This is a genomic window from Streptomyces sp. NPDC047982 (genome assembly GCF_043204165.1).
GTDB lineage: Bacteria > Actinomycetota > Actinomycetes > Streptomycetales > Streptomycetaceae > Streptomyces.
In genome coordinates, this window is record NZ_JBIDBS010000026.1 from 1 (window position 1) to 57,671 (window position 57,671).

Annotated in this window: 45 protein-coding genes and 1 pseudogene; 18 read left to right on the plus strand and 28 right to left on the minus strand. The window is 70.7% G+C overall.

The features are described 5' to 3' along the window. Positions 1–323 precede the first annotated feature (323 nt). The 4 genes from ACGF2V_RS26925 to ACGF2V_RS26940 form a co-directional block, all read right to left on the minus strand. Entirely contained in the window at positions 324–2,315 is a 1,992-nt protein-coding gene (locus ACGF2V_RS26925; RefSeq protein ID WP_362709693.1) for a hypothetical protein, read from the minus strand. A 174-nt stretch (positions 2,316–2,489) separates the two neighbouring features. Then, entirely contained in the window at positions 2,490–2,933 is a 444-nt protein-coding gene (locus ACGF2V_RS26930) for a DUF6113 family protein (protein ID WP_362625452.1), read from the minus strand. Next, positions 2,930–3,940 (minus strand): N-acetyl-1-D-myo-inositol-2-amino-2-deoxy-alpha-D-glucopyranoside deacetylase, encoded by a 1,011-nt coding sequence (gene mshB / locus ACGF2V_RS26935; protein ID WP_362709691.1) that lies wholly within the window; start codon positions 3,938–3,940, stop codon positions 2,930–2,932. The genes ACGF2V_RS26930 and mshB overlap by 4 nt, the downstream gene beginning before the upstream one ends. Positions 3,941–4,161: 221 nt before the next feature. Next, positions 4,162–4,356 (minus strand): hypothetical protein, encoded by a 195-nt coding sequence (locus ACGF2V_RS26940; RefSeq protein WP_073781780.1) that lies wholly within the window; start codon positions 4,354–4,356, stop codon positions 4,162–4,164. Positions 4,357–4,587: 231 nt separating this feature from the next. Between ACGF2V_RS26940 and ACGF2V_RS26945 the strand changes: the two genes are divergently transcribed. Beyond that, positions 4,588–6,720 (plus strand): prolyl oligopeptidase family serine peptidase, encoded by a 2,133-nt coding sequence (locus tag ACGF2V_RS26945; RefSeq protein ID WP_362625448.1) that lies wholly within the window; start codon positions 4,588–4,590, stop codon positions 6,718–6,720. Between the two features lie 301 nt (positions 6,721–7,021). Here ACGF2V_RS26945 and ACGF2V_RS26950 read toward each other — a convergent pair whose 3' ends face one another. The 13 genes from ACGF2V_RS26950 to ACGF2V_RS27010 form a co-directional block, all read right to left on the minus strand. Next, positions 7,022–8,161, minus strand: coding sequence for a dipeptide ABC transporter ATP-binding protein (locus tag ACGF2V_RS26950; protein ID WP_362625446.1), 1,140 nt, complete (start codon positions 8,159–8,161; stop codon positions 7,022–7,024). After that, positions 8,151–9,128: an ABC transporter ATP-binding protein gene (locus ACGF2V_RS26955; RefSeq protein ID WP_362625444.1), complete on the minus strand. Its 978-nt coding sequence runs from the start codon at positions 9,126–9,128 to the stop codon at positions 8,151–8,153. Before ACGF2V_RS26955 ends, ACGF2V_RS26950 begins: the two co-directional genes overlap by 11 nt. Before the next feature lie 11 nt (positions 9,129–9,139). Continuing rightward, positions 9,140–10,117, minus strand: a complete 978-nt coding sequence (locus ACGF2V_RS26960) for an ABC transporter permease (protein ID WP_362625442.1) — start codon at positions 10,115–10,117, stop codon at positions 9,140–9,142. Between the two features lie 14 nt (positions 10,118–10,131). After that, the gene (locus ACGF2V_RS26965) at positions 10,132–11,055 is read right to left on the minus strand and encodes an ABC transporter permease (protein WP_362625440.1); all 924 of its coding nucleotides are present in this window, start codon (positions 11,053–11,055) and stop codon (positions 10,132–10,134) included. A gap of 112 nt (positions 11,056–11,167) precedes the next feature. Then, the gene (locus ACGF2V_RS26970) at positions 11,168–12,793 is read right to left on the minus strand and encodes an ABC transporter substrate-binding protein (protein ID WP_362709688.1); all 1,626 of its coding nucleotides are present in this window, start codon (positions 12,791–12,793) and stop codon (positions 11,168–11,170) included. Between the two features lie 468 nt (positions 12,794–13,261). Further along, on the minus strand, positions 13,262–14,413 hold the full coding sequence (locus tag ACGF2V_RS26975) for a dipeptide ABC transporter ATP-binding protein (protein WP_362625436.1): 1,152 nt from the start codon (positions 14,411–14,413) through the stop codon (positions 13,262–13,264). Continuing rightward, the gene (locus ACGF2V_RS26980) at positions 14,406–15,461 is read right to left on the minus strand and encodes an ABC transporter ATP-binding protein (protein ID WP_362625434.1); all 1,056 of its coding nucleotides are present in this window, start codon (positions 15,459–15,461) and stop codon (positions 14,406–14,408) included. The genes ACGF2V_RS26975 and ACGF2V_RS26980 overlap by 8 nt, the downstream gene beginning before the upstream one ends. A gap of 17 nt (positions 15,462–15,478) precedes the next feature. After that, positions 15,479–16,402, minus strand: coding sequence for an ABC transporter permease (locus tag ACGF2V_RS26985; protein WP_362625432.1), 924 nt, complete (start codon positions 16,400–16,402; stop codon positions 15,479–15,481). Between the two features lie 31 nt (positions 16,403–16,433). Next, positions 16,434–17,357, minus strand: coding sequence for an ABC transporter permease (locus ACGF2V_RS26990; RefSeq protein WP_362625430.1), 924 nt, complete (start codon positions 17,355–17,357; stop codon positions 16,434–16,436). A 168-nt stretch (positions 17,358–17,525) separates the two neighbouring features. Next, positions 17,526–19,178, minus strand: a complete 1,653-nt coding sequence (locus tag ACGF2V_RS26995; RefSeq protein WP_362625428.1) for a peptide ABC transporter substrate-binding protein — start codon at positions 19,176–19,178, stop codon at positions 17,526–17,528. A gap of 463 nt (positions 19,179–19,641) precedes the next feature. Then, positions 19,642–20,232, minus strand: a complete 591-nt coding sequence (locus ACGF2V_RS27000; protein WP_362625426.1) for a hypothetical protein — start codon at positions 20,230–20,232, stop codon at positions 19,642–19,644. Between the two features lie 380 nt (positions 20,233–20,612). Next, the gene (gene typA, locus ACGF2V_RS27005) at positions 20,613–22,517 is read right to left on the minus strand and encodes a translational GTPase TypA (RefSeq protein ID WP_362625425.1); all 1,905 of its coding nucleotides are present in this window, start codon (positions 22,515–22,517) and stop codon (positions 20,613–20,615) included. A gap of 658 nt (positions 22,518–23,175) precedes the next feature. Continuing rightward, positions 23,176–25,521 carry an ABC transporter family substrate-binding protein gene (locus tag ACGF2V_RS27010; protein WP_362709684.1) on the minus strand — a complete coding sequence of 782 codons (2,346 nt, stop codon included), beginning with the start codon at positions 25,519–25,521 and terminating at the stop codon, positions 23,176–23,178. 333 nt (positions 25,522–25,854) lie between these two features. Here ACGF2V_RS27010 and ACGF2V_RS27015 point away from each other — a divergent pair, with 333 nt between their 5' ends. Beyond that, on the plus strand, positions 25,855–26,907 hold the full coding sequence (locus tag ACGF2V_RS27015; protein ID WP_362709682.1) for a LacI family DNA-binding transcriptional regulator: 1,053 nt from the start codon (positions 25,855–25,857) through the stop codon (positions 26,905–26,907). A 449-nt stretch (positions 26,908–27,356) separates the two neighbouring features. On the opposite strand, the gene ACGF2V_RS27020 is transcribed toward ACGF2V_RS27015, so the two are convergent. Further along, a complete protein-coding gene (locus ACGF2V_RS27020; RefSeq protein ID WP_362625419.1) occupies positions 27,357–28,352 on the minus strand; it encodes an acetylxylan esterase in 996 nt (331 codons plus the stop codon). Between the two features lie 271 nt (positions 28,353–28,623). Here ACGF2V_RS27020 and ACGF2V_RS27025 point away from each other — a divergent pair, with 271 nt between their 5' ends. The 6 genes and pseudogenes from ACGF2V_RS27025 (at position 28,624) to ACGF2V_RS27050 (ending at position 34,347) form a co-directional block, all read left to right on the plus strand. Continuing rightward, entirely contained in the window at positions 28,624–29,874 is a 1,251-nt protein-coding gene (locus ACGF2V_RS27025) for a sugar ABC transporter substrate-binding protein (RefSeq protein ID WP_362709680.1), read from the plus strand. 5 nt (positions 29,875–29,879) lie between these two features. Next, positions 29,880–30,872: a sugar ABC transporter permease gene (locus tag ACGF2V_RS27030; RefSeq protein ID WP_362625415.1), complete on the plus strand. Its 993-nt coding sequence runs from the start codon at positions 29,880–29,882 to the stop codon at positions 30,870–30,872. Beyond that, complete coding sequence (locus ACGF2V_RS27035) at positions 30,869–31,804, plus strand: carbohydrate ABC transporter permease (RefSeq protein WP_362625413.1); 936 nt, start codon at positions 30,869–30,871, stop codon at positions 31,802–31,804. Before ACGF2V_RS27030 ends, ACGF2V_RS27035 begins: the two co-directional genes overlap by 4 nt. Positions 31,805–32,086: 282 nt before the next feature. Next, a complete protein-coding gene (locus tag ACGF2V_RS27040; RefSeq protein WP_362709678.1) occupies positions 32,087–33,289 on the plus strand; it encodes a family 1 glycosylhydrolase in 1,203 nt (400 codons plus the stop codon). A gap of 211 nt (positions 33,290–33,500) precedes the next feature. Beyond that, positions 33,501–33,844 (plus strand): annotated as a pseudogene (locus tag ACGF2V_RS27045) (glucoamylase family protein); the annotation flags it as partial. 149 nt (positions 33,845–33,993) lie between these two features. After that, complete coding sequence (locus tag ACGF2V_RS27050; protein WP_362625409.1) at positions 33,994–34,347, plus strand: hypothetical protein; 354 nt, start codon at positions 33,994–33,996, stop codon at positions 34,345–34,347. Positions 34,348–34,464: 117 nt separating this feature from the next. On the opposite strand, the gene ACGF2V_RS27055 is transcribed toward ACGF2V_RS27050, so the two are convergent. From ACGF2V_RS27055 to ACGF2V_RS27080, 6 genes are all read right to left on the minus strand, one after another. Continuing rightward, positions 34,465–37,032, minus strand: a complete 2,568-nt coding sequence (locus ACGF2V_RS27055) for a SpoIIE family protein phosphatase (RefSeq protein WP_362625458.1) — start codon at positions 37,030–37,032, stop codon at positions 34,465–34,467. A gap of 198 nt (positions 37,033–37,230) precedes the next feature. After that, positions 37,231–37,659: an ATP-binding protein gene (locus tag ACGF2V_RS27060; RefSeq protein ID WP_362625407.1), complete on the minus strand. Its 429-nt coding sequence runs from the start codon at positions 37,657–37,659 to the stop codon at positions 37,231–37,233. Positions 37,660–37,944: 285 nt separating this feature from the next. Beyond that, entirely contained in the window at positions 37,945–38,355 is a 411-nt protein-coding gene (locus tag ACGF2V_RS27065) for a (deoxy)nucleoside triphosphate pyrophosphohydrolase (RefSeq protein ID WP_362709676.1), read from the minus strand. A gap of 234 nt (positions 38,356–38,589) precedes the next feature. After that, positions 38,590–38,772, minus strand: a complete 183-nt coding sequence (locus ACGF2V_RS27070) for an SPOR domain-containing protein (protein ID WP_362625403.1) — start codon at positions 38,770–38,772, stop codon at positions 38,590–38,592. Between the two features lie 330 nt (positions 38,773–39,102). After that, positions 39,103–39,855, minus strand: coding sequence for a GntR family transcriptional regulator (locus ACGF2V_RS27075; RefSeq protein ID WP_362625401.1), 753 nt, complete (start codon positions 39,853–39,855; stop codon positions 39,103–39,105). A 339-nt stretch (positions 39,856–40,194) separates the two neighbouring features. Continuing rightward, positions 40,195–41,778 (minus strand): S8 family peptidase, encoded by a 1,584-nt coding sequence (locus ACGF2V_RS27080; protein ID WP_362709672.1) that lies wholly within the window; start codon positions 41,776–41,778, stop codon positions 40,195–40,197. Between the two features lie 257 nt (positions 41,779–42,035). On the opposite strand from ACGF2V_RS27080, the gene ACGF2V_RS27085 reads away from it, so the two are divergent. From ACGF2V_RS27085 to ACGF2V_RS27100, 4 genes are all read left to right on the plus strand, one after another. Further along, a complete protein-coding gene (locus ACGF2V_RS27085) occupies positions 42,036–43,160 on the plus strand; it encodes a pyridoxal-phosphate dependent enzyme (protein WP_362709670.1) in 1,125 nt (374 codons plus the stop codon). Positions 43,161–43,310: 150 nt separating this feature from the next. After that, the gene (locus ACGF2V_RS27090; protein ID WP_362709667.1) at positions 43,311–45,950 is read left to right on the plus strand and encodes a glycosyl hydrolase family 65 protein; all 2,640 of its coding nucleotides are present in this window, start codon (positions 43,311–43,313) and stop codon (positions 45,948–45,950) included. A gap of 674 nt (positions 45,951–46,624) precedes the next feature. Further along, positions 46,625–46,894 carry a type II toxin-antitoxin system Phd/YefM family antitoxin gene (locus ACGF2V_RS27095; RefSeq protein ID WP_362625393.1) on the plus strand — a complete coding sequence of 90 codons (270 nt, stop codon included), beginning with the start codon at positions 46,625–46,627 and terminating at the stop codon, positions 46,892–46,894. Then, positions 46,887–47,150, plus strand: coding sequence for a type II toxin-antitoxin system RelE/ParE family toxin (locus tag ACGF2V_RS27100; RefSeq protein ID WP_362709665.1), 264 nt, complete (start codon positions 46,887–46,889; stop codon positions 47,148–47,150). Before ACGF2V_RS27095 ends, ACGF2V_RS27100 begins: the two co-directional genes overlap by 8 nt. 83 nt (positions 47,151–47,233) lie before the next feature. Here the strand turns inward: ACGF2V_RS27100 and ychF are convergent, their stop codons facing one another. After that, on the minus strand, positions 47,234–48,322 hold the full coding sequence (gene ychF / locus ACGF2V_RS27105; protein WP_362709663.1) for a redox-regulated ATPase YchF: 1,089 nt from the start codon (positions 48,320–48,322) through the stop codon (positions 47,234–47,236). A 397-nt stretch (positions 48,323–48,719) separates the two neighbouring features. Here ychF and ACGF2V_RS27110 point away from each other — a divergent pair, with 397 nt between their 5' ends. Next, positions 48,720–49,334, plus strand: a complete 615-nt coding sequence (locus tag ACGF2V_RS27110) for a DUF6542 domain-containing protein (RefSeq protein WP_362625388.1) — start codon at positions 48,720–48,722, stop codon at positions 49,332–49,334. A gap of 210 nt (positions 49,335–49,544) precedes the next feature. Here the strand turns inward: ACGF2V_RS27110 and ppgK are convergent, their stop codons facing one another. After that, positions 49,545–50,318 (minus strand): polyphosphate--glucose phosphotransferase, encoded by a 774-nt coding sequence (ppgK, locus tag ACGF2V_RS27115; RefSeq protein WP_362625386.1) that lies wholly within the window; start codon positions 50,316–50,318, stop codon positions 49,545–49,547. Positions 50,319–50,427: 109 nt separating this feature from the next. Further along, positions 50,428–51,411: a 4-hydroxy-3-methylbut-2-enyl diphosphate reductase gene (locus tag ACGF2V_RS27120; RefSeq protein ID WP_362709661.1), complete on the minus strand. Its 984-nt coding sequence runs from the start codon at positions 51,409–51,411 to the stop codon at positions 50,428–50,430. A gap of 150 nt (positions 51,412–51,561) precedes the next feature. Here ACGF2V_RS27120 and ACGF2V_RS27125 point away from each other — a divergent pair, with 150 nt between their 5' ends. The 4 genes from ACGF2V_RS27125 to ACGF2V_RS27140 all read left to right on the plus strand — a co-directional run bounded on the left by ACGF2V_RS27125 (position 51,562) and on the right by ACGF2V_RS27140 (position 55,586). Continuing rightward, positions 51,562–52,944 (plus strand): APC family permease, encoded by a 1,383-nt coding sequence (locus ACGF2V_RS27125; RefSeq protein WP_362709659.1) that lies wholly within the window; start codon positions 51,562–51,564, stop codon positions 52,942–52,944. A gap of 173 nt (positions 52,945–53,117) precedes the next feature. After that, positions 53,118–54,329 carry an exodeoxyribonuclease VII large subunit gene (gene xseA / locus ACGF2V_RS27130; RefSeq protein ID WP_362625383.1) on the plus strand — a complete coding sequence of 404 codons (1,212 nt, stop codon included), beginning with the start codon at positions 53,118–53,120 and terminating at the stop codon, positions 54,327–54,329. Between the two features lie 171 nt (positions 54,330–54,500). Beyond that, the gene (locus ACGF2V_RS27135; RefSeq protein ID WP_362625381.1) at positions 54,501–54,788 is read left to right on the plus strand and encodes an exodeoxyribonuclease VII small subunit; all 288 of its coding nucleotides are present in this window, start codon (positions 54,501–54,503) and stop codon (positions 54,786–54,788) included. 207 nt (positions 54,789–54,995) lie between these two features. Further along, entirely contained in the window at positions 54,996–55,586 is a 591-nt protein-coding gene (locus ACGF2V_RS27140) for a malonic semialdehyde reductase (protein WP_362625379.1), read from the plus strand. A gap of 309 nt (positions 55,587–55,895) precedes the next feature. Here ACGF2V_RS27140 and ACGF2V_RS27145 read toward each other — a convergent pair whose 3' ends face one another. Beyond that, on the minus strand, positions 55,896–56,414 hold the full coding sequence (locus tag ACGF2V_RS27145; RefSeq protein WP_362625377.1) for a DUF4245 domain-containing protein: 519 nt from the start codon (positions 56,412–56,414) through the stop codon (positions 55,896–55,898). A 142-nt stretch (positions 56,415–56,556) separates the two neighbouring features. On the opposite strand from ACGF2V_RS27145, the gene glpX reads away from it, so the two are divergent. After that, entirely contained in the window at positions 56,557–57,588 is a 1,032-nt protein-coding gene (gene glpX, locus ACGF2V_RS27150) for a class II fructose-bisphosphatase (RefSeq protein WP_360111918.1), read from the plus strand. Positions 57,589–57,671 lie beyond the last annotated feature (83 nt).

Here is a 57,671-nt window from a genome sequence, read left to right on the forward strand (position 1 = left end):
CCCCTGGCGGCGAATCGCAGCCCTTGCCCTGCTCCACAGGAGTCCGTTTCCTCTCCGCCCTGAAGGGCGGAGTATCCACGGAGGAATCAGATGAATGACGGCGTGTACCACAACACCCCCAGGCAGAACGCCCACGGAGGGAGCGTGACGGCCGAGGAAGCCGACGCCGTACATGCTGGAGGCCGAGCATCGCCGGAACAGCACGCTGCGAGGCTTGGCGTCACGGCTCGGCGTTGATCCAGCAGTGCAGGTAGGACGTGACGTCCTACCTACGACTGGGCCTTGCGGCTTCCCCCTGCGGGACGGTTGCCGGTGACGGACGGTCAGCCGTTGCCGTCGAGGCTGATCGTGGCGGTCCGCTCGGCAGGGGTCTTGCCGAGCAGCGCGCCCTGCATGGCCGCCGCCACGTCGTCGGCGTTCAACTGGTGCTTCTTCCCGTCGCCCTTGGTGATCATGATGCCGTCGAAGACGCCGTCGCACAGGGTGTCGATGGCCTTCTTGTCGTAGTGCTGGACCAGTTTCCCTTCGACCGGCACCATCGAGAGGATCTGCGGCAGCGACCTGGCGGGACCGAACTGGATCTGCTTCGGACCTGCCTTGATCGTGATCAGGCCGGACATCGCGGGCTCCGCGAACTCCTTCATCGCCCGGTCCAGTTCGGCCTTGGTGATGGTGGGTTCGCGGGTGGTGACAGGCAGTTGGACCGTGGACGCCTTGCCGGTCTGCACCTGCGTCCGGTACGCGTCGCGCACCGAGATCATCGACTGGTTGACGTCCAGTGCCTTGCCCGCCTTGCCGGGTACGGCGATGGCCTTGTTGGGCTCGAACTTGATCGTGCCGTCGCTCGCGGAGCCGGAGACGCCCGCCAGGTCGGTCAGCGCGACGCCCAGCTTCTCCTCGTCGACCGGGATCACCGGGTCGACGACGCGCTTCTGGCCGAAGAGGGAACCGATGACGGACATCGGGTTGTAGTCGCTGCCGGCGGCGGCGCGCACGGTCTCCTGGCTGTCCAGGGCGAGTCCGGCCTTGTCCGGCACGAGCTCGGTCTTCTTGCCGTCCACGGACAGCTGGAGGGGCGCCACGGCGCGCTTGCCGAGGGCGGCGTCCAGCTTCGCGACGGCCTCCTCCTTCGTGCCGCCGCCGATGTCCACACCGAGGACGGTGGTGCCCTTCGGGACGTCGGAGTGGTTCATCAGCAGCCCCGCGCCGTAGGCGACGGCGGCCAGACCGACGACGCCCGCGCCGAGCAGCACCAGCTTGGAACGGCCCTTCTTCTTCGCGGGCCCGGACGCCGGGGCGGGAACGGCGGCGGGAACGGGCGTCGGGGCGGCGGGGCCGTCCGAGCCCAGCGGCCCTGTGCCCATCGCCCCGTCCTCGACCCGGGGCGCCGCGTCGGCGCGCCGGGCGGCGAGGCCGCCCGCGGTCGGGAACGGGGAGGCCGGACGCGGCTCCGGCGTGATGACCGGGATGCCGCTGGTGAGCGTGTCACCAGAGACGTTGCCGTCGGAGCCGGTACGCGCCGCGGCGGCGAACTGCGGCGTCAGCTCCGCCGTGTCGTCGGACAGCCGCGGTACCTCGCCGCCGCCCGTGCCGATGTTCGGGGTCAGGGGCGTGGCGCCGCCGACCGGGCTTACGGTGAGGCCGACCGGGCCCGCCGCCGGGCCTTGGGGAGCCCGGACACCGAACTCGTCGAGGGCGCTGCCGCCCGGGCGGGGGCCCTCCGGGGTGGCCGTGTGCTGCGGACCGTCCGAGAAGTACGGCGGATCGACACGGGGCAGGTCGGGCGCTGCCGCCTCGCGGGCGTCCGCGCCACCCGTCGGGGCGCCGGGCGCGCCACCGGCGACCGGGGGCTTCGGGCCGGTGACGGAGGTGTTCGTGGGCGGCTTGCGCGGGGCGAACCAGTCGCTGCCGCTCTTCTCCCTGGCCGGCTTCTCGGTTGCCGGTTCCGAGGGCGCGGTGGCGGACGTCGCGTCCGTGTCGGGCACGGCGTCCGGCGTGGGCGAAGCGGGGCGCGGGATGCTGCTCGTGCGCTCCATGTCGGCGGCGTCGCCGTCGTTCACGGGCGTGCGCATCACGACGGGCGGGATGGGGCGCGAGCCCGGAATGTTGATCCGGATACGCGTCGTCAGCGTGGTCTCCGTCCGCGGCTCCTCCGCCCGCTTCCGGTCCGCGGGCTCCGGGGCCCCGTCCTGGGCGTCCTGCGAGGGGTGCGGCGACGGATACTGGCGGGATCCGTACGGCGGTGTCCCCGAGGGGTACGCGGCTCCTCCGCGCCCCTGGGACCCGGAGGACGAACTGTCAGTTTCACGACTCAAAGCAGGTTCTCCCGATTGGCTCCGCCGCCCGTACTTCCCCCCTGCCGCGGGCCAGGGGACGGCTCGGCGCGCGAACCACCTTACTGGCCGACGCCGACAGACCCCCCGCGACCGGGGGAAACGACGTATGGCCCCCTGACGGGCCAAGGGCATTACGGGGTCGGCCGTGGCACATTACTTGCCAGGTCGGCCGCTGTCGGCTCCCGGATGGGGCGACCGCGACATGGTGGCACAGATCACGGCGATGACCATCCCGCCCAGCAGGAAGAGGGCGAGCCCCACCGCGTCGCCGAAGACATAGTCGCCCTCCGGCCGCCCCCCGAGCAGAATCACGATAGAAACCAGCCAACCCGCCGCGGGTACCAGGGCGCCGAGCTGGGTCTCGTAGACGCGCCGCCCGCCGTGGAACAGCCCGGCACAGGCCGCCAGAGCGAGCAGCAGCCCGCCGGGGAACCAGGCCGCCTGGACGAGTGAACCGGCGATCCCGACAAGCGCGCCGAGGACGGCGAGGCCCGCGTAGACGGCGATCCGGCCGGGGTTGAGGGGCGCGGCCAGTCCGGTGGCCGGGACGTCCCGGGAAGTCCCGGAGCGTGCGGCGCGCTGCCTGCCGTCGCTCATCGTCCCGCTCCCGTTTCCGCGCCCTCGCCCGCACCCGCTTCGGCGCGTACGCCCGCGTATACGTCCGATTCCGCGTCCGCGCGTGCGTCCGATTCCGCTCCCGCGCGTACGTCCGTCTCCGCGTCCGGTACGCCGGCGAACAGGTCGTCCTCGCGCTCGCCCCGAGGGGCTCCGGAGACGCCGCGCACCAACTCGTAGTACTCGGTGGTGAGAACGGGCTGACCGAGATCGTTGGAGAGAGCGAAGAAGTCGCCGTCCACGACGATCTGCGTGGCGTGGGCGCGCATCGCCGCGCGTTTGGCTTCCGCGTGGGCCGAGCCGTCGATCCGCGCGGTGATCCTGACGTCGTCGACCACGCCCGGCACGTCCTCCACGGCGGCGATGCCCGGGAAGAGGTCCGGCGCCGTCTCCCGCAGGCGCGCGAAGCCCTCCTCGATGACCGGGCGCGGCACCCGGTTCCAGTAGATCTTCGCGAGGGTGTGCGGGGCGGTCGCGGGGTCGTGGGCGGGGTCGGCGGCCAGCTCCGCCGCGCGCATCGCGACACGGTGCGCCTGGATGTGGTCGGGGTGCCCGTAGCCGCCTTCGGGGTCGTAGGCGACCAGGACCTGCGGGCGCACCGAGCGGATCACCGCCACGAGGTGGGCCGCGGCCTCGTCCACGTCCGCGGACCAGAAGGAGCCGGGGCGGTCGTTCTGCTCGGCGCCCATCATCCCGGAGTCGCGGTAGCGGCCGGGGCCGCCGAGGAAGCGGTGGTCGGTGACGCCGAGCTCCTTCATGGCCGCGGCGAGTTCGCCCCGGCGGTGGGGACCGAGGGTGTCGTCCCGGTCCGCCGCGAGATGAGCGAGAGCGGGCGGGATGATCTCGCCCTCCTCGCCGAGTGTGCAAGTCACCAGGGTGACCAGGGCGCCCTCGGCCACGTACTTGGCCATGGTGGCGCCGTTGTTGATCGACTCGTCGTCGGGGTGCGCGTGCACCAGAAGCAGGCGCCGGGCGGGGTGGTCCGTCATGGGGACCACCCTACGAGCCGAGCGCCTGGAGAGCCGACCGCGCCTGTGCATGACCGTCGGACCGCTGTGTCGTCGGACCACCGTGCCGCCGAACCGGGACGCGCCGCCGAACCGTGCCTCACGGGCCGTACTCGGAAGCCGCTGTCTCGGAACCGTGCCTCAGAAGTCGTGTCTCGGAATCGGATGCCGTGCCCCGGAAGCAGTGCTCCGGAGGCCGTGCCTCAGAACTTGAGACTGCCGATCATCCCTGCCACGTTCGTGGTCAGGTTCGCGATGCTGGGCGCGATCGACGAGCTGGCGAGATAGAAACCGAGCAGCGCGCAGACCACCGCATGTCCGGCCTTCAGTCCGGATTTCCGGATCAGCAGGAAGACGACGATCGCCAGCAGCACCACCGCCGAAATCGAGAGTGCCACGGCGGTTCACCTCCATCAGTACGGTCGGGACGGGCAGCACACATGGAGCCAGCAGGTTCATACCCACCGAGCGCTACGGATCATAACTATCCGTGCCACCGCATTGATCGGGGCACGGCAGCACGAGGGGCGCACGGCTGGTGGATCCATGACTGGATCGGGGACTGGATCGGGGATTGGATCGGGACTGGGTCGGGGACTGGGCAGTGGATCGGGGACTAGGTTCGGGCCATGACTTCGCAGCAGATCTCATTTCCTCGCCAGCACGCCAGGACCATGCGCTTCAGCCTGGGCGTTCCGCGCGCGTTCACCATCTCACCCGACGGGAGGCGGGTGGTCTTTCTTCGGTCAGGTTCCGGCACGGACCGGTCGGGCCGGCTGTGGGTGCTGGACCTGCCCGAGAGCGGCACTCCGACGGAACGGGTCGTCGCCGACCCCGAGGCCCTGCTGGGGGGTTCGGCGGAGCGGCTGTCGGCCCAGGAGCGCGCCCGGCGCGAGCGGAGCCGCGAGGGCTCCTCGGGGATCGTCGGCTACGCGGTCGACGCTGCGGCCGAGTTGGCCGCCTTCGCCCTCTCCGGGAAGGTGTACGTCGCGGAGTTGCGGGCCGGCACGGCGCGCGCACTGCCGGTGCCGGGTCCGGTGATCGACCCGCGGCCCTCGCCGGACGGGCGGCACATCGCGTACGTGGCCAAGGGCGCGCTGCGCGTCGTGGGCGCCGAGGGCGACGGGGACCGGGCGCTGGCCGAACCGGAGACGGAGAACGTCACGTACGGCCTGGCGGAGTTCGTCGCCGCCGAGGAGATGCAGCGTTCGCGGGGCTTTTGGTGGGCGCCGGACTCGGACCGGCTGCTGGTCGCCCGGGTCGACGACAGCCCCGTGCGGCGGTGGTGGATCGCCGATCCCGCGCACCCGGACCGGACGCCCGCCGAGGTCGCCTACCCGGCGGCGGGGACGCCCAACGCCGAGGTACGGCTCTTCTTGACCGGCCTGGACGGCGGCCGTACGGAAGTGACCTGGGACCGCGCGCGGTACCCGTACCTCGCCCAGGTGCACTGGTCCTCGGCGGGGGCTCCGCTGCTCCTGGTGCAGGCCCGCGACCAGCGCAGCCAGCTCCATCTCGCGGTGGACACGGAGACCGGCGCCACGCGGACGGTGCACGTCGACGAGGATCCGATTTGGCTGGAAATCTTTCCCGGAGTGCCCGCCTGGGCGCCGGACGGGCGGCTGGTGCGGATCGCGGACGAGGGCGGGGCGCGCGCGCTCGCGGTCGGCGACCGACTGCTGACCGGACCCCAGTTGCAGCTCCGGGCGATCCTGGACATCGGCGATTCGGACATTCTGGTGTCGGCGTCGGCGGGCGAGGAGGCCGCGGAACCGGAGATCGGCGAGACCCACGTGTACCGGGTCAACGAGCTGGGCGTCGAGCGGATCTCCGAAGAGGCCGGGGTCCATTCGGCCGTCCGCGCGGGCGAGGTGACGGTCCTGGCCTCGCAGTCGCTCCAGTGGTCGGGGGTGCGCACCGAGGTGCTCCGCGACGGCAAGCGGATCGCCACCATCGCGAACTTCGCCCAGGAACCGGTGCTTTCGCCGCGGGTGCGGCTCACCGAGGGGGGCGCACGGCGGATTCCGTGCGCCGTGCTGCTCCCCCGGGACTACAAGGAATCGGATGGTCCGCTTCCAGTACTGATGGATCCGTACGGCGGACCGCACGCCCGCCGGGTGCTCGCCGCGCACCATCCCCATCTGACCTCGCAGTGGTTCGCCGACCAGGGCTTTGCCGTGGTCGTCGCGGACGGCAGGGGCACCCCCGGCCGTTCACCGGCCTGGGAGAAGGCCGTCAAGGACAACCTCGCCCTCGCCCTGGACGACCAGGTCGAGGCGCTGCACGCATTGGCCGAAAATCACCCCCTGGACCTCGACAAGGTGGCGATCCGCGGCTGGTCGTTCGGCGGATATCTGTCGGCGCTCGCGGTGCTGCGGCGGCCGGACGTCTTCCACGCGGCGGTGGTGGGCGCGCCCGTGACCGACCTGCGGCTGTACGACACCCACTACACCGAGCGTTACCTCGGTGACCCCGCCGAGCAGCCGGAGGTGTACGCGCACACCTCGCTGCTGACGGACGACGGGCTCTCGGAGGCGGCGGAGCAGGCGCGTCCGATGATGATCGTCCACGGTCTGGCGGACGACAACGTGGTGGTCGCGCACTCGCTCAGGCTGTCGTCGGCACTGCTGGCGGCGGGGCGCCCGCACGAGGTGCTGCCGCTCAGCGGGGTGACGCACATGACGCCGCAGGAGCAGGTGGCGGAGAACCTGCTCCTGCTCCAGGTGGACTTCCTGAAGCGGTCGTTGGGGCTGCGGGGCTGAGCCGGGCCGGGGCACCCCGGCGGGGTGCCCGGCGGCCGTTCCGCTCTTCACCGGGCCCTCACCGGACGACCTTCGACACTTCACCGGCCCACCTCCGATATTTCACCGGCGCCTCACCGGGCGTCCTTCGACGTTGCACCGGATCGTCACCAGCCCGGCGGCGGCTGGGACGGCGGTGGCGGCGGCTGATGCGCAGGCGGCTGGTCGGGCGGGGGGGTGGCCCGAAGGGGCAGGGCCCCGGCCACCGCCCCCGGCCACCGCCCCCGGCCACCGCCCCCGTTCCCGGCCGGTCGTCTCGCGGTCAGCGCGTCCGGCCGCTCCCGGAAGGCGGCGCCCCGCCCCCTCCGCCCGGTCCGCCCGGCTCCACCACCCGCTTCTCCTCCGCGAAGTGGCAGGCCGAATCGTGCTCCGCCGGGCCGCCGGTCCCCCGGAAGACCTCCGGGACCGCCAGCGGCGGCACCTCCCGCGCGCACCGCTCCCGCGCCTTCCAGCATCGGGTCCGAAAAGGGCAGCCGGAAGGCGGATCGGCGGGCGAGGGAACGTCGCCGTGCAGGATGATCCGCTCGCGGTGCGCGCGCACCGTCGGGTCGGGCACCGGCACGGCGGACAGCAGCGCCTGGGTGTACGGGTGCGTGGGGTGGTCGTAGATCTGCGCGTCGGTGCCGCTCTCCACGATCCGGCCCAGGTACATCACGCCCACCCGGTCGGAGATGTGCCGGACGACCGACAGGTCGTGCGCGATGAAGACGTAGCTCAGCGCGAACTCCCTCTGGAGCCGGTCCAGCAGGTTGACGACCTGTGCCTGGACGGAGACGTCGAGGGCGGAGACGGGCTCGTCGGCGACGATGATCTCCGGGTTCAGGGCCAGAGCGCGGGCGATGCCGATGCGCTGGCGCTGACCGCCGGAGAACTGGTGCGGGTAGCGGTTGACGTACTCCGGATTCAGGCCGACGACGTCCAGCAGCTCGCGCACCCTGCGGCGGCGCTCGCCCTTCGGCGCCACCTCGGGGTGGATCTCGTACGGCTCCCCGATGATGTCGCCCACGGTCATGCGCGGGTTCAGCGAGGTGTACGGGTCCTGGAACACCATCTGGATGTTCCGGCGCACCGCCTTCAGGGCACGCCCCGACAGTCTGGTGATGTCCTCGCCCTTGTACCTGATCGCACCGGCCGTCGGCCGCTCCAGGTGGACCAGCATCCGGGCCACGGTCGACTTGCCGCAGCCCGACTCCCCCACGATGCCGAGCGTCTCGCCCGCCGCCAGGTCGAAGGAGACCCCGTCGACCGCCTTGACCGCGCCGATCTGCTTCTTGAACAGGACGCCCCGGGTCAGCGGATAGTGCTTGACCAGGCCACGGACCTGAAGGATCGGTTCACCGCGGGTGCCTCCGGATTCGCCGGTGCCGCCCCGGTCGGCGCGTGCCGGGCGTTCACCGCTCATCGAGCGCCTCCCGCCAGAAGTAGCAGGCGCTCGCACGGTGCTCGGCCACCTCGAACAGCGGTGGCACCTCGCCCCGGCAGACGTCCCTGGCCAGCGGGCAGCGCGGGTGGAAGGCGCAGCCGGGCGGGACGCGCAGCAGGCTGGGCGGCAGGCCCTTGATCGCGTACAGTTCCCGGCCCTTGCGGTCCAGGCGCGGGATCGACCTGAGCAGGCCCTTGGTGTACGGGTGGGCCGGGGCCCGGTAGATGTCGTGCACGGGGGCCGATTCGACGATCCGGCCCGCGTACATCACGGCGATGCTGTCCGCGACGTCGGCGACCACACCGAGGTCGTGGGTGATCAGGATCAGGCCCATGTCGTACTCGCGCTGGAGCTCCGCCAGCAGGTCCATGACCTGCGCCTGCACCGTCACGTCGAGCGCCGTGGTGGGCTCGTCCGCGATGATCAGGTCGGGCTCCAGGGACAGCGCCATGGCGATCATGATGCGCTGGCGCATGCCGCCGGAGAACTGGTGCGGATAGTCGCGGACGCGCTGCCGCGCCGCCGGGATGCGGACCCGGTCCATCAGCTCGACGGCCTTCGCCCGGGCGTCCTTGCGGGACATCCCCCGGTGGACGACGAACATCTCACCGAGCTGTTCCCCCACGCTGAGCACGGGGTTGAGGGAGGAGAGCGCGTCCTGGAAGATCATCGCCATCTCCTGGCCGCGGATCCTCCTGCGCTCCTCCTTGCCCATCCTCAGCAGGTCGCGGCCCTTGAAGAGGATCTCGCCGCCGCCGATCCGTCCCGGGGGCGTGTCGAGGATGCCCATGACGGCCTGTGCGGTGACGGACTTGCCGGAACCGGACTCGCCGAGGACGGCCAGTGTCTCGCCCTCGTCCACGGCGTAGCTGACTCCGTTGACGGCTTTGGCGACGCCGTCGCGGGTGTGGAACTCCACGTACAGGTCGCGCACTTCGAGCAGCATGGCGGGGCTCCTCAGCGCAGCCTGGGGTCGAGGGCGTCGCGTACCGCGTCGCCGAGCATGATGAAGGCGAGCACCGTGACCGCGAGGGCCCCGGCGGGCCAGAGCAGCATGTGCGGGGCGTTGCGGATGTACGGGGAGGCGGCGGAGAGGTCGATGCCCCAGGAGACGGCGGGCGGTCTGAGCCCGACGCCGAGGAACGACAGGGTCGCCTCCAGCGCGATGTACGTGCCGAGCGCGATGGTCGCGACGACGATCACCGGGGCGACGGCGTTGGGGGCGATGTGGCGCAGCAGCATGCGGGCGTGGGAGGCGCCGAGCGCCCGGGCCGCCTGCACGTAGTCGTTCTGCTTGGTGGTGATCACGGCGCCCCGGGCGATGCGGGCGATCTGCGGCCAGCCCAGCAGCACGATGAAGCCGATCACCGGCCAGACGGTGGAGCTGGTGACGACGGAGAGGAGGACCAGGCCGCCGAGGACCACCGGGATGCCGAAGAAGACGTCGGTGACGCGGGAGAGGACGGCGTCGCCCCAGCCTCCGAAGTATCCGGCCAGACCGCCGAGGAGCCCGCCGAGCAGGGCGACGCCGAGGGTGGCGCAGATGCCGACGGTCACCGAGTTCCTGGCTCCGTGAACGGTACGGGTGTAGACGTCGCAGCCCTGTCCGTCGAAGCCGAAGGGGTGCCCGGGGCGGGGGCCGTCCTGGGCCCTGGCGAGGTCGCAGTCGAGGGGGTCCTGGCCGGTGATCAGGGACGGCCACACGGAGATGACCACCAGGAAGAGGATGATCAGGGCGGAGACGAGGAAGAGCGGGTTGCGGCACAGGTCCCGCCGGGCGTCGGACCACAGGCTGCGCGGTTTCCCGGCGGGGCCCCTGCCCCGGGGGCCGCCGGGTGCCTTTTCGAGGGTCGCGCCCTCCTCCAGGGCGAGACCCGTCGCACCGCCCGCCCCGCCCGGTGAGATCGCCTCGTCCGGTGTCTGCCGCTCAGGCATGGCGGATCCTTCGCTCAGGCATAGCGGATCCTCGGGTCGAGGACGGCGTACAGCAGGTCGACCAGCAGGTTGGCCGTCAGGAAGACGAGGACCAGGACGGTGACGAAACCGACGACGGTCTGGGAGTTCTGGCGCAGGATGCCCTGGTAGAGCTGGTAGCCGACGCCGTGGACGTTGAAGATCCGCTCGGTGACGATCGCCCCGCCCATGAGGGCGCCGATGTCCGTGCCGATGAACGTGACGACGGGGATCAGCGAGTTGCGCAGCAGGTGCCGGACGACGACGCGGCGCCCGGGGAGCCCCTTGGCGACGGCGGTACGGACGTAGTCGGCGCGGGCGTTCTCCACGATCGAGGTCCGGGTGAGCCGGGTGACGTACGCCAGCGAGACCGAGGCGAGGACGAGCCCGGGGACGATGAGCGCGTCGACGGGCGCCCCCGGCGGGACGGAGGGCTTGACGACGCCCCACTGGACGCCGAGGAGGAGCTGCAGCAGCAGGCCGGTGACGAACGTCGGGACGGAGATGACGACCAGGGTCAGGACGAGGAAGGTGGTGTCGACGGGGCGTCCGCGGCGCAGTCCGGTGACGACGCCCAGGCCGATGCCGATGACGATCTCGAAGGCGATCGCGACGACGGCGAGCCGGATCGTGACGGGGAAGGCGCTGCCCATCAGCTCGGTGACCTTCTGTCCGTTGAACGCGGTGCCGAAGTCGCCGGTGAAGACATGGCCCATGTACGTCGCGTACTGCTGCCACACCGGTTTGTCGAGGCCGAGTTCCGAACGGAGCCGGGCGGCGGTCGCCGGGTCGCACCGGCGCTCGCCGCAGAGGCCCGCGACGGGGTCGCCCATCACGTTCACCATGAGGAAGATCAGCAGCGTGGTGCCGAAGAAGACCGGGACCATCTGCAGCAGCCGTCGGATCACATAACGCCCCATGCGGGCTCCCCGGGATCGCAGGGTCGGCGGGGCCGGCGGGGCCCGGAAGGCCGGGGCTGCCAGGGCCCGGTGGGCCGGGGGCGGTGTTCGGCGGGGTGCCGGTCGCGGCGGGTCACCTGACCCGGATCCGCTCGTACACCGGGACGCTGAACTGGTTCAGCGACACGTCGCCCACCCGGTCCGAGTAGCCCGCGCTGCCGTTCTGGTACCAGAGCGGGATGACGGGCATCTGCTCGGCCAGGACCTTCTCGGCGTCCTGGAACGTCGAGACGGCCCTGGCCCGGTCGGACTCGGCGTTGGCCCGGTCGACCAGGCCGTCGAACTTCTTGCTGCTCCACCTGCCGTCGTTGGACGAGGCGTCGGTGTAGTACAGCGGCTGGAGGAAGTTCTGGATCAGCGGGTAGTCCATCTGCCAGCCCGCCCGCCAGGCGCCGGTGAGCCTCTGCCCGGCCACCTGACCGCGGAAGTCGGCGAACGTGCCGACCGGGTCGCCGACGCACGCCTTGTTGTCGCCCATCACCCGGTTGATGCTGTTGCAGACGGCGTCCACCCATTCCTTGTGGGACCCGGTGTCCGCGTTGTACGAGATCGTGAGCCGGCCTCCGGGGATGCCGCCGCCCTCCTGGATCAGCTTCTTGGCCCGGGCCGCGTCGAACGCGCAGGGCGCGCCGCACAGCCCCTCCTTGAAGCCGCCCTCCGCGCCGAGGACCGGGGAGGTCCAGTCGGAGGCGGGGGTGCGGGTCCCCCGGAAGATCTGGTGGGTGATCTGCTCGCGGTTGATGGCCATGGACAGGCCCTGGCGGACCTTGGCGGCGCCCGGGGTCGCCCACTTCCTGTCGTAGAACGGGAAGGCGAGGGTCTGGATGATACCGGCGGGGGTGTTGATGTAGCGGGGGCCGAGGTCCGCCTCGACGTTCTTCAGCTGCGCGGCGGGCACGTCGTCGACGAGGTCGAGGTTCCCGGCCATCAGGTCGGTGTAGGCGGTGTTGCTGTCGGTGTAGACCTGGAGGTCGATGCCGCCGTTGCGTGCCCTGTCGGGGCCGGGATACGCGTCCCATCTGCGCAGGCTCATGGCGGCGCCCTGGGTGTACGAGTCGACCGTGTACGGGCCGTTGCCGACGGGCTTGGCCAGCCAGCCGGCGTGGTCGGTGAAGAAGGCCCGGGGCAGCGGGGCGAAGGCGGGGTAGCCGAGGGTGTCGGGCCAGAGGGAGAACTTCTGCGACAGCCTGACCGTGAACGTCCGGTCGTCGACGACCCCGAGGCCGGAGAGCTTCTTCGCGGTGGCGGGGCCTGCGGCGGGGTGGACCTTGGCGTATCCGTCGATGTAGCCGAAGAAGTAGGCGTTCTTCTGGTTGTTCTTCAGCAGGGCGCCGTAGTTCCAGGCGTCGACGAAGGACCTCGATGTGACCTTCTCGCCGTTGCTGAACGTCCAGCCGTCCTTCACGGTGATCGTGAAGTTCTGGTTGTCCCTGGTCTCGATCCGCTCGGCGAGCATGTTCGTGGCCGCGCCGGTCGTCGGGTCGTAGCGCTTGAGCCCCCGGAAGATCATGTCGAGGACCTTGCCGCCCTGCACCTCGTTGGTGTTCGCCGGCTCCAGCGGGTTCTGCGGGTCGCCCCAGGAGGACCTCACGATCCCGTCGGGACCACCGCGGAGCTCCTCGCCGCCTGAGCACGCCGTCGCCGTCAGGGCGACGACCGTCGCGCAGGCGATCCATCCGGCCCGTGTGGCTCCGCGCATGGAGTGCCTCCTCCTCGTACCCACTCACATCGCTCCGTGTCACCGATGTCTCACCCGGTGTCACTTCTAGCCGAATATGACCCCTCCTCACGGCTCACGCACCTTGTCCGCGGCCGTACGTGTGCACCCATCACCTGTCCGACGGGGCTGGGGGCGGCCCTGGACGGCGATCTGACGACCCGACGCCGGGCGGGAGACCTCCGGCCGAGGCGCCCGCGGGCCGGGGCGCGTCACCGATCGGCGCTCCGTGCGCCAGAGCGGGCCGACCGCCGACGGCGCGTCGGTGCAAGTGGGCTGGTCGCCGGGTGGGTTGACGCCGCGTCGGGCGAGCAGGGCGGGCGGCGTGCCGGACCCCGCGCCGACGGCCGGGAGGGGGCCGGACACGACGGACGGCCCGGAACCTCGGGGGTTCCGGGCCGTCCGTGTCGTACGACGTGCCGTGTCATGCGTGCCGTGGCACGCGCCGGATCACGAAGCCGCGCCGACGACGTCCTTCTCCTCGGCGAAGTGGCAGGCCGACTCGTGCGCGGCCGGCGACTGCGACGTCTTGAAGCGCTCGGGCACCGCCAGCAGCGGCGTCTCCGTGGCGCACTTGTCCTGCGCCTTCCAGCAGCGGGTGCGGAAGCGGCAGCCGGACGGCGGGTTCGCCGGGGACGGCACGTCGCCGGTGAGGATGATCCGCTCGCGGTTCTCGCGGGCCTCCGGGTCCGGCACCGGCACCGCCGACAGCAGCGCCTGCGTGTACGGGTGCGTCGGGTGGTCGTAGATCTGCTCGTCCGTGCCGATCTCGGCCATCCTGCCCAGGTACATCACACCGACGCGGTCGGAGATGTGCCGGACGATCGACAGGTCGTGCGCGATGAAGAGGTAGGAGAGGTTGAACTCGTCCTGGAGCTTCTCCATCAGGTTGATGACCTGCGCCTGCACCGACACGTCGAGCGCGGAGACCGGCTCGTCGCAGATGATGATCTCCGGGTTGAGCGCGAGACCGCGGGCGATGCCGATGCGCTGGCGCTGACCGCCGGAGAACTGGTGCGGGTAGCGGTTGATGTACTCCGGGTTCAGGCCCACCACGTCCAGGAGTTCCTGGACCTTGCGGCGGCGCTCGCCCTTCGGCGCCACCTCGGGGTGGATCTCGTACGTCTCGCCGATGATGTCGCCCACCGTCATACGGGGGTTCAGCGAGGTGTACGGGTCCTGGAACACCATCTGGATGTTCCGGCGGACGGCCTTGAGCGCCTTGCCGGACAGCTTGGTGATGTCCTGGCCCTTGTAGAAGATCTCGCCGGAGGTGGCGGTCTCCAGGAGCATCAGGAGCTTGGCGACCGTGGACTTTCCGCAGCCGGACTCGCCCACGATGCCGAGCGTCTCGCCCTGGTACAGGTCGAACGAGATGCCGTCGACCGCCTTGACCGCGCCGATCTGCTTCTTGAACAGGATGCCCTGGGTCAGCGGGAAGTGCTTGACCAGGTTGCGCACCTGGAGGATGGGCTCGCCCCGGTCCACCTTGGCGTCGAGGGCGGCGACCGCCTCCGCCTCCGTGGCGACGTCGGCCGTGTCCACCTCGGTGACGTTGGGGGTGGCGTCCACGGCGTCGGTCTTCTTGCTGTCCTCAGCCATGGATCTGCTCCTTCCAGAAGTGGCAGGCGCTGCTGCGGCCGACCAGCTCGGTGCCGTCCGCCTCGGTCACCGGCAGCAGGGCCGGGACATCGGTGCGGCAGATGTCCTGCGCCTTGGGGCAGCGCGGGTTGAAGGCGCAACCGGACGGCGCCTTCAGCAGGTTGGGCGGCAGGCCCTTGATCGCGAAGAGCTCGTGGCCCTTCTGGTCCAGGCGCGGGATCGAGTCGAGCAGGCCGCGGGTGTACGGGTGCGCGGGGCGCTTGTACAGCTCGTGGATCGGGGACTGCTCGACGATCCGGCCCGCGTACATGACCGCGATCTTGTCCGCGACGTCGGCGACCACACCGAGGTCGTGGGTGATCAGGATCAGGCCCATGTTGTACTCGCGCTGGAGCTCCGCCAGCAGGTCCATGACCTGCGCCTGCACCGTCACGTCGAGCGCCGTGGTGGGCTCGTCCGCGATGATCAGGTCGGGCTCCAGGGACAGCGCCATGGCGATCATGATGCGCTGGCGCATACCGCCGGAGAACTGGTGCGGGTAGTCGCCCACCCGGCTCTTGGCGGCCGGGATCTTCACCCGGTCCATCAGCTCGATGGCCTTGGCCTTGGCGTCCTTCTTGGACATGCCCTGGTGGACCCGGAACATCTCGCCGAGCTGGTTGCCGACCGAGTAGACCGGGTTCAGCGCGGAGAGCGCGTCCTGGAAGATCATCGCCATCTTCGGGCCGCGCAGCTTGCGCCGCTCGTTCTCCGGGAGCTGGAGGATGTCCTGCCCCTGGAAGAGGATCTCGCCCTTGGCGACGCGTCCGGGGGGCGAGTCGAGGATGCCCATGATCGCCTGCGCGGTCACGGACTTGCCGGAGCCGGACTCGCCGAGCACGGCGAGCGTCTCACCGGCACGGACGCTGTAGTTGACGCCGTTGACGGCCTTGACGATGCCTTCGCGGGTCTTGAACTCGACGTGCAGGTCGCGCACTTCGAGAACAGGAGCGTCGGCGTCGCCGGAGCGCCGGTCCGGCGTCTGTGCGGTGACGTGTGAAGTAGTCATGTCGTGGTGCCGCCCTCTCAGCGCAGCTTCGGGTCAAGGGCGTCGCGCAGCCCGTCGCCGACGAAAACGAAACCAAGGACGGTCAGGACGATCGCGATGGAGGGATACACCCACAGGTAGTCCTTCACACCAAGGAAGTCCTTGGCGGCCGACAGCATGTTGCCCCACTCCGCGACCTCGGGGCTGACGCCGACGCCCAGGAAGGACAGTGCGGCCTCGGCCACGATCGCGCTGCCGACGCTGAAGGCGGCGTACGCCATCACGGCGGCGATGGAGTTGGGAATGATGTGCCGGATGATGATCCGCGAGGTGCTGGCGCCCAGCGCGCGGGCGGCGAGCACGTAGTCCGCCTCGCGCACCGACAGGATCGAGCTGCGCAGCAGTCGGGAGACGGTCGGCCAGGAGAAGACCGCCAGCGAGATGATCACCGGGGCGACGCCGCGGCCCATCGCGATGATGATGACGATGGCACCGATCAGCAGCGGGAAGGCGAAGAAGACGTCCGCGATGCGCATGAGCACCGAGTCGGTGGCCTTGCCGAAGTACCCGGCGAGGGAACCGATGATGATGCCGATGAGGCAGGCCAGGAAGATCGAGGCGAGACCGATGATGACGGCGATGCGGGCGCCGTAGATGATGCGCGACAACTGGTCGCGGCCGAGCGCGTCGGTGCCGAGCAGGTGATCGCCGCCCGGCGGCTGGAGGGTGTTTTCGAGGTCCTGCGCCAGCGGGTCGTACGGCGCCAGCAGCGGCGCCAGCGCGGCGGTCGTGAACAGCAGGACGACCAGCACCAGGCCGACCACGGCCAGCTTGTTGGCCAGGAAGCGGTGGCGGATCTCGCCCCACTGGGTGACGCGGGCGATCGCCGGCTCGGCCTCGGCCGGAGCGGCCGCCTTCTGAGCGGTCCCCGCCTCCGCTGTGCTCTTGGTGAGCTCAGTCATGGGTGTGACTCCTAGAACGGGCTGCCTGGGATCAGGCGAGACGGATGCGCGGGTCGAGGACCGCGTACAAGAGGTCGACGATCAGGTTGAGCAGGACGAACACGGCGACGCCGAAGGTCACCACGCCGATGATGATCGGGTTGTTCTGCTGCTGGACCGCCTGCACCAGGGCGAGCCCGATGCCGTCCCAGTTGAAGATCGCCTCGGTGATGAGCGCACCACCGAGCAGGCTGCCGAAGGAGATGCCCAGGTAGGTGACGACCGGGATGATCGAGTTGCGCATCACGTGCTTGACGAGAACCGTGCGCCGGGGCAGGCCCTTGGCGACGGCCGTCTTCACGTAGTCGGCCCGCAGCACCTCCAGCATGGTGCCGCGCATGAGTCTCGCCACCAGCGCCGCGTCGAGGATCGCGAGGGTGAAGGCGGGCAGGACCAAGGAGTTGAAGGAACCGTCGGAAATCAGTGGGAACCACTGGAGGTCCACCACGAAGAACTTCTGCAGGACCATACCGATGATGAAGGATGGGAATCCGACGGCCAACGTGGTCAGCAGTGTGATCAACACGTCCCAGAATGAATATCTGAACAATGCGGCGATCAGACCCGCGAAGACCCCGATCGCGATGTCGATGACGATGGCCGCGATGGCCAGTTCAGCGGTGTTCGCGAGCTTCGGCTTCAGGATCTCGGTCACCGGGCGGCGCTGGGTGTAGTCCTCGCCGAGATCGCCCTTGGCCAGGTTCTGGACGAAGTGCCCGTACTGGACGGGCAGCGGGTCGTTGAGTCCGTAGCGTTCCCGGAGCTCGGCCACGACGGCCGGGTCGCGGGCCTTGTCGCCACCGAGCGAACCCACGGGGTCACCGGGCAGGACGAACAGACAGCAGAAAAGAACAACGGTCGCACCGAAGAGGACGACGATCATCTGCCCGAGCCGGCGGATCACATATCTGCCCACGATGCCTCCTTCACATACTGAGCGTGGGGATGGGCGGCATCATCCGATCGGGAGAGCGGCCGCTGCCGGGCGCCGCTAGGGGGGTACGCCCGGTACTGGGCGAAGGCCGTGGAAGCCGAAGAAGTTACTCCGACTCCACGGCCTTCGCCTACCTGCTGAAGAAGGCTCTTACTTGAGCGTGATCTCCGCGAGGTCCGGGTCCTCGAAGAAGTTCATCTTGAAGTTGCCGAACTTCTTGGTGTTCACCAGACGGTACTGCGAACGCTGCCAGAGCGGGATGACGCCCTGGTCCTCGTCGAGCGCGATCTTCTCGGCCTGCTGGTACAGGGAGGCGCGCTTGGCGGCGTCCTTCTCGGAACGGGCCTGGTCGAGCAGCTTGTCGAACTTGGGGTTCGAGTAGCGGCCGCGGTTGTCGCCCTGCGCCTTGCCGGTCGACGGGTCCTCACCAATGCCGTCGGTGCTCAGCAGCGGGGCGAGGAAGTTGTCCGCGGTCGGGTAGTCGGCGGTCCACGCCGAACGCCACAGACCATTGGCGGACTTCTCCTGCTGCGCGGCCAGGGCCTCCTTGAACGGCTTGCCGTCCAGCTTGACGTTGAGGCCGAGGACCTCCTTCAGCTGCGCCGCGACGGCCTGGACCCACTCCTCGTGGCCGGCACCGGTGTTGTAGCCGAAGTTGATGGTGCTGCCCGGCTTCAGGCCGCCCTTCTTGGCGTGCTCCTTGGCCTTCGCCTTGTCCTGCTTGATGCAGGAGGTGCAGACATCGGCCTTGTAGGTGTCGGCGAAGGACGGCGGCAGGAACGCGGTGGCCGGCTTCTGCATGCCCTGGAAGACGGACTTGGCGATGGCCTCGCGGTCGATCGCGTACGAGATCGCCTTGCGCGCGTCGGCGTTGTTCAGCGGCTTGTTCTTGCTGAACGCGACCAGGTAGTTGATGCCGGAGAACTCGGCCGAGTACCACTGGCCCTGCGGCTCGTACTTGGCCTTGGCGACCGAGAGCTGCGGCGTGGGCATACGGGCGAAGTCGAACTGACCCGACTGGAAACCCGTGTACTCGAGCTGGGAGCTGTTGCTCGGGTTGAGGATCTTGAGCTCGACCTTGTCCAGCTTGGCCTTCTTCAGGCCGTAGTCGTCGTTACGGGCGAGGGTGATCGACTTGTTGTGCTCCCAGTTGCCCTCCATCTTGAAGGGGCCGTTGCCGATCGGGGAGTTGTTGTACTTCTTGTTGTCACCGGCGCCGGCGACCTTCGGGACCGGGCTGAAGGCCGCGTGGGCGGTCTTCTTGTCGAACTCGTAGTCGACCTCGGACAGTTCGACCTTGATGGTGTTGGCGTCCGGAGCGGACAGACCGGCGAACTTGTCCGTCTTGCCGCCCTTGAGGTCCTCGTAGCCCTTGATGCCGGCCATGTGGTACGAGACGTCGGAGGCCGACGCCTTGGCGGCGACACGAGTCCAGCCGCGGATGAACGACTCGGCGTCGACGGTCTCACCGTTGGTGAACTTCGTGCCGGCCTTGACCTTGAACGTCCAGGTCTTGCCGTCCTCGGTCGTGGCGGACTCAGCGAGCTTCGGGATGAGCTTGCCGTCCGTGGCCACGTCGTACAGCTGGGTGAAGATGGCCCGGGTGACGAGCATGCCCTCGGATTCCTGGGCGTTCACCGGGTCGATGGAAACGGGCTCGGTGATGCCGAGCCGGAACGTGCCGCCATTGCCCCCCTTACCGGCGCTCTCATTCTTGTCGCCGTCCCCGCCGCCGCAGGCGGTCGCGGACAGGGCGATGATTGCCGCTCCCGCGACCCACTTGGCGCTCTTGGCACCACGCATGGGTTTCCTCCTCATGAGTCCACTTTTGACTACAAGAAGGGCACTGGAGTGATACACCGACACCCCTGACGGCGATCGTTCAGTGCCCCGAGTGTGCTCGTGAGTCGGCACTCCCCACAGTGCGTGACCCATTGACCCGAGCTCATCGAGCCAACTATCAAGGACGGCTGAGCCGTAAACCACACCTAAAGGGTCTCGTTTTGGCAACATCAACCGCACGCGTAGACCCGAAATACGGACAAAGCGATCCTAGACAGACACCCCCGAAACGGACCGTTAATGCATGTTCCGGAGAGCGACGCCCGATAACCGGACATCCGATCGATGAAAACGGGTTGAATGTTCGTAGAGGATTGCGCCCCGCCGGCCGCGCGGACGCCAACGGCGAGGCGCCGGAAGCCCGGTCCGCCACGTCGCCGGGGCGGACGGAACTTCCGGCGGGTTCAGCCGCGCTTCCGATGGGTCAGCAGTACTTCTTGTGCACCACGGCGGCGATGCTCTTCTTGCTGACCTTCTCACCGCAGCGGGTCGCGCCATCGACCATGGCGCCGTAGCTCTTCGCCTGCCCATGGGCCTGCTTGACCCACTTCGTGCCCCGGTCGCAGCGGTACGCCTGCCAGTACCCGGATGCCTGGAGCCGACCCACGTAGAACCAGTAGCGGCCCTTCTTGGTGAGCGTGTCCGTGATGCTGACGCTCTTGGTGGTCGTCTTGCCCTTCGAGTGGTTGTAGGACCCCTCGACGTTCACGTCGAGACTCGCCAGTACCTTGCCCACCGACAGACCTGCGGTCGAACCGCCGCCGATGGTCCAGCCGGAGCTGAGCGTCTTCTCGTGCGAGAGCGTCTTGGTGACCGTCCGGCTGCCGGACGAATACTCCTTCTCGTACCCCTTGACCTGGTGCGTGAGTACACGGCTGTGGCTCGTAGTGACCCAGGTGACCGAGCGGGTGCCGGGATCACAGATCAGCGGTGCCGCGCTCGCGCTGGTCGTCGGCACGATCACCAGCGCCGAAGCGGCCAGTGCCATCGCGGCAGTCGCCGAAGCGAAGCTCATCCTCAAGGTCGTCCCCCATTTCATTCCACAGACGGCACGGCCGCACGACATGCGACCCCTATCTGCTTGCACATGCGAATCACTTGTGATCCACATCGCAACCTCGCGCCAGCACCGGACGGTGTGACACAGGTGATCCTTTCACTCAACTCCCGCCGTTCACAAGCTATTTCAAGAGATCCAATTTGCTTCAGCGACGAACTGACGGCTCGCGGAGTGAGGCGGATGTCGTCAGGTCCGCGTTCCTCATCGCACACATGACGCCAACGAGGGCAGCAGGGTGACGGCTGAGGGTGCGAGCACCGGGGACAGACCGTAAAAGGCCCGGCCCCTCCGCACCATATGCGGAGGGGCCGGGCCCGAAGGGGACTGACAGGCTGTCAGCGCTTGGCGCGCGAGGCGGCGCGGGCGCGCTCGCGGGCGTCCAGGTTGACCTTGCGGATGCGGACGGCCTCCGGGGTCACCTCGACGCACTCGTCGTCGCGGCAGAACTCCAGCGACTGCTCCAGGGAGAGCTTGCGCGGCGGGACGATCGCCTCGAACGAGTCGGCCGACGAGGACCGCATGTTCGTGAGCTTCTTCTCCTTGGTGATGTTCACGTCCATGTCGTCGGAGCGCGAGTTCTCGCCGACGATCATGCCCTCGTACACCTCGGTGCCGGGCTCGGTGAACAGCACGCCGCGCTCCTGGAGGTTGGTCATCGCGAAGGCGGTGACCGCACCGGCGCGGTCGGCGACCAGGGAGCCGTTGTTACGGGTCTGCAGCGGGCCGAACCAGGGCTCGTGGCCCTCGTGGATCGAGTGGGCGATGCCCGTGCCGCGGGTCTGGGTCAGGAACTCCGTGCGGAAACCGATCAGGCCGCGGGACGGGACGACGAACTCCATGCGGACCCAGCCGGAGCCGTGGTTCGACATGTTGTCCATGCGGCCCTTGCGGACACCCATGAGCTGGGTGACGGCGCCCATGTGCTCTTCGGGCACGTCGATGGTCATGCGCTCGACCGGCTCGTGGACCTTGCCGTCGACGTCCTTGGTGACGACCTGAGGCTTGCCGATGGTGAGCTCGAAGCCCTCGCGACGCATCTGCTCGACCAGGATGGCGAGCGCGAGCTCGCCGCGGCCCTGGACCTCCCAGGCGTCCGGACGCTCGGTGTCGAGGACGCGGAGCGAGACATTGCCGATCAGCTCGCGGTCCAGGCGGTCCTTCACCTGGCGGGCGGTGACCTTGCGGTCCTTGACGGCGGACTTGGCGTCGGCGCCCTTGCCCGTGCCGCCGCGGCCGACCAGCGGCGAGGTGTTGGTGCCGATGGTCATCGAGATGGCGGGCTCGTCGACCGTGATCAGCGGCAGCGCGATCGGGTTCTCCGGGTCGGCCAGGGTCTCGCCGATCATGATGTCGGGAATACCGGCGACGGCGCAGATGTCACCGGGGCCCGCCACCTCGGCCGGCTTGCGGGTGAGCGCCTCGGTCATCATCAGCTCGGAGACGCGGACGTTGGCCATCGTGCCGTCGCGCTTGATCCAGGTGACCGTCTGGCCCTTGCGCAGCTCGCCCTGCTCGACGCGGCAGAGCGCGATGCGGCCGAGGAAGTTGTCGGCGTCCAGGTTGGTGACGTGGGCCTGGAGCGGGGCGTCCTCGTCGTAGCGCGGGGCCGGGATGTGCTCCAGGATCGTCGAGAAGAACGGCTCCAGGCTGGTGGAGTCGGCCGGGACGGTGCCGTCCTGCGGCTTGGTCAGCGAGGCGATGCCGTCACGGCCGCAGGCGTAGACGATCGGGAACTCGATCTGGTCCTCGTCCGCGTCCAGGTCGAGGAAGAGGTCGTACGCCTCGTTCACGACCTCGTCGATGCGGGAGTCGGGACGGTCCGTCTTGTTGATGCACAGGATGACGGGGAGCCGGGCCTGGAGGGCCTTGCGCAGCACGAAGCGCGTCTGCGGGAGCGGGCCCTCGGAGGAGTCCACCAGCAGCACCACGCCGTCGACCATCGACAGGCCGCGCTCGACCTCGCCACCGAAGTCGGCGTGGCCGGGGGTGTCGATGATGTTGATCGTGATCGGGTCCCCGCCGTCCTTGGGGTGGTACTTCACCGCCGTGTTCTTGGCGAGGATCGTGATGCCCTTCTCACGCTCCAGGTCGTTCGAGTCCATGACGCGGTCGTCCACGGAGTCGAGCTGGTGCGCGCCGAAGGCACCGGCCTGCTTGAGCATGCCGTCGACGATGGTGGTCTTGCCGTGGTCGACGTGGGCGACGATGGCTACGTTACGGATGTCATGGCGCGTGGGCATGTGTGGCTTGAGCTTCTCTCGGATCGTGGGATCAGGCGTCTCAGTCGCTCTCGGGTCCTCGTACGCCCGCCGGGCGTACGCGCCACGGCTACCCACCATGGTAAAGGCCCGTCGCCGTAGCGGCTTCCCCGGCAAATTCCCGCCGCCCTCGGGACGGGCCGCACCGGGCGCCGGACGGGGCCGCGGCCGGGCGTCACGCCCGCCGGGCCGCGGCGGATCCGCGCCCGCCGCGGCCCTGGCATGTCTCGGCCGCCCCGGTCCCGTCGCCCCCGTCGGCGCAAGCGGTCTCCGCGGTACGGCGCGGGCCTCGTTCGCGTCACCGTGGCCATGTCTTCCGACGGATTTCACCGAAGGACACGGCCACGGCCCCGGTGGGGACGTCTGACACGGGACTTGAAGCGACTCCGGAGGTGGGGTTCCGAAGCGGCTGGGCTCCGGGACGAGGCCCGGAGGTGGGGGGACGAGCGGCCACCCGGGTCAGCGGGTGATCACGACCCTGCCCGCCGGGAAGCCGGGCGGGCAAGGGACTTGAGCTGGTTCTGAGCTTCCGGAGGGTGGCTCTGACCTGCTGCTCCTCCACTCCTTGTACGCCTTGTCCCCGTACGTCTCGCGACCGTTTCCCGCGGCCGGGCCGCCCGTGCGCGGTCACCGCGTGCGGTCACTGCTTCTGGTTCGCCGGGGGACCTGCGGGCTGCGGGCCCTTGAAGCCGATGTCCTGGTAGTGGGGCGTCCCGAAGCCGAAGGCTCCGATGTTCGCCAGCCTCTTGTCGGTCGCCACGAGCTGCGGCCGTTGGTAGAGGGGGATCGAGCCCGCGGCGGCCCAGATCCTGGCGTCCGCCTCGTTCATCAGGTCCCGGGCGGCCCCCTCGTCGAGCTCGGAGACCGCCTGCTCGAAGAGCTGGTCGATGTGGTCCGTGCCGACGCGGGTGTAGTTCTGCTCGACCAGCAGCGAACCATCACCGGCGGGCACCGGCTTGGCGTAGATCGGACGGTTGTCGGTCGCCGGGTAGGCGGTGGCGGGCCAGGAGTAGAGCGCCAGGTCGTAGTCGCCCGCGGCGATGTGGTCCCGGAAGTAGCTGTCGTCGGAGACCCTGGTGATCGACGTGCCGATGCCGATCGAGTCGAGCATCGCCGCGATCTTGTTGCCGACCGCGCGCAACGGCTCCGACCCGGGCCCGGACGGCAGGACGAAGCGCAGGTTCAGCGGCTGGCCGTCCTTGCCGAGCGGGCCGCGTCCGGTCTCCGGGGCCGGGGCGGCGGTCCCGGCGGGGGCGTAGGCACCGGCCGCGCCGCCGGGCCGCTGGTCCTGGGTGGCGATCTCGGGGGTGCCGGCTGCGGCCAGGTGCCCGGCCTGCCGCAGGAGGGCGGCGCTGTGGGCCGCGGCGACGGGGGCGGGGGCGAGGATCCGGAGGCCGGTGGCGGTTCCGTCCGCGTCGCCGGGTTTGCCGTCGTCCCCCACGATGTGCGGGCCGTCGGCGGCGACGCCGTGGCCACCGTTCTTGCCGTCGTTGCCGGTCCTGCCCTCGTCGCCGTCATTGCCGGTCTTGCCGTCGGTCCGGCCGCCGTCGCCGTGGCCGCCGTTCTTGTGGTTCTTCTCGGCCTCGCTGCCCGCCTTCGCGCTGCCCGGCTTCTTGATCGCGCCCTCGCGGGTCCAGCCCGCGTCGGCCAGCAGGGCCTGCGCCTCCTCCTTGTCCTCGCCGCCGAGCGCGGCGCTGCCGTCCTTGTAGCCGGGCTGTCCCGCCAGGGCGACGTGACTGCCGAGCGGTACGGCGGGCAGACCGAGCGGTTTGAGCACGGTGTCGACGAGCTCCTGCCGGTTCAGGGCCCGGGCGACCGCACGCCGCACCCGCTCGTCGGAGAGAGGCCCGGACCCGCCGTTGAGGGCGAGCTGCGTGTACGCGGGCTCCAGCGACTTGCGGACGGCGTACGCGCGCAGCCCGTTCTGCTCGGCCGCATACGCCTCCGCGGCGGCCCGGGCCTTCTCCCTGGCCGCCCGTGCGGCGGTCGCCTCCGCCTCGTCCGAGCCGTGTGCCATGGCCCAGGAACGCATCGCGGCGGCCGGGCCGTCGGCGGCGTCGGGCCCCTGGGCGAGGGGCTGTCCGTTCGGACCGTTGCCCCCGGCCGCCTGCGCGACCCGGTGCGCGGCGGCGGCGTCGACATCGGCGACCTCGACCCTGTGCTCGGTCAGGGCCTGGACGCGGTCCTTCGGCGCGACGGCGCGGAAGACGAGTGATTCGAGTTTGGCGGGCCTCCCCCACCAGCGCGGTTCACGGACGAGCGTGACCTCGCCCGCCTTCGTGTCCACACCGCTCAGCCGGAATGGTCCGGCCGTGACCGTGAGAGCGGTCCGGGCGCCGTCGTTGAACGCGTTCGGGGCGCCGGTCACCTCCTTCGGGTACAGCGGGGAGAAGAGCGAGCGCCAGTCCGCGTACGGCTTGGCGAAGGTGACCCGGACCTCCAGGTCGTCGGCGCCGCGCTCGATCTTCCGGATGCGGTCGTACCCGGCGTTGCGCGCGGTCCAATACGCCGTGTTCCCGCCGCTCAGTGCCTGCCACTGGGCGACGAAGTCGGGTGTCCCGATCTTTCGGCCGTTGCTCCACACCGCCTTCTGGTTGAGTTTGTAGCGCACCACCTGCCGGGGCTCGCGCTCGATCACCTTCGCGGACTCCAGATAGTCCGGGTCGGGCTGCGGCCTGCCCCGGGCGTCCAGCGGAAAGAGGGTCGGCAGCAGGGCGCCGGTGACGCGGGTGGTGGAGCCGTCGGCGTCGGCCTGGAACACGTTGAAAGTGGCAGGAACGGAGTCGATCGCCCAGTGGACCGTGCCCCCGGCGGCGACCGCGCCCCGGCCCGCGGCCGCGATGTCCTGGGGGACGGCGGCCGTCTCCGAACCGCTGTCGTCGGTGGTGCACGCGGCCAGTACGGGGAGCGTCAGCACACCCGTCGCGAGGAGCGCGAGCGAACGGCGCTTACGGGCCGTCCCCCGCGGGACGCCGACGTGGTACATGGCTGATACCTCCGGGGCCGGCCCGGCCCCGCACCGAGACGGGCCGGATTGTGCGTTTTTGATGACATATGCAGTTGATCGCACTGTTTCCGCCCACCCACTGAAAGCGCACACACGCGTGAGGCGGCGCCGACACGGCGCGGAACTCCCCGAAGCTCACCCGCGCAGCGCAACACTCCTTGTGGCGGTCAGCCCCCGACCGGCCCTGTCGATTCTTGGGATGCCCTTGCCCCTCGCATGGCCCGCGATCTAGGGTGAATGCGCTTTCAACCAGGGACGGTACGTGCGGCGGCAGGCGCGTGCGGGCGGAAGAGGGAACGGACGGACGGTCGAGTGAGCGCCCCAACGGTGTACGACGTGGCCGAGCGGTCGGGGGTCTCCATTGCCACGGTCTCCCGGGTCTACCGCACCCCCGATTCGGTACGTGCACAGACTCGTGAGCGGGTCCTCGAAGCCGCCCGCCAGCTCGGCTACGTACCGAGTGGGAACGCCCGGGCCCTGGCCAGCCGGACCACCGGTGTGCTCGGTCTCTGCTTCCCCGACATGGCCGACCCCGACGCCGAGGCCGACGCGGAGGCGGACAGCGACGCCGACGACGCGGTGATGCTCTATTCCGACCAGATCATCCGCGGCATGGAGCGGGCGGCGCGCCGGCACGGATACGCGCTCTTGATCGCCGCGTCGATGGAGGGCGGCCGGGAGAGCGTCGCGAAGGTGGCGGGCCGGGTCGACGGGTTCGCCGTACTGGCGCGGACCGTGCCGACCGAGGACCTCGAAGTGATCTCGCGGCGGGTGCCGGTGGTGATGCTCGCCGGGCCGCGCGAGATCGACCATCTCGACCACATCGTCGTCGCGAACGCCGACGGGGAGCGTGAACTGGCCCGTCACCTGATCGAGGACCACGGGCTGCGCAGGCTCGCCTTCGTCGGTGGCGAGGCCGAGTCGCCGGACGCCGGGGCCAGGTTCCGGGGTTTCCGGGAGGCGTGCCGCGACGCCGGGCTCCCGGTGCCGGACGCGCCGGACCTGCGGGCCGAGATGATGACCCAGGCGGAGGGCGCGCGGACCGCCGAGGCGCTGCTGGACCGGGAGGGCGAGCGACCCGAGGCCATGCTGTTCGCCAACGACCAGATGGCGGTGGGTGCGCTGCGGGCGCTGGAGCGGCGCGGGGTGCGGGTGCCGGAGGACGTCGCGGTGACCGGGTTCGACGGCATTCCGCTGAGCCGGATCGTCCGCCCGGCACTGACGACCGTACGCCAGCCGATCCGCCAACTCGGCGAGCAGGCAGTCGAGTTGCTGGTGCAGCGGCTGGGAGACAACGAGCGCGAACCGGTCTCGCTGATGCTGCCGGTCTCCGTGGTCCACCGCGCGAGCTGCGGCTGCGGCTGACCGGTACCACCACCGCCGCCGTCACCGGTACGGCGCGGGCGTCGGCCCGGGACACGGCGCGGGAGCGTCGGCTTCCGGCGAGGCGCGACCGACGGCCTTCCGACTGATACGGCTGACACGGCTGATACGGCGCAGGAGCGCCGGCTTCCGACGAGGCGCGCGACCGACAGCATTCCCCCGATGCGAGGCGCGGTCCTCGGCCGGTCCGACCGGTACGGCGCGAGGGCCTCGGGCACCCGGAGCGGCGGCCCACGGCCCGCGACCGCGCCCGATGCGGCGCACTCCCACCGGACCAGCCCGAGGACCCACCGGACCAGCCCGCGACCGCGCCCGATGCGGCGCGCTCCCACGGACCGGCCCGAGGATCCCACCGGACCGGCCCGGGCACCCGCCCACCGGACCGGCCCGCCGAGGCCCCCCACCGGACCGGCGCCGCCGTCACGCCGCCGTCACGCCTTCAGGTGCGCCCCGAAGAACCGCCGCCGGGCCGCGTACAGCTCCTCCGTCTCCGCCGCTCGCCCCGGGTGGTCGAAGTGCCCCGCGTCCAGCACCTGAAGTTCGCGCTCACCGGGCAGGGCGTTGTACACGGCGAACTGCCCCGGCGGCGGCACCGACGGGTCGAAGAGCGCCGCCGCCACCAGCACCGGCAGCTCCAGCCGGGCCGCGGCCGTGGCGGCGTCGAAGTACCGCAGCACCTCGATGACCTCCGGGTGCGTGCGGTGGTACCCGCGTACCGCCTCCCCGCTCCCCGCGCAGGGCAGGGTGAGCCGCAGCGGGTGGTTGCCGAACGTGGGCACCGTCAGCTGCCCGGCCCCGAACCGGTCGTCCCACGGCAGGGCCAGCGCGCCGAGCCCGCCGCCGAAGCTCTCGCCGAGGTAGCCGAGCCGCGGACCGCCCGCCCCGGGGTCCGTCTCCGGGACCAGTTCGTTCAGCGCCGACGCGGCGCACCACAGGTCCGCCACGCAGTCGCCGATGACGTAGGTGTCGCGCGAGGCGATGCCGTGCAGGACGTGCCGGGCGGAGGTGTCCGGTACGCCCTCCTGCAGGCCGCGCGCGGTCAGGCCCCGGACGCACGGCAGGATCGCCGCCGACCGGGGCAGCGGCAGCGGCACGTCGGGGCCGGGCTCCGCGCGACCGCCGTACCCGTGCCCGATGACGAATCCATGCTCGGCCGACACCCCCTCGGCGGGCAGCGCGACCCAGCCGCCGAGCCGCACCCCGCCGACCGACGTGAACGTGACCCCGTGGATCCGTACGCCGTCGCGTTCCTCCTCCAGCGGGCCCAGCTCCGGTTCCGTGGCGACCTCGCGCGCCTGCGCGTACCGGTCGCGCCAGAAGGCGTCGAAGTCGTCCGGGGCGACGGCGGGGGCCGGGACGTGGAGCAGGTCGTCGAGCGTGCGCCCGTAAGTCGGGTCGAAGGGAAAGTCGTGTTCGAACGAAGACATGGTCACGACACTAACGAAGTCACGATCACACCCACCCCCACAGCCGGTTACCCGTTATACGCAATCCGTCATATTCATCGGCCAAATTGGTCACATGATTACCAATTTCACAAACAGTGCATCTAACGTGCCAAGTCGAACGCCCGGAGGTCCGGCGCGTTGGAGGAGTGTGACGTAGCACCCTCTTGCGGAATCCCGAATTCCTGCCGCAGAGTGATGTATGCGCTTACAGGCAGCGCATACATCCGGATTGCTCAAGGAGGAGCCCTCCATGCCCCGCACCACCAGAACCGCCCTGGTCGGGATCTCGGTCGCCGCCGCGCTCACCTTCGGCCTCACCGCGTGCGGCAGTTCCGGTGGCGACGACGTCGCGGCGGACGAGAAGCAGACGATCACCGTGTGGGCCATGGGCGCCGAGGGCGAGAAGCTCACGGATGTGGCCAAGGAGTACACCAAGGCCAACCCGAACGTGACCGTGAAGGTGACCCCGGTCGGCTGGGACGTCGCCCATCAGAAGCTGGTCTCCGCCGCTGCCGCCGGCACCTTGCCGGACGTGGCCCAGATGGGCGGCAGTTACATGGGCGAGTTCGCCGAACTCGGCGTCCTGGAGCCGGTCGACACCAAGAAGTTCGACGAGAAGGACTTCTTCCCGGCGGGCTGGAAGCAGGGCGAGGTGGACGGTCAGGCGTACGGCGTGCCGTGGTACGTCGACACCCGCGTCCTCTACTACCGCACCGACCTGGCCGAGAAGGCCGGTGTCACCAAGGCCCCGACCAACTGGAAGGAGATGCAGGACCTCGCCACGGCCTACCAGAAGAAGGCCGGCACCAAGTGGGGCCTGTCCATCCAGCCGAGCGGCCTGGACACGGTGCAGAACTTCTACTCCTTCCTCTACTCCGCCGGCGGCGAGATCATCGATGACAAGGGCAAGGTCGTCATCGACAGCCCCGAGGCCGTCAAGGCGCTGAAGGAGTACGGCTCCTACTTCGACAAGGGCCTGTCCAACAAGTCCGTGCCGCCCGGCTACGACGTGGTGAAGGACTTCGGCAACGGCCGCGTTCCGATGTTCTTCGGCGGCCCCTGGCACGTCACGCTGCTGAACGAGGGTCAGCCGCAGATCGAGGGCAAGTGGGCGGTGGCGAACGTGCCCGCCGACAAGTCCTCCGTCTCCATGGCCGGCGGTTCCTCCCTGGTGATCTCCAAGGACAGCGAGCACAAGGCCGCCGCCACGGAGTTCATCAAGTACCTGACCGACACCAAGGGCCAGGCCGACTGGTACAAGCGCACCAAGGACCTGCCGGCCAACACCTCCGCCTGGTCCTCCGGCGACCTCGCCGGCGACGCCACCCTCCAGGTCTTCAAGAAGCAGATGGACACGGCCAAGGCATCGCCCTCGCTGCCCAACTGGACCGAGATCACCGACAAGGTCGACCAGGCCATCACCAAGGTCACCCAGGGCAAGGCGTCCGCCGAGGACGCGCTGAAGACGGCCCAGTCCGAAATCGAAGGTCTCGTGAAGTAGAAGACATGCGCACCATGACCTCAAAGGCCGCGGAGTCGGCCACGGTGCAGGCCGGGCCGGGGACCTCCGGGTCCCCGGCCACCGGGCCCGCGGGTCGCCGGGGCGGCAGGAAACGGTCGATGAACGTGCAGAACCTGGCCGGCTGGCTGTTCTCCACGCCCTTCCTGATCCTGTTCCTCGTCTTCATGGCGTTCCCGATCCTCGCGACGCTGGCGATGAGCTTCACCGACTTCGGGCTGCGCAACGTCACGCACCCGTGGGACGCGGAGTTCGTCGGCTTCGACAATTACGTCCGGCTGTTCAGCGACGACAAGTTCCTCACGTCGCTGTTCAACACGGCGTACTTCGTGGTGATCGGGGTCCCCCTGACGATCTTCCTGGGGCTGGTCGTCGCCGTACTGCTGAACAACGGCATCGACCGGGCCCGGACCTTCTTCCGCGTCGGCTTCTACGCCCCGGTGGTCACGACCATCGTCGCCGTCGCCGTGGTCTGGCGGTTCGTGCTCGATCCGGTCGACGGACTCGTCGCGGGCCTCTTCTCCGAGGTGGGTCTCACCGCGCCCGACTTCCTGGGCTCCGAGAAGCTCGCCATGCCCTCGATGATCGCGATGGCGGTCTGGCGCAACCTCGGTACGGTCATGGTGCTCTTCATCGCCGGTCTGCAAGCCATCCCCGCCGAGGTGCGGGAGGCGGCGAGACTGGACGGGGCAAGTGTCTGGCAGGAGTTCAGGGGCATCACCGTGCCCCTGCTGCGGCCCACGCTGCTCTACGCCACGGTGATCACCACCATCGGCTACCTCAACGTCTTCGAGGAGCCGTTCGTGATGACCCAGGGCGGTCCCTCGGACTCCACGCTCACCGTCTCGCTGAACATGTACCGCGAGGGCTTCAACTTCTTCCACATGGGCTACGCGAGTGCCATGGCGTATGTCCTTTTCGTCGTGATCATGGGCATCACGGTGCTACAGCTCCGACTGCTGAAGGACAACACGAAATGAGCGCCACCAGTGCACCGGGCGCCGCTGCGACGGCGCCGGAGAAGAGGTCCGGGGGCTCGCTGCCGTCGGGGTCCGGGGGCTCACGGCGGTCGGCCGGTACGGGCCGGGCGGGCGGCCTTGGGCGCGTCCTCGTCTACGTCCTGCTCTCCGTCGGCCTGCTGGTCATGTCGGCGCCGTTCCTCTGGATGGCGGTCTCCGCCTTCAAGACGCCGCAGGACCTGACGGCCAGCCCGCCGGTGTGGATCCCGACCGAGTGGACCCTGGACAACTTCCGGGACCTGCTCGACAAGCTCGATCTGCCGCTGTACTTCATGAACTCGGTGATCGTGGCGGTGCTGGTCACCGTCTCGAACCTGGTGTTCTGCTCGATGCTCGGCTACGCCCTGGCCAAGCTGAACTTCGCCGGACGCAACAAGATCTTCGGGCTGGTCCTCGGCGCCCTGATGGTGCCGGGCAACCTGATGCTGCTGCCCCTGTTCGTGCTGATGAGCAAGCTCCAGCTGATCGACTCGTACGCCGGTCTGGTGCTGCCGTTCGCGGCCGGGGCGTTCGGGGTCTTCCTGATGCGGCAGTTCATGCAGTCGATCCCGGACGAGTTGCTGGAAGCGGCCCGGATGGACGGCGCCGGGGAGTGGTACATCTTCTGGCGGATCGTCATGCCGCTGGTGAAGCCCGCCCTGGCGACGCTCTCGATCTTCACGTTCCTGGGCTCCTGGAACAACTTCGTCTGGCCGCTCATCGCGACCAACGACCCCGACAAGTACACCCTGCCGGTCGCGCTGGCCACCTTCGCCACCGACCCCAACAAGGCGGGCGGCTCCAACGGCGTGCTGATGGCCGGTTCGTTCCTGATCGTGCTGCCGGTCCTGGTCGTCTTCATCGCGCTCCAGCGGCACTTCACCCAGGGCATCGCCACGGCAGGCATGAAGTAACGACCTGGGGGCGATAGGGAGCCCGCTCCCTGTCGGTCCCCAGGTCGTAACGGCCCGCGCCACGGGCTCGCCTCTGGCGAAAGCCGCTGCGCAGAGGCCGCCCGGACGGGCTCCTCCGGGCGCCCGGACCCGGTTCGCGCAACGGCCCCACGGGGCCGGTTCGTGAGCCCGTCCCACGGGCCCGGTCCACGAGACCGGCCGCCCCCCACCGAAACGTACGAGGCCGCGTACCACACCCCACGCCGGCCACACCCCTTTCACGCACCAGAAGGACATTCCGCGATGACTCACACCCAGGTCCCCTTCCCCGAAGGCTTCCTGTGGGGCGCCTCCACCGCCGCCCACCAGATCGAGGGAAACAACACCAACTGCGACTGGTGGGTCAAGGAACACGCCGCGGGCACCCACATCCAGGAGCCCAGCCTGGACGCCTGCGACAGCTACCACCGCTGGCGCGAGGACATGGACGCGCTGGCCTCCCTGGGCTTCACCGACTACCGGTTCTCCATCGAGTGGGCGCGCATCGAGCCCGCCGAGGGCCGCTTCTCCCGCGCCGAACTCGCCCACTACCGCCGCATGGTCGAGGGCGCCCTCGAACGCGGCCTGCGCCCCATGATCACGCTGCACCACTTCACCGTGCCGCAGTGGTTCGAGGCGCGGGGCGGCTGGACCGCCGAGGGCGCGGTCGAGCTCTTCGCCCGTTACGTCGCGGCCTGCGCACCGGTGATCGCCGAGGGCGTCACGCACGTCTGCACCATCAACGAACCGAACATGATCGCCGTCATGGCGGGCCAGGCCAAGCGCGGCGACAACAGCTTCCCGCCCGCCGGGCTGCCGACCCCCGACGACGAGACCACCCGGGTCGTCATCGCCGCGCACCACGCGGCCGTCAAGGAGGTCCGGGCCATCGCCCCCGGCATCCAGGTCGGCTGGACCATCGCCAACCAGGTCTACCAGGCCCTGCCCGGCGCCGAGGAGATCACCGCGGCCTACCGGCACCCCCGCGAGGACGTCTTCATCGAGGCCGCCCGCGGCGACGACTGGATCGGTGTGCAGTCCTACACCCGGACCAAGATCGGCCCCGAGGGCCCGATCCCGACGCCGGACGACGCGGAGCGCACCCTCACCCAGTGGGAGTACTACCCGTCGGCCGTCGGCCACGCGCTGCGCCACACCGCCGAGGTCATCGGCAAGGACATGCCGCTGATCGTCACCGAGAACGGCATCGCGACCGAGGACGACGACCGCCGGATCGACTACTACACCGGCGCGCTGAACGAGGTCGCCCGTGGCCTGGAGGACGGCCTGAACATCAAGGGCTACCTGGCGTGGAGCGCGCTCGACAACTACGAGTGGGGCTCCTACAAGCCGGCCTTCGGCCTGATCGGCTGGGACCCGGAGACCTTCGAGCGGCTGCCCAAGCCGTCCGCCCGCTGGCTGGGCGAGATGGGTCGCACGCGCGCCCTGCCGCGCATCGCCGACTGACCACCGGCCCCGCCGATCCCTCTCGGCCCCACCAGCCGACCTCGGCACCGCCGACCGAGGTCGGCCCCGGACCGGGAGCGAACTGACGACGCTCCCGCCCGTACGGGACCCCGGAGGCACCTGACGGCCGCCCGGTTCCCGTACGACCCCGCCCGTGCGGGCGACGCGCGTGTCCAGCCCCGCCGACGCGCGTCGCCCGCGCGGTTGCCGTACGCGCCACGGCGCCCCGCTGCCGCCCCCGCGGCGTTCACGAACGGTGTGGTGACCCCGCACGCCTCGTTCCTCGCCCTGCCCTGCGCGCCGGACGAGGCGATCGCCAACCTGCGGGCGCTCGACCGCGACTTCGGCGCCTACCACCCCGGATACGGGTTCAGGGACTCCGTCAACGTGGGCACCGGGCGGGTCAGCGACTACATGCTCGCCCTCGAGCAGGGGATGACCGCCGCGGCACTGGCCCAGGCGCTGCGTCCGGGTCTGCTGCGAAGGCCGTTCCGGACGGGCGGTTTCCGGTCGCGGGTGCGTCCGCTGCTCGCCAAGGAGCGCTTCTCCATCTGACCGCAGGTCCGGCCTCGTCCGGACCTCGGACGGCGCCGCCGTGCCCGGTGCGGGGGCACCGTCGTACCCGGTGCGGGGGCGCCGTCCGACGGGTCGCGGGGCCCTTCGCCCGGTCGCGGGCGACAGAGAGTGGACATAGCCTCGCAAAGGTGACGCCACTCGCGAGCCGTAGCCGAATATCCGGGCTCTTCGGACGCTCCGGACCGGGCGGAGCCCCGCTCATCGCGCTGTCGGCGGTGTACGGGCCGGCCCTCCCCCGTACGGCGCACGCCGCCGCCCCCGCCGTCCCGGGCCCCGGGACCGTCGATCACGGCGGGGCGAGCGCCGTGGACCTGATCGTGCCGCTGGCCGTCCTCGTCGGCACCGCGGCGACCGCCGCTCGCGCACGCGTGCTGCGCCGGCGGCGCGCCGTCACCCGCACCACCCCCGGGACGTCCGGCCGACGGCCGGACGCAGGGCCGCGCCACCGGTGCCGTGACCGGCGGCTCCCGCACCACCCCTGAACGGCCGCCGTGCGGGTCCCCGTGCCGGCCGGTCCGTTCGGTGCACGCCCGGTTCACCGCGTGGTCGCATCACCACGCGCCCGGTTCACCACGTGGCCGCATCACCACGCGCCCGGCTCAGTACATGCTGAGCAGTTGTTCCAGCGTGGGCTCGGCGGCCGGTGCCCCGTCGGGCAGTGCCAACTCGAACCAGACGGTCTTGCCGCGCGGCGTCCGCCTGGACCCCCAGCCCGCACTCAGCATCCCGACCAACTGCAGCCCGCGCCCGCCCTCGTCGGTGTCGCGCGCCCGCCGCCGTCGCGGCTGGACCAGGCCCGCGTCCCACACCTCGCACACGAGCGTGCGGTCGAGCAGCAGCCGGATCCGGATCTCGCCCTCGCCGTACCGCAGGGCGTTGGTGACCAGTTCGCTGACCAGCAGTTCGGTGGTGTCCACCAGCTCGGCGAGGTCCCAGGAGAGCAGTTGTTCACGGGCCAGTTCGCGGGCGCGGCCGACGGAGCGGGGCTCGCGAGGCAGCCGCCAGTCGCCGACGGCGTCGACCGGAAGTCCACGGACGCGGGCCATGAGCAGGGCGATGTCGTCCTCGCCGTGCCGGGTGTCGAGAGTGGCCAGGACGTGGTCGCAGACGTCCTCCAGCGGCCGCTGCGGTGCGACGAGCGCGTCGCGCAGGGCCTTGAGCCCCTCGTCGAGCGGATGGTCCCGGGACTCCACGAGACCGTCCGTGTAGAGGGCGAGCAGGGCGCCCTCCTTCAGTTCGACCTCGACCTCCTCGAAGGGTTCGCCGCCGACACCGAGCGGCATCCCCGGCGGCACGTCGAGCATGACGGCCCGTTGGCCCGGCTCGACCACGGCCGGGGGGAGGTGACCGGCGTTCGCGAAGGTGCACCGTCGGGCGACCGGGTCGTAGACCGCGTACACACACGTCGCCAGGTACACCTCGGAGAGGTCCGCCTCACGGGACTTGTGGGCGGCCCGCGAGGGCCACTGGGCGCCGCCGCCGGAACCCCCGGGGAAGGCGCCGGTCGCGCGGCCGGGAGTGCCGAGCCCCCGCGCGACCTCGTCGAGCGCGGCGAGCACCTCGGCCGGCTCCAGGTCCAGCAGGGCCAAGGTCCGCACGGCGGTGCGCAGTTCGCCCATGGCCACGGCGGCGCGCAGGCCGCGCCCCATGACGTCGCCGACGACGAGGGCGGTGCGGTGGCCGGGGAGTTCGATCACGTCGAACCAGTCGCCGCCCACCTCGGTGGCGGTGTTGCCGGGGAGGTACCGGCAGGCGATGTCGAGACCGGCGGCCTCGGGGTCGCCGGGCGGCAGCAGGCTGCGCTGGAGGATCAACGCCCGCTCGTGCTCGCGCCGGTAGAGACGTGCGTTGTCGATACAGACCGCGGCGCGGGCGGCCAGTTCGACGGCCAGCGCCCGGTCCCTTTCGCCGAAGGGCTCGCTGCCCTTGGCGCGGGAGAACTGGACGAGGCCGACCACCGTGTCCTGGGCGACCATCGGCACGGCCAGGGTCGACTGGACGAAGCCCCGGTCGTCTCCGGGGACGTCCTCCACGTGCCCGGTGCGCAACGCGACGGCGCAGGGCGAGTGGTACGGGAACCGGTGCACGGCACCGAGCGCGGGCGGGTCGCCACCGGGGGCGGGTGCGGTCCGGTCCGCCGTCGTGGCGGGCAGTGCGTCCGACACGGCGCTGGCGAAGGCGACGCGGCGCAGTTCGGCGGAGCCGCCGACGGACTCCTGACGGAGCGAGTCCCAACTCCCGGGCGGTGCGTCGTCGCCGGTCAGCAGGCCCTGGTAGAGGTCGACGGAGGCGAGGTCGCAGAAACCCGGCACGGCGACGCCGAGGAGTTCGCGGGCGGTGGTCTCCAGGTCGAGGGAGTTGCCGATGCGGGCGCTGGCCTCGTTGAGCAGGGCGAGGTTGCGGCGGGCGCTGGCCGCCTCACGGGCCGCGAAATGACGTGCCGTCACGTCCGTGGCGAGTCCGGCGATCCCGACCGGCCGGCCCGAACCACCGTGCACGCGGTAGAGGTTCATCGACCAGTACCGGCGGTCCGGGGCTCCGGGGGCATGGCCGACGAGCTGGAGGTCGGTGACGGACGTACCGGTCTCCAACACCCGCTTCAGGGTGGCGGTGAGACGGTCCGCCTCGGTGCGGGTGAGGTAGTCGTCGACGGTGCGCCCCCGGTGGTCCTCGGCCCTGCCACCGAAGACGGCGGCGAAGCGCTCGTTGGCGCGCACCACCGCGAGGTCCGTGCCGAACAGTACGAAAGCGAAAGGAGATTGGCCGAATATGGCCTGTGACGCGGCAAGGTCAGTCTCGATACGGCGCAGGGCGCGGACGTCCACGACGATGCAGACCGCGGCCCGTTCCCCGGTCTTTGTCTCACTCGGCATCACGTAGAGCTCGGCGAGCCCGCGCACGCCCCGCTCCCCCGGTATCCGGAAGGGGACGAGACCCGTCCACTCCCTGCCGTCGAGGATCTCGCCGACCCGGCGGTGGCCGTCCCGCCGCAGCTCGGCGGGCATGAACGCCTCGACCGGGTCCATGCCCACCGCGACGTCCGCGGCGATGCCGAACAGGTCGGCGGCCCGTCGGCTCCACTGCTCGATCAGGCCATCGGCGCCGATCGAGAAAGAGGCGACTCTGATGTAGTCATAGATCGAGCCGGGCGGACTGTTCTGCCACACGATGCCGCCCGCCGTCCCAGGTATTTCGCTCACGCGACCGTCCCCTCCAGCTCACACACCGGACCGGTCCTGACCGCAGTATTCAGCACTCCGGCCCCGACCGACACGGCGTTCACGATCACAGCACGGTCTCAGTCCATTTCAGACAGGTTCTGCCCGACCTTCGGTGATCGCCGTTCGCGTCGTCCCACCCCACTCCTAACCAGGCAGCGCCAGCTCGAACCACACGGTCTTGCCGGTCCTTCCGCGCCTGATCCCCCAGCGACGGGCGGAGCACGCCACCAGCTGCAGCCCCCTGCCGCCCTCGTCATCGGGCCCCGCCGCACGTTCGGTCGGCGGATCCGGAAGCGGATCGGAGACCTCCACGAGCAGTCCGGGATGGCCGGAGGCGGAATCGCCGTTGGGACGGGAGCGCCGCAAGCGCACGCCGATGGGACCCGATGTGTACTGCAAGGAGTTGGTGACCAACTCGCTGACCAGCAGAAGCGTCACATCCCCTACGACCGCGTCAAGCCCCCAGCGGCGCAACGCCTCATAGACGGCGTGCCGCGCGGTGCGCACCGCGCCGGGCACAGCGGGAAAGGTCCACTCCGCGCAGTCGCCTTCGGTGTCGATCACGCCGATCACTTCCCAAGACCAGCATCGGGTACGCCCTGCTTACGCGGGATAATCAGTTCATACCCGCCATTCGGGGCGAACTATCGCTGCGATCGACACGTGGGGCGTACGGGTGTATGACCCCGCACACGAACAGATGTGCGCAGAGAGAGGGGCGCACAGGAAGAGCGCCGCGCGCCGGAACGGCAGGAACCGGCGCCGACCCGCCGCCCGACTCCACGTCAGCGGCGCACGCCCCCGTGGCCGGCCCGCGCTCCCGGTCAGCGGGGCCCGGCGGCCGGGAGCGCCACGATGTCACATGTCGGCGGGGGCGCCGTCCGGCAGGCATCGCACCGCCGCCGCGACGGCGGGCAGGTCCTGGTCCAGCCAGTCGACCGCGTCGATCTCGTCGGGCCCGAGCCAGCGCAGTTCGTCATGGTCCTGGAGCGGCGCGGGCTCACCGGACACCAGCCGCGCCGTCCACACCCGGAGCACGTATCCCGGCTTCAGCGGCCACTCACCGGGAACGCGTTCCAGCGGGCGTGTCTCCACGCCGAGTTCCTCGCGGAGTTCCCGTACCAGCGCCTGTTCGCCGGTCTCCCCCGGCTCCAGCTTCCCTCCCGGCAACTCCCAGCGGCCGGCCAGCTCGGGCGGGGCGCTGCGGCGCGCGGCCAGCAGGCGGCCCCGGTCGAAGACGGCTCCGGCCACCACTACACGATCGTCCATGAGCCGGAGCGTAACGCCGGGCGCGGGAGCGGCGGGCGGCCAGGTGCGCCTACGGGCGGCCCCGCACGAGACCCGCCCCGCCCCGCCCCACGACCGGGGCTCCACCACCGGCCTCCCGCTGCGGCCGGCCCCTCACCGCGACCGGGCGGCATCGCGGGCGGATACGTCACTGCGGCCGGGCGGCGCCTCGGGGGGGCATTTCACCACGGTCGAGCGGCGCCTTGCGGCGGCGCGTCACGGACGGATGCGCCGACCGGCGCGCTCCACCCAATAGAGCTGCTCATGGCCGTGGATCTCCAGCTTGTCGGCCATCTCCTGAGCCTCGCCGCGCGTGGCGTATCTGCCGACCCGATAGCGATTGCCGTTGTCGTCCTGCCGTATCACGAGCCAAGGGAGCTCGGCACCACTGTCGGTCATCGCACCCCTCCCCCACATCGCGCCCCTCCCGCGAACGGCTCGCATGTCTTTAAGGATCCCCAGGAAACCGCACTACGCATATGCCGGAGCCTACGCCAGACCTTTACTCAACGGATACGTAATTTCACAAAGAGGTACCGATCCGGCCAAGGAAAGAGGGGCGCGTCCCTCGGATGCGCCCCTCCGACGACCCGGACCGGCCGTACGGCCCCTCGGCCGGCCCCCACCGGTCGCCAGGGCATGACGATCAAGGTCGGCAGAGGCCGCTCGCCGGTCAAGGAACCCGGCTCGCCGGTGGCTCGGCGAGGGGCCGCCCCCTCCGCGCGCCGCTCACCTGACCGGGAGATGGTAGGCGACCCGGAAACGGTCTGCGGGCACCACCACGTCCGCCGTCTCGACCGGGCGTCCCGACGCGTAGAACGTGCGCTCGATCACCATCACGACATGGCCCGGAACGCCACCGAGCGCCAGGAGCTCCTCCGCCAGCCCCGGGCGCGCGCCGACCTGCTCCACCACGTTGTCCACGACGACATCGATCGCGGCCATCCGCTCGACCACCCCGCAGCCGCCCAACGGCCCCTCCTCCGGCAGCATCACGGGCGTACGTCCCGTCAGCGTGAGCGGCTCCCAGGACGTGGAGAGCATCATCGGCTCTCCGGCCTCACGGAAGGTGTAACTCGTACGCATCACCCGGTCGCCCGGCTCGATGCCCAGCCGCTCGGCGACGGGACCGGACGCCCCCTCCTGCTCACTACGGGACTCCCACGTCCCTCGCGCCCCGTCCGCCGTCTGTTCCTGACGGAACGAACTGGCCCCGGAAACAGGCCGGTACCCGGAGCGGGCGATCCGGCGCGGGACCGGCTGCTCCCGCACATACGTACCAGAACCGGAGCGGCCCTCGACCAGCCCCTCGGCCATCAGCACCTTGCGCGCCTCCAGCGCGACCGTGTCCGACACCCCGTACTCCTCGCGGATACGGGCCTGGGACGGCAGGCGCGTACGCGGCGGCAGCGAACCATTGACGATCTTCTCTCTCAGATCGCTCGCAACACGCAAATAAGCGGGCTGCTCACCGAAAGTCACAGGACTCTCCCAACAGGTTGACGGTCTGCAACAGACTGACAACGGTCGGTTGCCCACCGCAAGCAAAGGCCAGAGATTCACTCGAAGTGATGATCCGTCGGAGTGGCGCGCATGGCGCGGTCCGCATGCAGGGAGAAACCGTACATGCGTCCGCACATCATGCATCTGCGCAAGGTGCGAGGGGCAGCCGCGGCAGCGACCACCCCTCACGTCTCCCCGACCCTGCTCATGCCCCCGCGGCTCGACGGTCCGCGGAGCCACCCGCCGGGCGAGTCGTCGGCCGAACCGCCGGCCGGGCCGCCCGGGGACCCGCCGGACCGGTCGGCGGACGAGCCGTCATCAGAACTGCAGACCCCAGGAGTTGATCCGCCCGGTGTCGCCCGCCGCGCTGTCGGTGACGCGCAGCTTCCAGGTGCCGTTGGCCACCTCGGACGAGGCGTCCACCGAGTAACTGGTGACCACGTCGTCGCTGCTGCCGCCGGTTCCGCTCGCCTTCAGGTTGTAGACCGAGCCGTCGGGCGCGACCAGATCGATCTTCAGGTCGCCGATCCAGGTGTGCGTGATGTTGACGGGCACGCTCAGCGTGGCCGGCGCGTTCCCGCTGACACCGGAGACCGTGACGGGCGACTCGACGGTGGATTTATCACGGATGGTGTAGACGGTCGTGTTCTCGAACTTCGGCCCCGGCGGGTTCGTGGTGCCGCTCCCGACGTTCAGCAGCCGGTTCGGGGAGCCCGTGCCCGGGTTCGTCACCACTCCGGTGCCGGCCGCGGCGACGAGTCCGGCGGAGACCTGTGCGGGGCTCTCGCCCGGGTGGTCGGCCAGGTAGAGGGCGGCCGCACCGGCGACGTGCGGGGTCGCCATCGATGTGCCGGAGATCGTGTTGGTGGCGCTGTCACTGCTGTTCCACGCCGAGGTGATCGACGATCCCGGCGCGAAGATGTCCAGCACGCTGCCGTAGTTGGAGAAGCTGGAGCGGGCGTCCGTGCTGGTCGTGGAGCCGACCGTGATGGCCTCGGTGACGCGCGCGGGGGACCGGGTGGAGGCGTCCGTCGACTCGTTGCCCGCGGCCACCGCGTAGGTGACGCCGGAGGCGATGGACTTGCGCACGGCGGCGTCGAGCACGGTGTCCGCCCCGCCGCCCAGGCTCATGTTGGCGACGGCCGGCTTGACGGCGTTCGCCGTCACCCAGTCGATGCCCGCGACCACCTGGTCGGTCGTGCCGGAGCCGCTGTTGTCGAGGACCCGGACGCCGACGATCTTCGCCTTCTTGGCCACACCGTACGACGAGCCCCCGACGGTGGCGGCCACGTGCGTGCCGTGACCGTGGCCGTCCTGCGCGGTGTTGTCGTTGTCGATGGCGTCGTAGCCGTACGAGGCCCGGCCGCCGAAGTCGTTGTGGGTGATCCGGACACCGGTGTCGATGATGTAGGCGGTGACACCCTCGCCGGCCTTGTCCGGATAGGTGTAACTCTGGTTCAGCGGAAGGTTCTTCTGGTCGATCCGGTCCAGCCCCCACGAGGGCGGCGAGGGCTGCGTACCGGTGACCCTGAAGGTCCGGTTCTGCACGACGGACTCGACGGCCGGGTCCGCGGCGAGCTTCTTCGCCCGTTCCTCCGAGAGCTCCACCGCGTAACCGTTGAGGGCCGCGTGGTAGGTCCGCTTGATCTTCGCGCCGTACTCCCTGGCGAGGGCCCTGCCCTCCGCCGAGCCGGCGTCGGCCGCCGACTCGTCGAGCGTGACGATGTAGCTGCCGCTGATGGCGCCCGGGGCACCCGCGTTCTCGATCGGGCCTTCCGCCGCCGGACCGGCCGCGGCGGCGGGGAACGCCGCCGCGGTGGAGAGCGCGAGGGCCGCACCGGCTATGACGCTCGCGGCGGCGGCTCTTCGCCAGGCGTGGGGGGTGTGACGCATCACTGACATCTGAGGGATCCTCCTCGATTGCGGTGCGCTGGTGGGGGTCCACGGGTCATGGAGGTGAAGGCGGATCAGGGCCGGGCGGAGCGAGCCGAGTGGGGCTCAATATCATGTGCATGACAATCGCACGTTGCGGATACCGCGCCACCCAAGGCCCGGCCGACAGCGAAAGGTTGACCGATCCTTGGGATTCGCACAAGGGTGCGTTGACGCATGCCGTGCCTTCGCCATTCAGCCGCCCTGCACCTGACACGCTGACGGACATGACTTCCTACCTCTGCCCGCGGGACGGCACCCGCGCCGACACGACCGCGCTGACCTGGTGTTGCACGGTCTGCCGCGGCCCCTGGGACCTCGACTTCGAGCCTGCGGGGCCGCTCTGCCTCAACTCCCTGTCCGGACGCGTGAATTCACTGTGGCGTTACGAGGAGGCGCTGCCCCTCTCCTCCCCCACGACCAGCCTCGGCGAGGGCCGCACCCCGCTCGTCCCGCTCACCGGGTCGGTGTCGGCCAAGCTCGACTATCTGATGCCGACGCTCTCCTTCAAGGACCGCGGCGCGGTGATGCTCGCCGAACTCGCCCGGCGTCTGGCGCCCGGGCGGGTCGTCGCGGACAGCAGTGGCAACGCGGGCACGGCCGTCGCCGCGTACTGCGCCCGCGCCTCGCTCCCCTGCACGGTGTACGTCCCCGAGGGCACTTCGCCCAAGAAGACCGAGCAGATCCGGGCGCACGGCGCCCGCCTGGAGATCGTCCCCGGCGACCGCGAGGCCACCGCGCGGGTGGCCCGCGCCGCCGCCGACGCCCCTGGCACCTTCTACGCCTCGCACGTCTTCAACCCGTATTTCCTGCACGGCACGAAGACCTATGTGTACGAACTGTGGGAGGACCTCGGCGGCCGTCTGCCGGACGCCCTCGCCGTACCGGTCGGCAACGGCACCCTCCTCCTCGGCGCCGCCCTCGCCGCCGCCGAACTCCACGCCCAGGGGCTGATCGACGAACGCCCCGCGCTGATCGCCGTCCAGGCAGCGGCCGTGTCGCCGCTGGCCACCGCCTTCCACGCCGGCGCCGACGACCTCCTCGACACCCCGGCCGGCACGGCCGCGCCGGCCGCGCCGGCCGCGCCGGCCGCGCCGAGCCTCGCGGAGGGCATCGCCATCCCGCGCCCGCCACGCGCCCGCGCCGTCCTGGCGGCAGTGCGCGCATCGGGCGGCACCTTCCTCACAGTGAACGAGGACCAGATCCGCTCGGCCCAACTGGACCTGGCCGCCCGAGGGTTCTACGTGGAGACGACGGGCGTCGCCTGCTGGGCGGCGGTCCGTGACCGCACGGACCGCGAGATCGTCGTACCGCTGTGCGGCGCCGGCCTGAAGACGGGCCTCGCCCCCTGAGACCCGGGGCCCGGCCTCGCCCCCCTGAGCCACGGGGGCCGGCCTCACCCCCTGGCCCCGGGGCCGGGCCTCGCACCCCGACACCGGCGTTCACCCGCGCGCCGCGCGCCGTACGCCGACGCCCGGTACGCGCTTGCCTACGTTCGTACGGTGAGCCTCTCGCGCATCTGTCTCCTCGCGTCCCTGGCGTCCCTGACGTCCCTGGTCGCGGGCGCCCTGATCGCACCGCCGCCCCCCGTCTCCTACGCGGCCGTGCCCCACCCGCCGGCGACCACCGACTGCGGCCACGAAACCGACCCCGCCTGGGCCCCGTCCTCCACCCGTTTCGGCGAGGCCGGCGGCTACGCCCCGTACGTCGGCAACGGCTACCTGGCCCACCGGGTGCCCGCCGCGGGCGCCGGATACGCGGCGACGGGCGAGAAGACCGGCTGGCCGCTGTTCACCCCGCGCTACGCCGGGGCCTTCGTCTCCGGCCTGTTCGGGCGCGACAAGAACCTCGCCGACAGCCGGGAGGTGATCGCCGCCCTGCCGAGCTGGACGACCCTCGACGTACGCGTCGGCGACGAGACCTACGGCTCCGGCACTCCCCCGAGCCGGATCTCGCGCTACCGCCAGACCCTGTTCCTGCGCTGCGGTCTGGTGCGTACGTCGCTGCGCTGGACCACGGCCGACGGGCGCGCGACGGACCTCACGTACGAGGTGCTCGCCGACCGGTCCGACGCGCACACCGGTGCCGTACGGCTGCGCATGACCCCGCGCTGGAACGGCACCGCGAGCGTCACCGCCCGGCTGGACCCACGGGGCGCACGCCGCATCGACCTGGAGTCCGACGGCACGTTCCGCACCCTGGGGACCGGTACGGCGGGCGCGATCGCGCAGACGGTGCACGCCCCCGGACCGGTGACGACGCACGAAACCGGCACCGGCGCACGCCGGACGAGCACGCACCGTGTCCGCGCCGGGCGCACGTACACCTTCGAGAAGTACATCGGCGTCGACACCGCGCTCACCTCGCCCGCCCCGCGCACCACCGCCCTCGCGGCGTCGAGGCGCGCCGCCCGGCGCGGCTGGCCGGCCGTGCTCGCCGCGAACGCCGCGGCCTGGCGCACAGCGTGGGCGGCCGACATCTCCGTACCAGACAGCCCCGACCTGCAGAAATGGCTGCGAGCCGCGCAGTACGGCCTGCTCACCGCCACCCGGACCGGTTCCCGCGACAGCATCGCCCCGACCGGGCTGACCAGCGACGACTACGCCGGCCTGATCTTCTGGGACGCCGAGATCTGGATGTACCCCGGGCTGCTCGTCACCCGTCCCGGACCGGCCCGTTCGATCGTGGAGTACCGCTACCGCACCCGCGCCGCCGCCCGTGCCAACGCCCGGAAGCTCGGCCACCGGGGCCTGTTCTACCCGTGGACGAGCGCGAGCCGGGGCGACCTGTGGAGCGAGTGCCACAGCTGGGACCCCCCGCACTGCCTCACCCAGATCCACCTCCAGGGCGATGTCTCGCTCGCCGTCTGGCAGTACTACCTGGCGACCGGGGACCGCGCCTGGCTGGCCGGGCACGGCTGGCCACTGCTGCGGGGCATCGCCGAGTTCTGGACCTCCCGTGCCACCGCGAACGGCGACGGCACCTATTCGCTCAAGGACGTCGCGGGCCCCGACGAGTACAGCAACGGCGTCACCGACGGGGTCTTCACCAACGCGGTCGCGGCCACCGCCCTGCGCAACGCCGCCCGCGCCGCGCGCGTGCTCGGACATCCCGCACCGGCCGAGTGGACACGGGTCGCGGACGGCCTGCGCATCCCGTACGACCCGGCGCGCAAGCTGTTCCTCCAGTACGCGGGCTACAACGGCTCGACGATCAAACAGGCCGACGCGGTGCTGCTGCTCTACCCGCTGGAATGGCCGATGGAGCCGGGCGCCGCCGCGGCCACGCTCGACTACTACGCCACCCGCACCGACCCGGACGGCCCGGCCATGACGGACTCGGTCCACGCGATCGACGCGGCCACGATCGGGGAGGCCGGATGCGCGACGTACACCTACCTCCAGCGGTCCGTGCGCCCGTTCATCCGCGGACCGTACGCCCTGTTCAGCGAGGCACGGGGCAGGAAGGCGGGCGCCGAGGACCCACTGGCCGGGGCCCCCGCCGAGGACTTCCTCACCGGGAAGGGCGGCTTCCTCCAGGTCTTCACCCACGGGCTGACGGGCCTTCGGCTGCGCGAGGACGGGGTACGGCTCGACCCCCTCCTGCCCCCGCAGCTCGGCCGGGGCGTCACGCTGACGGGCCTGCGCTACCGGGGCCGCGTCTTCGACATCGCGATCGGGCCTCTGACGACCACGGTCCGGCTCACCTCCGGCACCCCGTTCACCCTGCACACCCCCACCGGCCCCCGCCTCCTCACCGGCACCCTCACCCTCCCCACCCGCCGCCCCGACCTCGCCGCCACCCCGGACGCGGCCCGCTGCCGGCCGGTGACGGCGACCTCCGAATCCCCCGGCCTGTACGCGGTGGCCGCCGTCGACGGCAGCCCGGCCACCTCCTGGTCGCCGGACGGCGCGACGGGCTCACTCACGGTCGACCTCGGACGCGCCGCCCCGGTGACCTCGGTCGCCCCGGAATGGACGGACGCCCGCTCCGTCCCGTACCGCCTGGAGACCTCGGTGACCGGCACCGGCTGGCGCCCCTACCGCCCGGGCGCGACGGCCCGCCTGGTGCGCCTGACCGTCACCGCCCCCGACCCCGAAAAGCCGTCGGGCGTACGGGAACTGACGGTCACACAGCCATGACGCGGACTTCCGGGGGCGCTCCAGCACCCGCCCGGCACCGCCCACGCAACATCACGCACCGACCGGGCCGCTCCCCGCCGATCCTGCCGCCACCTTCTGCATCTCTCGCTCCAACGTCGCCGGCTCCTGGCGACGTCCTACGCTCCGGACACCGCGGCTCGCGCGGCAATCCGTGAGAACCTGCAGCAGGATCGCTACCTCATCACCACCACGCCGCCGAACTCGACGACGTGGAGGTGATCAGACGCCTCACCCGGGAAGCGAACGGCGAAGCGATCAGCGCCGACGCGTTCACTGCAGCCATGCACCTCGTTCGGATCGGGCTGTGGCACGTGATGCGAGGCCAAGGCCCGGATCATCACGGGCTACACAATCGACGCTGCGACCAGTGACGAACTCGTCGCCGTCAAGGTGGCCCGCGACGGGGCCATGGTTTCCGTCGACTGGGAGAGCTGAGGGCGTCAGCCCCGCCTCGGTGGCGGCAGCCCGGCAGCACCGAACGGGGCACGGCGCATCGATCCCGGCCGCTGAAGACCCGGACCGCGACGGCGTGGGCAAGAGAAAGAACTGCTCCCGGAGCCCTGTCCCGGGATCAGCCACCCAATCGGCAGCTCATTCCACGAGTGCACGCAACCCAGATTGTGTACACATGGCACACTCGGTACCCTTGGTACATGACTCAGCCGCTGCCCATGGAGTCCATCCGCGACGTACGCGCTCACTTGGCCGAAGTCGTCGAACGGGCCGACCGCGACGACACGCCCACTGTCATCACCCGCCGCGGCAAGCAGGTCGCCGCCGTGGTCTCGATCGAGGTGCTGCGCAAGTACCAGGAGTGGGAAGAGCGCGAGATCAACCGCATCATCGACGAACGCATGGCGAGCCCGGCCGCCGGCGTCCCGATCGAGGACGTGATGCGGGAGACGCTGGCACGCAGTGAGTGACTACCGCACGGTGTTCCGCCCCGAGGCCCAGGCCGAGCTTCGCAAGATCCCTCGCGACATGGCGCTTCGTATCCTGGCCAAGCTGACAGAGCTGGAGAGCGACCCTTTCGGCTTCAACACCACGGCACTTGTCTCCCGGCCTGAGCACCGCCGCCTACGAGTCGGCGACTATCGCGTCTTCTACACCATCGACAACGGGGAACTAGTGGTGTGGGTCGTACACGTCGGACACCGCTCCACGGTCTACGGCACGTAGCCGCTTCAGGTTCTGCGGACTACTGCGGACAGCGCAACGGCCTGACCTGCCTTCTCGCAAGTCAGGCCGTTATTCACGTCCAATCAGACGTTGAAGCGGAACTCCACCACGTCGCCGTCCTGCATCACGTAGTCCTTGCCCTCCATGCGGGCCTTGCCCCTGGCGCGGGCCTCGGCCACCGAGCCGGCGTCGACCAGGTCCTCGAAGGAGATGACCTCCGCCTTGATGAAGCCCTTCTGGAAGTCGGTGTGGATCACACCGGCCGCCTCGGGGGCGGTGGCGCCCTTCTTGATCGTCCAGGCCCTGGCCTCCTTGGGGCCCGCCGTCAGGTAGGTCTGGAGGCCCAGGGTGTCGAAGCCGACGCGGCCGAGGGTGGCGAGGCCGGGCTCGTCCTGGCCCATGGACTGCAGGAGCTCCAGGGCCTCGTCGTCGTCGAGCTCGATCAGCTCGGACTCGATCTTGGCGTTGAGGAAGATCGCCTCGGCGGGGGCGACCAGGGCGCGCTGCTCGTTCTTGAAGTCCTCGTCGACCAGCTCCTCCTCGTCGACGTTGAAGACGTAGAGGAAGGGCTTGGTGGTGAGGAGGTGCAGCTCGTGGAGGAGCCTGCCCTTCTCGGTGCCCGCCGTGATGCCCGCGGCGAACAGCGTCTGGCCGGTCTCCAGGATCTTCTGGGCCTCCTCGACCGCGGCGAGGACCGCGACCTTGTCCTTCTGGAGGCGGGACTCCTTCGTGAGGCGCGGGACGGCCTTCTCGATGGACTGGAGGTCGGCGAGGATCAGCTCGGTGTTGATCGTCTCGATGTCGTCCTTCGGCGAGACCTTGCCGTCGACGTGGACGACGTTCTCGTCCTTGAAGGCGCGGATGACCTGGCAGATCGCGTCCGACTCACGGATGTTCGCCAGGAACTTGTTGCCCAGCCCCTCACCCTCCGAGGCGCCCCGGACGATGCCGGCGATGTCGACGAAGTCGACCGTCGCGGGCAGCAGCCGCTGGGAGCCGAAGATCTCCGCCAGCTTGTTCAGACGCGCGTCGGGGACACCGACGACCCCGACGTTGGGCTCGATCGTGGCGAACGGGTAGTTGGCCGCCAGCACGTCGTTCTTGGTCAGGGCGTTGAACAGGGTCGACTTGCCGACATTCGGCAGGCCGACGATTCCGATCGTGAGCGACACGTTGGCGACTTCCTGAAGGGGTGGGAGGGCGGGGTGGCCTCGGCCCGGGTGGGCCGATTCTCCAGTTTACGGGCGGGCGCGAGCGGCGGGCCCGGCAACCAGGAGTCCGGGCCCTGCGCTTCATGGCGGTTTCCAGGGGCCCCTGCGCTGCGGGGCCCCTCCGCGTCAGTCAGCGGCCGGCGCTCATGGGCCGGGGGCTCCGGCAGACACGGTCCGGGGGTGGGAAGGCCCTGGAGACCGGGGGGGGAAGCCGCCCGTCCGGCCCGGAAGTGGGCCCGGTTTCGTCCGGAGCGGTTCGGTTCCCGTTCGGCCGTGTGGCATCGAACTCACCCGCGACGTCGCCCAAAGGGCGTGTCCCGTACCCGCTTCCTGCCGCCCGGCGACCTACGTTGTCACGGTGGAGCAGCCCAGAACACGTCCCCCGCAGCGCCCGCAGCGCAGCCAGCCCCCGCAAGCCCCGCTGTCCCCGCAGGGCACCATCGACGAAGCCGCCGCCGTCTACCGGGTGATGGACGCGAAGCCGGGAGGCCGGTCCCGACCGGTGCCGCCCGTCGTCCTCGCGCTCCGCCGGCTGCCCAATCCCCGGCTGACCGGCATCGGCGCGGGGCTCTTCGCCGCCGCCGTCATGTTCGTGCTGGCGTGCCTCGACTCGCTGCTGCTCGACGGTTCGGCGATCGTGTACGGAGTGCTGTTCCTGCCGGTCAGCGCGCTGACCGCGCTATGGGTACGGCCGGCGGACCTGGTGACCGCCCCGATCATCGTGCCGATCGCGTTCGCCGTCGGGATCATCCCGATCTCCGGTGGTGAGGGAGGTTTCGCCGGTCAGACCATGGCGCTCGTCACCGCCCTCGCCGTGCACGCGGGCTGGCTGTACGGCGGCACGCTCGTCGCCGGGCTCATCTCGACCGTACGGAAGGTACGGATGATGCGCCTGCGTCAGCGGCAGCGCCGGGAGATGTCCGCCGCGCAGGCACCCCGCAACCCGAGGGAACCGCGCCGCCCCCGGCGCTGACCGGGGCCGGGCCTCCCGGGGCGAGCCTCCCGGGGCCGGGGCGCGGCTCGCGCACGCACTCCTGGACGGGCCGTACGTGTGCCCGGGCCGTCCACGAGCGCGTGCGGGGCCGTACGCCCGTGCGGCGCCTGGCGCCCAGCTCGTACGCGGGCGCCGCACTCCCGACCCGGCCCCCGGCCCTGCGCCCGAGCGCCTCGCAGCCTCTCGGCTCTACGGTTCCCCGGCTATACGGCTCCTCGGCTCCACGCCCTTTTCCGACGCCGCCATCGCCGCGCCCACGATGCCCGCGTTGTTCTGCAATTCCGCCGGCACCATCTCGGCCCGGACGTGCTCGATCAGCGGCAGGAACTTGTCGGCCTTGCGGCTGACCCCGCCACCGATGATGAAGAGCTCGGGAGAGAACAGCATCTCCACATGGCTCAGGTACTTCTGCACCCGGCGAGCCCAGTGGTGCCAGCCGAGGTTCTCGTCCTCCTTGGCCTTGGTGGAGGCATGTTTCTCCGCGTCCTGGCCGTTCAGCTCCAGGTGGCCGAGCTCGGTGTTGGGGACGAGGCTGCCGTCGGTGAACAGGGCGCTGCCGATCCCCGTACCGAACGTCAGCATGATCACGGTCCCCCTGCGGCCCCGCCCCGCGCCGAACGCCATCTCCGCGATGCCCGCGGCGTCGGCGTCGTTCAGCAGAGTGACGGGCAGGCCGAGCCGGTCGTCCAGGATCTGGCGGGCCTCCGCGTCGATCCAGCTCTTGTCGACGTTGGCCGCGGTACGGGTGCACCCGCTGGTGACGACGCCGGGGAAGGTGATGCCCACCGGGCCCGACCAGTCGAAGTGCCTGACCACCTCGGCCACGTGATCGGCCACGTCCTTGGGCGTGGCCGGGTGCGGTGTGAGTACTTTGTAGCGCTCCTGCGCCAGGTCTCCGCGCTCCAGGTCAACGGGAGCGCCCTTGATCCCGGATCCGCCGATGTCCACGCCGAAGATCTCCATGAAATCCACGGTACGGGCAGACAGGCGGCCCGGCCCACTTCCCGAAACCACCGGAGCCGCCGGAGCAGTCGGCTGACGCACGACGGCCCCGGCGGCTCCGGCGACGGGGCTACTTCCCCTCGGCCAGCGCGGCGGCCTCGGCGCGCAGGTCGCGGCGGAGTTCCTTCGGAAGCGAGAACGTGATGGACTCCTCGGCCGCCTTCACGATCTCCACGTCCTCGAAGCCGCGCTGCGACAGCCACTCCAGAACGCCGTCGACCAGCACCTCGGGAACGGACGCGCCCGAGGTGACGCCCACCGTGGAGACGCCCTCCAGCCATGCCTCGTCGATCTCGTCGGCGAAGTCGACCAGGTGGGCGTCGCCGGCACCGGCGCCGAGGGCGACCTCGACCAGGCGGACCGAGTTGGAGGAGTTCTTGGAGCCGACGACGATCACGAGGTCGGCGTCCGCACCCATCTGCTTCACGGCGGTCTGCCGGTTCTGCGTGGCGTAGCAGATGTCGTCACTGGGCGGCGAGACCAGAAGCGGGAACTTCTCCTTGAGCGCGCCGACCGTCTCCATCGTCTCGTCGACGGAGAGCGTGGTCTGGGAGAGCCAGACGACCTTCGACGGGTCGCGCACCTCGACGTTCGCGACGTCCTCGGGGCCGTCGACCAGCGTGATGTGGTCGGGGGCCTCGCCGGAGGTGCCGATGACCTCCTCGTGGCCCTCGTGGCCGATCAGGAGGATGTCGAAGTCCTGCTGTGCGAAGCGGACGGCCTCCTTGTGGACCTTGGTGACCAGGGGGCAGGTCGCGTCGATCGTGGCGAGCTTCCGCTCGGCGGCCTCCTGGTGCACGGTCGGCGCGACGCCGTGCGCGGAGAACATCACGATCGAGCCCTCGGGGACCTCCGCCGTCTCCTCGACGAAGATCGCGCCCTTCTTCTCCAGGGTCTGTACGACGTACTTGTTGTGGACGATCTCGTGGCGTACGTAGACCGGGGAGCCGTACTGCTCCAGGGCCTTCTCCACGGCGATCACGGCACGGTCCACGCCCGCGCAGTAGCCACGAGGAGCGGCGAGCAGGACGCGGCGGGGGGTCGGAGCAGTCATGGGCCCATCGTAAGGCCGCGCCGGACGGGCGGAAGATCGACGGGGTCGCCAGACTGATGCGTACGCGATCCGATGCGTACGCGGTCCGATCGGGTGCGCCTGGTCGAGCATCGAGTGCACCTGGTCGAGTACACGATCGACGGAGGGCTCATGTCGGGGACCGGAGACGGCAGCGACGGCGGCGCGGAGGCGAGGGGGTCGCACCAGGAGCCGGGCCGGCTGCGGCGGACGCTCGGTTTCCGGGATCTGGTGGTCTACGGACTCCTCTTCATCGCGCCGATGGCGCCCGTCGGGGTGTTCGGGACGCTCGACGCGAAGTCGGGCGGCGCGGTGGCACTGGTCTATGTCGCGGCGACGGTCGTGATGGCGTTCACGGCGTTCAGCTACGCCCAGATGGTGCGCGTCGCCCCGCTGGCGGGTTCGGTCTTCGCGTATGCGCGCAAGGGGCTCGGGGACGGGGCGGGGTTCGTCGCGGGGTGGATGGCGATGCTCGACTACCTCCTGATCCCGGCCGTCGCCTACCTCTTCTCCGGGATCGCGCTGAACGCACTCGTGCCGTCGGTGTCGCGGTGGGTGTGGACGGCGCTCGCCGTCGTCGTGACCACGCTGCTCAATCTGTGGGGTGTACGGGCCGCCGCCCGGGTCGGTTTCGCGGTCCTCGCGATGGAGGTCGTGGTGCTGCTGGTGTTCCTGGTGTCGGCGGTGGCGGTGCTCGTACGGGACGGGGCGCAGCGCGGATGGCTGACCCCGTTCACGGGCGACGCCGGTTTCGCCCTGTCGGCCGTGTTGAGCGCGGTGTCGGTCGCCGTGCTGTCCTATCTGGGCTTCGACGCGATCGCGTCGTTCGCCGAGGAGGCGACGGGCGGCTCGGCGAAGGTGGCGCGGGCGGTGCTGTTCTGTCTGGTGCTCGCGGGCGCGCTGTTCGTGGCGCAGGGGTATCTGGCGGCGCTGCTGGAGCCGATGACGTCGGCGGAGCTGGCCGCCGATCCGGCCGCGCAGGGGTCGGCGTTCTACGACACGGTGGACGCCTCGGTCGGAACCTGGCTGCACGACCTGGTGGCGGTCAGCAAGGCGGTCGGGGCGACCTTCGCGGCACTGGCCGGGCAGGCGGCCGCGGGACGGCTGGTGTTCGCGATGGCCAGGGAGCGGCGGCTTCCTTCGCTGCTGTCCAGGGTCGATCCGCGGTCGGGGGTGCCGCGGTTCGCGATCCTGCTGGCGGCGGCGGTGACGCTGGTGGCCGCGGTGTGGGCGGCCGGGCGCCCCGACGGTCTCGACCATCTGGTGTCGGTCGTCGACATCGGGGCGCTGACGGCGTTCGTGCTGCTGCACGCGTCGGTGATCGGCTGGTTCGCCCTACGCCGGATGGAGGGGCCGCCGAGTTGGTGGCGGCACGTGCTGGTGCCGGTGGTGGGTGCGGGGGTGCTGGTCGCGGTGATCATGGCGGCGACCGCGAGTGCCCAGGTGGTGGGGGTGTGCTGGCTGGGGGTGGGACTGGTGGTACTGGCGGTGCAGTGGGGGCGGCGGCCGGTGTGACGGAGGCCGTACGCCTCACACGGGCGCCGCGCGCGTGCGCCTCACACCGACGCCATGCGCACTCGCCCCGCACGTACGAACGGCGGCGGGAACGGCGGCGGCAACGGCTACGGCGACGGCGTGGCCGGTTCGTGGACCGCTGATTGTCGGTGCGGGCGGATACGCTCACTCGCATGGCTCTCCAAACGTCCGCGGAAGCTCCGCTGCCCGTCGGCGAGGTGTCGCGGCTCATCGGCGGCTGGATCGACCGGCTCGGGGCGGTCTGGGTCGAGGGGCAGATCACCCAGCTGTCACGGCGCCCCGGCGCCGGTGTGGTCTTCCTGACGCTGCGCGACCCCTCGCGGGACGTCTCGGTGGGCGTGACGTGCTTCCGGCAGGTCTTCGACCGGATCGCCGACGTGGTGACGGAGGGGGCGCGGGTCGTCGTCCTCGCGAAGCCCGAGTGGTACGCGCCACGAGGGCAGCTGTCGCTGCGGGCCACGGAGATACGGCCGGTCGGCGTCGGCGAGCTGCTGGTCCGTCTCGAACAGCTGAGGAGGGCGCTGGCCTCGGAGGGGCTCTTCGCGCGCGACCGGAAGAAGCCGTTGCCGTTCCTGCCCCAGCTGATCGGGCTGGTCTGCGGGCGGGCCTCCGCGGCCGAGCGCGATGTGCTGGAGAACGCCCGGCGGCGGTGGCCCGCGGTGCGGTTCGAGGTGCGGAACACGGCGGTGCAGGGGGTGCACGCGGTCAATCAGGTGGTCCAGGCCGTGAAGGAGCTGGACGACCTCCCGGACGTCGACGTGATCGTCGTCGCCCGGGGCGGCGGCAGCGTGGAGGACCTGTTGCCGTTCTCGGACGAGCAGCTGATCCGTACGGTCGCCGCGTGCCGCACGCCCGTGGTGTCCGCGATCGGCCATGAGCCGGACTCCCCGCTGCTCGACCTGGTCGCGGACCTGCGGGCCTCCACGCCGACGGACGCGGCGAAGAAGATCGTGCCCGATGTGGGCGAGGAACTGGACCGCGTGCGGCAGCTGCGGGACCGGGCGCTGCGGTCGGTCCGGGGGCTGCTGGAGCGGGAGGAACGGGGGCTGGCGTACGCGCTGGCCAGACCGTCGATGGAGCATCCGCGGCGAATGGTGGACGAACGGGCGTCGGAGATCGACGCCCTGGTCGGACGCAGCCGGCGGGTGCTGGGGCATCTGCTGGACCGGGCGGACTCCGAGCTCGCCCACACCCGGGCGCGCGTGATCGCACTGTCGCCCGCGGCGACCCTGGAGCGCGGATACGCGGTACTGCAACGGGCCGACGGCCATGTGGTGCGGACGCCCGAGGACGCGGGACCGGCGGGCGAGGTGCTCCGGGCACGGGTGTCGGGGGGCGAGTTCGCGGTGCGGGTTGCCGAGTGAACCCGGGCTGGGCAGCGCCACGAGGAGACGCACCGCGAGGGCTCGCACCGTGACGGGCCGGACGGCACGGCACGCCGGCGCGGTGCGGTGCGCGGACGACGGCGATGGACAGCGGCGATGACGGACGACGAGGTCGAGGGCCCTGGTGGGCCGGAACGTAGGGTGAGGCACATGACGGACGACGGGGCCGCGACGGCCGGTGCCACGAGCACGCTCGGATACGAGCAGGCCCGTGACGAGCTGATCGAGGTGGTACGCCGCCTGGAGGCGGGCGGTACGACGCTGGAGGAGTCCCTCGCCCTGTGGGAGCGGGGCGAGGAGCTGGCGAAGGTGTGCCGGCACTGGCTGGAGGGCGCCCGCGCGCGCCTGGACGCGGCCCTGGCCGGACCGGCCGGCGCTCCGGAGAGCGACGACGCGGGCCCGCGGAACGGCGGCGGCGCGGCGGGCGACGACGCCTGAGCCCCGGCGGCCCCGACGGCGGCCGGGCCCGGCGGCCGAGGCCACCGGACGCCTCGCCGATACCGCTCCGCGGCGCCCAAGGTCAGTGCAAGCTTGTGGGACGGGTCACTCCACCCCAGGTTTAGTTGAAAGTTAATACACCTCTGCCTTACGGTGTTCCGCGTTGCACGAACCATGCGCACACCGTCCGGAAGGCAATACCGCACCATGTCCCTCGTTCTCGACCCCGCCGCGCAGGACCTCCTCTTCCGTGAGGCCCGTACCGCCAACACCTTCACCGACGAGCCGGTCACCGATGAGCAGGTCCAGGCGATCTACGACCTGGTCAAGTACGGCCCCACCGCGTTCAACCAGTCGCCGCTGCGCGTCGTCCTGGTCCGCTCCGACGACGCCCGCGCGCGCCTCGTGAAGCACATGGCCGAAGGCAACCAGCCGAAGACCGCCACCGCCCCGCTGGTCGCGATCCTGGCCACCGACAACGAGTTCCACGAGGAGCTTCCGGCCCTGATGCCGCACTTCCCGCAGGCCAAGGACGCGTTCTTCTCCGAGCGCCCGGTCCGTGAGTCGTCCGCCGTGCTCAACGGTGCGTTGCAGGCCGCGTACTTCATCCTGGGCATCCGCGCCGCCGGTCTGGCCGCCGGCCCGATGACCGGCTTGGACGCCGCGGGCATCGAGAAGGAGTTCCTGGACGGCGACCACAAAGTGCTGATGGTCGTCAACATCGGCAAGCCGGGCAAGGACGCCTGGTTCCCGCGCCTGCCGCGCCTCTCCTACGGCGAGGTCGTCACGACCGTCTGATCGCGCGACGCGGCCAGGAAGAAGGCCCCGGAGCGGCACCGCTCGCCGCCGGCCCGGGGCCTCTTCCATGCCCGGGCCGCGACGCCCCGGGCTCCCTGCGCCGACCGGGACGCCCCGGACTCCGCACGCCCGCACGCCTCGGGGCGCCTTGAACGCTCCGTACGCCCGAACACCTCGGACTCCATGTCCGAACACCTCGGGGCACCCATCAGCACTCCATACGCCCGAACGAACGCCCCGGACCCCGGGCCCGAAACGCCTCGGGGCGCCCCGAGGCGTTGTGCGCCGGGACGCCCCGAGGGCGACGCGTCAGGATTCCTCGAGTGCGGCGGCCATCTCCGCCAGCCGTTCCGTCGAGGCCGACCCCGTCACCACCGTGGTCGCGTCCTTGCCGGGGAGCACGAGGGCGTCGTACTTGTCACCCTTCCAGTGCTGCCACTCCTCACCGGCGACCTGCCGGGTGCGCCCAGTGTCCCTGGCGTCCTGGCTGACCTCGGTGACGTACTTCTTCGCCGGGGAGGTGGACTGCTCCACGGCGACGTACTTGCCGTCCGGGTCGAGGAAGCCCAGGTGCCAGCTGTCGCCGTTCTGGCGGTCGTAGCTGACCGAGGTCGGCTTCCAGTTCTTGGCGAGCCCGTCCGGGGCGGCCACCGGGTACGGCGCCGCGCGCCGCGCGGTCAGCAGTTCCACCCGGTAGTCGATCGCCGGGACCGGGTTGGCGCTCTCGTCGTGCGGAATGAAGATGTAAATGAGGCCCGCCATGCCGGTGGCCACCGCCATCGACAGGAACATGCCCCGCACCGTCTGCTTGCCTCGCTTGCTAGCCACGGGTCCATGGTCGCATCAGAGACGGTGGGCCCACCCCTCGGGTCAACCGCTCAAAAGTGACCCGGTCTGCTCATTTTGTCGACCTGCCGATAGAGTCATTGCACCCTCTTCCGGTCGTCGCCGTACAGAAAGGTGCGCTCCGATGTCCGAGCATCATCTGCCGTCTCAGCTGGAGGTCTCCCCGGAGGCCCCCGATCGCAACCTCGCCCTGGAACTGGTCCGGGTCACCGAGGCCGCCGCCATGGCGGCGGGGCGCTGGGTCGGCCGCGGAGACAAGATCGGCGCCGACGGGGCCGCCGTGAAGGCCATGCGAACCCTCGTGTCCACCGTGTCGATGAACGGTGTCGTCGTCATCGGCGAGGGCGAGAAGGACGAAGCCCCCATGCTGTTCAACGGCGAGCGCGTCGGTGACGGCACGGGCCCCGAGGTCGACATCGCGGTGGACCCGATCGACGGTACGACGCTCAACGCCAAGGGCATGCCCAACGCGATCGCCGTACTGGCCGCCGCCGACCGCGGCGCCATGTTCGACCCGTCCGCGGTCTTCTACATGGACAAGCTGGTCACGGGACCCGAGGCCGCCGACTTCGTCGACATCAACGCGCCCGTCTCGGTGAACATCCGCCGTGTCGCGAAGGCGAAGAACTCCTCCCCCGAGGACGTCACCGTCGTCGTCCTCGACCGCCCGCGCCACGAGGGCATCGTCAAGGAGATCCGGGAGACCGGCGCCCGCATCAAGTTCATCTCCGACGGCGACGTCGCGGGCTCGATCATGGCCGCCCGCGAGGGGACCGGCGTGGACCTGCTGATGGGCATCGGCGGCACGCCCGAGGGCATCATCTCGGCGTGCGCCATAAAGTGCCTCGGCGGTGTCATTCAGGGCAAGCTCTGGCCGAAGGACGAGGCCGAGCGGCAGCGCGCGCTGGACGCCGGACACGACCTGGACCGCGTGCTGTCCACCGACGACCTGGTCAGCGGCGACAACGTGTTCTTCGTCGCGACCGGCATCACCGACGGCGAGCTGATGCGCGGCGTGCGGTACCGCGCGGAGACGGCGACCACCGAGTCGATCGTCATGCGGTCCAAGTCCGGCACCATCCGGAAGATCGACTCGACGCACCGGCTCTCGAAGCTCCGCGCCTACAGCGCGATCGACTTCGACCGCGCGAAGTAACCCCCCCCCCGCGGACCCGGGGGTCGGGTCCGTGGCCCCGTTCCCGAGTGCACGTGGCCCCGTTCCCGAGTGCAGGGGACGTA

Coding starts and splice junctions, on each gene's coding strand:
- ACGF2V_RS27025 (WP_362709680.1), top strand. CDS start 28,624: ATGCCCCGCACCACCAGAACCGCCCTGGTCGGGATCTCGGTCGCCGCC.
- ACGF2V_RS27030 (WP_362625415.1), top strand. CDS start 29,880: ATGCGCACCATGACCTCAAAGGCCGCGGAGTCGGCCACGGTGCAGGCC.
- ACGF2V_RS26985 (WP_362625432.1), bottom strand. CDS start 16,402: ATGACTGAGCTCACCAAGAGCACAGCGGAGGCGGGGACCGCTCAGAAG.
- ACGF2V_RS27070 (WP_362625403.1), bottom strand. CDS start 38,772: ATGACCGACAGTGGTGCCGAGCTCCCTTGGCTCGTGATACGGCAGGAC.
- ACGF2V_RS26965 (WP_362625440.1), bottom strand. CDS start 11,055: ATGGGGCGTTATGTGATCCGACGGCTGCTGCAGATGGTCCCGGTCTTC.
- ACGF2V_RS27035 (WP_362625413.1), top strand. CDS start 30,869: ATGAGCGCCACCAGTGCACCGGGCGCCGCTGCGACGGCGCCGGAGAAG.
- ACGF2V_RS27065 (WP_362709676.1), bottom strand. CDS start 38,355: ATGGACGATCGTGTAGTGGTGGCCGGAGCCGTCTTCGACCGGGGCCGC.
- xseA (WP_362625383.1), top strand. CDS start 53,118: ATGGCTCTCCAAACGTCCGCGGAAGCTCCGCTGCCCGTCGGCGAGGTG.
- ACGF2V_RS26950 (WP_362625446.1), bottom strand. CDS start 8,161: ATGAGCGGTGAACGCCCGGCACGCGCCGACCGGGGCGGCACCGGCGAA.
- ACGF2V_RS26970 (WP_362709688.1), bottom strand. CDS start 12,793: ATGCGCGGAGCCACACGGGCCGGATGGATCGCCTGCGCGACGGTCGTC.
- ACGF2V_RS27120 (WP_362709661.1), bottom strand. CDS start 51,411: ATGACTGCTCCGACCCCCCGCCGCGTCCTGCTCGCCGCTCCTCGTGGC.
- ACGF2V_RS27135 (WP_362625381.1), top strand. CDS start 54,501: ATGACGGACGACGGGGCCGCGACGGCCGGTGCCACGAGCACGCTCGGA.
- typA (WP_362625425.1), bottom strand. CDS start 22,517: ATGCCCACGCGCCATGACATCCGTAACGTAGCCATCGTCGCCCACGTC.
- ACGF2V_RS26980 (WP_362625434.1), bottom strand. CDS start 15,461: ATGACTACTTCACACGTCACCGCACAGACGCCGGACCGGCGCTCCGGC.
- ACGF2V_RS26930 (WP_362625452.1), bottom strand. CDS start 2,933: ATGAGCGACGGCAGGCAGCGCGCCGCACGCTCCGGGACTTCCCGGGAC.
- ACGF2V_RS26945 (WP_362625448.1), top strand. CDS start 4,588: ATGACTTCGCAGCAGATCTCATTTCCTCGCCAGCACGCCAGGACCATG.
- ACGF2V_RS27125 (WP_362709659.1), top strand. CDS start 51,562: ATGTCGGGGACCGGAGACGGCAGCGACGGCGGCGCGGAGGCGAGGGGG.
- ACGF2V_RS27140 (WP_362625379.1), top strand. CDS start 54,996: ATGTCCCTCGTTCTCGACCCCGCCGCGCAGGACCTCCTCTTCCGTGAG.
- ACGF2V_RS27040 (WP_362709678.1), top strand. CDS start 32,087: ATGACTCACACCCAGGTCCCCTTCCCCGAAGGCTTCCTGTGGGGCGCC.
- ACGF2V_RS27010 (WP_362709684.1), bottom strand. CDS start 25,521: ATGTACCACGTCGGCGTCCCGCGGGGGACGGCCCGTAAGCGCCGTTCG.
- ACGF2V_RS26955 (WP_362625444.1), bottom strand. CDS start 9,128: ATGCTGCTCGAAGTGCGCGACCTGTACGTGGAGTTCCACACCCGCGAC.
- ACGF2V_RS27085 (WP_362709670.1), top strand. CDS start 42,036: ATGACTTCCTACCTCTGCCCGCGGGACGGCACCCGCGCCGACACGACC.
- ppgK (WP_362625386.1), bottom strand. CDS start 50,318: ATGGAGATCTTCGGCGTGGACATCGGCGGATCCGGGATCAAGGGCGCT.
- mshB (WP_362709691.1), bottom strand. CDS start 3,940: ATGACGGACCACCCCGCCCGGCGCCTGCTTCTGGTGCACGCGCACCCC.
- ACGF2V_RS27000 (WP_362625426.1), bottom strand. CDS start 20,232: ATGAGCTTCGCTTCGGCGACTGCCGCGATGGCACTGGCCGCTTCGGCG.
- ACGF2V_RS26995 (WP_362625428.1), bottom strand. CDS start 19,178: ATGCGTGGTGCCAAGAGCGCCAAGTGGGTCGCGGGAGCGGCAATCATC.
- ACGF2V_RS27080 (WP_362709672.1), bottom strand. CDS start 41,778: ATGTCAGTGATGCGTCACACCCCCCACGCCTGGCGAAGAGCCGCCGCC.
- glpX (WP_360111918.1), top strand. CDS start 56,557: ATGTCCGAGCATCATCTGCCGTCTCAGCTGGAGGTCTCCCCGGAGGCC.
- ACGF2V_RS26975 (WP_362625436.1), bottom strand. CDS start 14,413: ATGGCTGAGGACAGCAAGAAGACCGACGCCGTGGACGCCACCCCCAAC.
- ACGF2V_RS27095 (WP_362625393.1), top strand. CDS start 46,625: ATGACTCAGCCGCTGCCCATGGAGTCCATCCGCGACGTACGCGCTCAC.
- ACGF2V_RS27020 (WP_362625419.1), bottom strand. CDS start 28,352: ATGTCTTCGTTCGAACACGACTTTCCCTTCGACCCGACTTACGGGCGC.
- ACGF2V_RS26960 (WP_362625442.1), bottom strand. CDS start 10,117: ATGCCTGAGCGGCAGACACCGGACGAGGCGATCTCACCGGGCGGGGCG.